The following is a 56217-nucleotide window of genomic DNA, read 5'->3' as shown; positions in this document are numbered from 1 at the left end:
GCTCGCCGAGGTGTCGGAGACGATGCTTTCTTCCAGCACCTGCGGCTGCCGCCCCTCGTGAATCACCTCGGTGAGCAGCCAGAGGTCGTTCCAGCCCGCCTGGGGATGGGCGGCCAGCGGCAGGAAGTGGCCGCTGAGCAGCAACGATTGGTCGCTGCGGCCCTCGGCCAGGCGGTAGTCGCTGCGCTGCCGTTCGAGGGCACGCCTGGCCAGGTGCTTGCCGCGCTCGCGGTCGACGAAGCGACCGGGATAGTCGTAGTCCTCGAGGTCCGGCCGGGCTTCGCCGCGGGCGGCGCTTTCCAGCGTCAGGCGCGGTTTCTCGAAGTCGTAGTCGCGGCGGGTGACGCGGCTGGTGCGGGTTTCCAGGCGTACGCCGAAGCGCTTGACCGCCGGCCGGTCGGCGACCAGGCCGGAGTCCTGCTGGTAGGCCACCGGCGCGAGCCGCGGGAACACCGTCTGGTCGTCGCCGAATACCAGCAGGTGCGCCGTGGCGCTGTGCTGGAAATGAAAGTGGATGCCCTCCTCGCAGCACAGGCGCTGGACGAACTGCAGGTCGCTCTCGTCGTACTGCACGCAGTATTCGCGCTCGGGGTAGCGGGTGCCGAGCTGGAAGCGGTAGGCGTCGGCGAGGATGCCGTGCTCCTCGAGGATCAGGGCGACGATCTGCGGCACCGTGAGGTGCTGGAAGATGCGCTGGTTGGTGCGCTGGGCGAGGTAGGCCAGTTGCGGGACGAGGGTGATGCGGTAGCGGGTCAGGCGCTTGCCCGAGTCGCCCTGTCCGGCGCTGCGCACCAGGCCGTGGATACCGTTGCCGGCGGGCCCGAGGGTAAGGAAGGCGGGTTTGTGCAGCAGGCTTTCGAGGTCCGGCACGGGGCGTTCGCCGACCAGCTCCAGGTCGAAGGCGAACGGCTGGCTGATGGCTTCGCGGCCGCTGAAGGAGAGCACCTGCAGGTCGAGGGCGAGGCCGTCGATGGCGAGGCTGAAATGGGTCTGGTTGGCTGCTGCGAACATCCGTTGTCCCTCACTGGCGCAGGCGACCGATTCGATTGTCCTGCCTGGCGCGGGCGAGACAAGGGCGCGCAGGCTCGATCGGAAGCTGCCTACAACAAACAAAGCGGCATCGACCCGGCGCGGGCTTTCCTGGCCACGGCGCTGTGGGTCATCGAGGGCACGACGGCCAGCGAGGCTGGCCGCGTGCGGCGGTCGCGGCTCAGCCGGCGACCGGGGAGCGCCAGTCGTCGGAGCCGGAGGTGCCGGAGACTTCGTGGGTCCAGGTGATCTTGCGGTAGGTGAAGTGCACGTCTTCCAGGTGGGTGAAGTGGGCGTTGCCCGGGTCCTGGCAGTTGTGCATGTAGTCCTTGATGTCGACGATGATCGCGTCTTCCAGGACGGTGGTGTAGTAGTGCTCCTGGGTGCCGGCGGCGGAGGTGCGGTACCACTGGATCTCGACCTTGGTCAGGCGCTCGCCGGAGGTCAGGGCGGCCAGCAGCAGCGGCGAGGCCTTGTCGAAGACCTTGGTGATGACCACCGGCTTGTGCACGCGCTGGCCGGTCGGCTGGCCGGACTGCGGGTCGCGCGGGATGATCACTTCGTGGTTGAAGCCCTGGACCATCACCTGGTCCTCATGGCCTTCTTGGTAGGTGTTGCCGACCGAATCCTCGGTGAAGGCGCCGGCGGTGATCAGGCCCTGCTTGGTGCCGGTGATGGACATATAGGCGGGTGTTGCCATGGATGCATTCCTTGTCAGTGGTAGCCGGGACGACATGTCCTGGTGCGGCAGCTACCCAACAAGCTTCGTGCCAATAAAATATTTACCTTTTAAATCAATTTGTTGAAGACTTTCCCGGCCCGCACGAACGTTTTTCCCCGGGTTTATCCCGAAAAAGTGAGCAAGTTGTTGCACAGTGCTATGCAAGAACTTGCTCACTTCATCGAAGACCCCGCCAGACCTTGGCCCCGGCGTTGTATCCACAGCTTTTCCCGAAGTTATCCAGCAAAAAGTTGCACACCTGCCGAGTGCCTCAGAGCCAGTTCTTGAACTTGAACCAGAGGTACGGAAGGATCGCCGATACCACCATCATCCCCAGCGCCATCGGATAGCCGATGGACCAGTCCAGCTCGGGCATGTCCTTGAAGTTCATGCCGTAGACGGTGCCCACCAGGGTCGGCGGCAGGAACAGTACGGCAGCGATGGAGAACACCTTGATGATGCTGTTCTGCTCGATGTTGATCAGGCCAAGGGTCGCGTCGAGGAGGAAGTTGATCTCGGTGGACATCTTCGCCAGGTACTCGTCCAGCGAGCGCACGTCGCGCTCCACGGTCTTCGCCAGCACCTTGGCCGGCTCGGAAAGCCAGCCGTTGCAACCCTGGCGGAAATAGCTGTTCATCCGATTGATGCTGAGCAGGCTGTCGTTGAGCTTGGACAGCAGCGAGCTGCTGCGCCCGAGGTGCTTGATGATCTGCTGCAGGTCGGTCTTCGGCTTGCGGGTCTGGGCGGTGGACTCGGCGAAGATCTCCCGCGACATGCTGCTCAGTTGCCCCTGTACGGCCTCCAACACGTCGGCGATGCGGTCCACCAGGCTGTCCATCATCAGGGCGAACAACTGGGTGCTGCTGCGGTTGGCGTCGAGCTGGCGGATGCAACGGTTCTCGAACTCGCGGAACGAACGCAGGTCGGCGTAGCGCACGGTAATCAGCCATTTCTCGCTGAGTACGAAGGTCACTTCCTCTGTGCTCGGCCGGTGCTCGGTGATCCCGCCGACCACCGAAGTGGTCATGTAGAGGACGTTGCCGTCCTCGTAGAAGCGCGACGAATCCTCGATCTCGGCCATCTCCTCGCGGGTCGGGATGTTCACCTGCAGGTGGGATTCGAGCAGGCGCTCCTCTTCGGGGGTCGGGTGATGCAGGTCGATCCACAGGGTGCCCGGCGGCAACCCCCGCTGGGCATCGTCGTGCTGGCGTCGCTCCAGGCGGTCGCCGGAAAGGATGTAATAGGTGATCATGTCGGGTATCGCTACCTTCGCGGCCATCCGTTGGCCAAGCAGGGTGGACAACTTCCCGCCGCCGCACAAGCGGTACTTTGCGCCAGAACGAGGAACGCCCGATGAGCGAACAGGACGACAACCAGGAAGACGGCTTCGCCGAGGAAAAACTGATCCAGGCCATCGAGAACCAGATCGAAAGCGAGAATCCGCCGGCGGCGCGCGCCGTGTTCAACAAGCTGACCCTGGTCGGCTACGAGCGCGACGAGGCACTGGGCATGATGGCCTACGTGCTGGCCCACGAGATCAACGCCATGCTCGCCGCCGACCGCGCTTTCGACAGCGCCGGCTACGAGCATGCGCTGCGTGCCCTGCCGACGTTGCCGGACGACGAATGAGCGGAGCCGGGCCGACTGGTGCCGGCGAATGCCCCTCGTATCCATACGGTTTTGTTTCGCCAAACGCCTGCCGCTCTGGTAGAAAGGTGGCGCCCACTCTCCGTGCCACCTGCTTTCGCGGAGCGATACCGGATGCGATCCTGGTTCCACTTCCTGCCCATCTGCCTGCTGCTGGCCCTTTCCGGCCCGGCAGCGGCCGTCCCGACAGAACCCCTGGTGCTCGGCGCCGAAGACGACTGGTATCCCTATACCGCCTACAAGGACGGCCGCATCCAGGGCATGAGCGCGGACATCGTGCGGGCCGCCTTCAGGGCTGCGGACACGCCGGTCCAGCTCAATCCCTACCCCTACTCCCGCTGCATGAAGCTGGCCCTGAAAGGCTTGATCGCCGGCTGCTTCAACACCTCGCCGAACCCGCACATCCTCGCCGACTACCGTCTGCCCCGGCATCCGTTGTTCCGCGCGGAGATCCAGCTCTGGGCGCGACGCGACGAAGCGCGGCCGGTGAATGCGGAGCAGGCGCTGAGCGGACGGAAAGTCGCGGTGACCCTCGGCTATGAATACGGCGACGGCTTCGATCGCCGCCACGACCTGGTGCGCATCCCGGTGCGCAAGGACTACTACGGTTTCCTCATGCTCCAGCGCGGCCGCGTCGACTACGCCCTGGCCTACCGCAATACGGCTCGCCAGTTGTTCAGCGAACATCCCGAACTGGAAGGCCAGTTCCAGCCGGTGGCCACGGTCCACCGCCCGGAGCTGTACCTGTCGTTCTCGCGCCGCCACCCGCAGGCCGAGCATCTGCTCGAACGCTTCGACCTCGGCATGCAGCGCATCCTCGCCAGCGGCGAGTACCAGAAGATCCTCGACGGCTGGAGCCAGGCCGCCGACGCTACGCCCTAGTCCAACTACACTCACCGGTGCTCAACACCGCAAGGAGCCGACATGGCCTTCACTCCCGAGCTGATCGACGAACTGGAACTGCTGGCGCTCTTCAACCTGAACAACACCCAGGAAGGACTCAAGGTCCATCACACCGCCGACGGCAAGGCCGTCGCCGCCGCCCGACGCCTGCACGACAAGGGGCTGATCGACCAGCCCGACGGCGGCTACCTGACCAGTCTCGGGCTGGACGCCGCGGAGCAGGCACAGGGCCTGCTGACCATCCTCAAGGGTTGACGGAAGCGGCCATCGCGACCTGCTCCCGACAGGCCGCGACGGTTGCCCGGTTCGCGGTGCGGCGCTCAAGCCGCCGCGCTTCCGGGCGATACAATGGCATGACCGGAGCCAGGCACGGCGCCTGGCCTTGCCTGTGCCCGGACGCCCATGAACCGACACCCCGCACTCAGCCTCGATCTCGACGATGGCATCGACCGCAAGGTCCTCGGCCAGTTGCGCCAACGCTTCCTGGCGGTCAACTCCGGTCGCCTGCAACGCGCCCGACAGGCGTTGTCCAGCCGCCAGGAGCGGGTCCTGCGCCTGCTACCGCTGCTGTTCCACATCAACCATCCGCTGCTGCCGGGCTACCTGTCGGCCAGCACGCCGGCGGGCCTGAGCGGTTTCGAGGCGGACGACGAAGTACTCGCCGAAGCCCAGCGCCTGGCCCGCTCGTTTGTCTACAAGCCACGCAGGCAGGAACCCGCACAACAGCCGATCCACGGCCTGTTCCTGATGGGCAGCCTGGGGAGCCTGGCCCAGGAGGAACAGAGCGATCTCGACCTCTGGGTCTGCCATGCCCCAGAACTGGAGCCCGGCGCGCGCCAGGAGCTGCGCCGCAAGTGCGCGTTGATCGAGGACTGGGCGCGCAGCCAGGGCAGCGAGGTGCACTGTTTCCTGATCGACGTCGCCCGCTTCGGCCAGGACGAACGCGAAGACCGGAAGGAGCCCGGCGGCGACGGCAATACCCAGCACTTCCTGCTGCTCGACGAGTTCTACCGCAGCGCGATCTGGCTCGGCGGACGCACCCCTCTGTGGTGGCTGGTGCCGCCGGCCCATGAACGGCGCTACGACGAATACTGCCGGACCCTGCTCGGCAAACGCTTCATCCGCGCCGAAGAGGTGCTCGACCTCGGCCATCTGGCCCTCATCCCCGCCCGGGAGTTCATCGGCGCCGGCCTCTGGCAGTTGTCCAAGGCCATCGATTCGCCCTACAAGTCGCTGCTCAAGCTGCTGCTCACCGAGGCCTACGCCAGCGAGCACCCGCGGGTCCGCTGCGTCGCCCTGCGCTTCAAGGAGCAGGTATTCGCCGGCCAGCTCGATCTCGACGAACTGGACCCCTACGTCCTGGTCTATCGCCATCTCGAACGCTACCTGCGGGAACAGCAGGCGCCGGAACGCCTGGAACTCGTGCGGCGCTGCCTGTACCTCAAGGTCGGGCGCAAGCTCGGCGGTCGCCAGCGCCAGGCGCAGAAGGGCTGGCAGCACCTGTCGATGGAGCGGCTCGTCGCGGAATGGCAATGGGAGCCTCGCCGCTTGGCCCTGCTCGACAGCCGCAGCCAGTGGAAGATGCGCCAGGTGATGGAAGAGCGTCGCACGGTGGTCAACGAACTGACCTACAGCTACCGCCTGCTGTTCCAGATCGCCCGCCAGCAAGGCGCTGACAGCGGCATCGACAGCCGCGACCTGGGCCTGCTCGGCCGCCGCCTGTATGCCGCCTTCGAGCGCAAGGCAGGCAAGGTGGAGAACATCAACCCGGGGATCGCCCCGGATCTCGGCGAAGACGTCCTGACCCTGGTCCAGCTGCCCGCCGACGACGACCGCGAGCAGGCGCAGTGGGCGATCTTCCCCGGTGCCCTGGGCGCTCACCAGTGGCCTGACTACGCGCCGCTGAAACGCAGCCTCAGGCTGGTCGAGCTGCTCGCCTGGTGCCATCGCAACGGCGTCATCGACAGCGCCACCCGGCTGTCCCTGCATCCCGGCCAGAGCGACCTCGGCGATGCCGAACTGGACAATCTCCTGGGCAGCCTGCGGCAGTTCCTGCCGGTCCCCCTGGCGACCGTGGACGACGCCGACCTGCTGCAACCGCGTCGGCTCAAGAGCGTCCTGCTGCTGGTCAACGTCGGTGTCGACCCGCTGCGCCACCACAGCCAGATGAACCTGCACATGGCTACCGGGCGTACCGACGTGCTCGGTTATGCCGGGGTGCGCGACAACCTGGTGCTGACCCTCGACCAGCTCAGCCTCAACAGCTGGAACGAACTGACGGTGCGCCATTACGCAGGCCCCCAGGCGCTGCCCGAGTGCCTTGCCGAGTTCCTCGACGCCGTCCGCGAAAAGCCCGGAAGCCTGCCGCAGCCGCCCGAACTGATGGTGCGCTGCTTCTGTCGCAACCGGGCCGCCGCCATCGCCGTGCGGGTCGAAGAGCTGTTCCGCGAAACCTACGGGCAACTGCTTGGCGGCCAGCCGAGCCGCTACCTGCTGCAGATCCGCCAGCAGTACCACCTGCTGGAAATGTCGCCGGAAGCGGTCAGCCACGAGAGCCTGCCCGACCTGCCGAGCCTGCTCCAGCACCTGGGCCGCGAGCGCGATGGCTACAGCGCCCTGAAGCTGGATCGCCACGCCCTGGAAGGCGAGGACCTCGGGCTGATCCTGTCCATGGGGCGGCCGGACTGCATCCAGGTGTTCTACCGGCGCGACTTCGACAGCGCCGAGATCAGCCTGCTCGACGAACGCAACGCGCTCTGGCGCCAGCGCCAGGCGTTGCGTGACGAACGCAGCCTGCTCGCACCGCTGCAGCGCTTCCTGCAATCGCTGCTGTACCGGCGCAACGCCCTGTCGCTGGCGGAACAGGTGCCGGCCTCGCTGGATATCCGCTACTACGAGTTGCTCTCCAACGACGGCAGATTGCACGTCGAGCCTCGCGAAGCGCCGGAGGCCCTGGCCGGACCCGCGTTGTACGAGCTACAGGCGCTACTCGAACGCGGCGAACGCAAGCGCTTGCAGGTCACCCTGTACTGCGACCACCAGGAGTTTTCCGAACTGGAGTACGGCGCCGGCCTGTTCAAGGCGGTCGCCCGGCATATCCTGGCGCATCGCGCGGAAAGCGAACCCTACCCCTGCTACCTGACCGACCTCGACCTGTCGCGGCTGTTCGCCGACGAACAGCCGCAAACGCTGCACTATCTGCGTTATAAAAGCGTCCTGGAAACGGCGCTGAACCAGGCGCTGCTGGAACAATGACCCAGCGCCGCACCGCGCGGGGTTCGACAAGGACGTACGGATGGCACTCCTCGGTATTACCCTGCTCGCTGGCGCCGCATTCGTGGGCGGCTATCTCTACCGCCGCGGCCTGGATCGCCGGCGCTACCGCTTCATCCAGCAATTCCGCCTGCCGCCGCGGGTCGCCCAGGCGGTCCGCGAGCGCTATCCGCAGCTCAGCGAGGAACAGGTCCAACGGGTGCTCGGCGGCCTGCGCGAATACCTGCTGCTATGCCGCGCCGCCGGCAAGCGGATGGTCGCGATGCCGTCCCAGGTGGTGGATGTCGCCTGGCACGAGTTGATCCTGCATACCCGGCTCTACCAGCACGTCTGCCGCAAGGGACTCGGGCGCTTCCTCCACCATACGCCGGCGCAGGCGATGCGCAGCCCCCGACAGGCCCAGGAAGGCATTCGGCGCGCCTGGAAGCTGGCTTGTCGCCGCGAAGGCATCGACCCCCAGAACCCCACGCGCCTACCGCTGCTGTTCGCTCTCGACACGGAACTGGCGATCGCCGACGGCTTCCGCTACACCCTGAACTGCGCGCAGCGGCAAGACGGCGGCGCAGCGGTGTATTGCGCCAGCCATATCGGTTGCAGCAGCGGCTGCGCCAGCGATAGCGGCAGTACCTTCGGTTCGGACGGACAGGATTCGCGCCACGGCTGCGGCGGCGATAGCGGTGGGGACGGCGGCAGCGGTTGCGGGGGCGGTGGGGGCGACTGAGGGTCGCGAAGCCCGTCGCCGGGAGGCGACGGGCGAAAACCGATCAGCGCGCGTAGTCGCCGGCGGCTTCCGGCTGGTATTCGATTTCCAGCAGGGTCAGCTTCAGCGTCTTGCCGCTCGGCGCCGGCCAGTCGATGGTCTGGCCGATGGTCAGACCCAGCAGCGCGGTGCCCACCGGCGCGAGGATCGAGACCTTGCCTTCGCCGGCCACGTCTTCGGGATAGACCAGGGTCAGGGTGTACTCCTTGCCGCTGCTTTCCTCGCGGCAACGCACGGTGGAGTTCATGGTCACGACGCCCGGCGGAATCTCGTCATGCCCCACCACCTGGGCGCGCGACAGTTCGGCCTCCAGCGCCTCGGCGGCGGGTCCGAATTCGTCCAGGCCATCCAGCAGGCGCTCCAGGCGCTGCAGGTCCAGACGAGTGATGGTGATCGGCGGCGTGCTCATGATCGCAGGCGTGCTCCTTGGTCCGGTTCGGTTGATCGATGAAAAGCAGGAATCGCAAAAAAGCAAAAACCCCGCCCGAAGGCGGGGTTTTCCCGGACACTAACACAGTCGCAGGAATTAGCAACATCCCCCCTATCAGGAGAGACGGCCCGCCAGCGACTGGCGTCGAGCGGCCTGTGACCTGATCTGCAAGCGGCGGGAATCGTCGGCCTTGCCCCACTCGCGGATTTCCGCCAGGGAACGTCCGCAGCCGACGCAAACGTCCGCATCGTCGAGGCAGCACAGGCGCCGGCAAGGCGAGGCCACCACCGGCGGCGAAGCCTCAGAGACCGGGGAACTCGACATCCTCGCCCCCCTGCTCCAGGGTCGCCCGGTTGAGCAGCGCGCCCAGCGGTTCCTGGCTGCCATCGTGGCGCCAGAGACCGCTGGCCTCGTCGTAATCGAAGTGGAAGCCGCCCGACTTCGCCGCCACCCACAGCTGGCGCAACGGCGCCTGGCGGCTGAGGATCAGCTGCGAGCCGTTCTCGAAGCGTACGGTGAGCACGCCGCCGGCGTTCTCCAGGTCGAGATCCAGGTCGCTGTCATCGAAGGCGTCTTCCACCTGCTGCTGGAGCGCATCGACCAGGTCGTGGAAACGCGCTTCATTCATCGTACTCATGCATTGCCTCGGCATTCGCTAACGGGAAAAAAGGCGGGCGACTACCTTCGTCTTGCCCTATTCCGACAATTCTACGCTGGTATTGCCGTAGTCCGCGCTGTTTTGCCGCGACGCTCGCGGAAAACGCCGGCGCCCCCTCTGCCTCAGGCCATTCCCCTGCAAGCCCCGGCACACCTGATCCGGCTCGCATAGGCAAGGCGCCGGGGGGTCGGTATACTCCGGAACAATTCACGTTTTCTACAAGGATTCCGTCATGAAGCGGCTGTTCCTGTCCTTCGTCGCGCTCGCCCTCCTCGCCGGCTCCATCGCCGCCTGCGGCCAGAAAGGCCCGCTGTACCTGCCGGACGACGAAAAAGCCAAGAAAGAACACAGCAAAGACCGCTACGGTTTCTGAGAGAGCGCCCATGGACACATTCAGTTACCGCGACGGTGAGCTGTTCGCGGAAGGGGTGGCGCTTTCCCGCATCGCCGAGCGTTTCGGCACGCCCACCTACGTCTACTCCCGCGCGCACATCGAGGCCCAGTACCGCGCCTATGCCGACGCCCTCGCCGGCATGCCGCACCTGGTCTGCTTCGCGGTCAAGGCCAACTCCAACCTCGGGGTGCTGAATGTGCTGGCGCGCCTCGGCGCCGGTTTCGACATCGTTTCCCGCGGTGAGCTGGAGCGTGTCCTGGCCGCCGGCGGCGATCCGGCCAAGGTGGTGTTCTCCGGCGTCGGCAAGACCCGCGACGACATGCGCCGCGCCCTGGAAGTCGGTGTGCACTGCTTCAACGTCGAGTCCGGCGAAGAGCTGGAGCGCCTGCAACGGGTGGCCGCGGAACTCGGCGTGAAAGCGCCGGTGTCGCTGCGGGTCAACCCGGACGTGGATGCCCAGACCCACCCCTATATCTCCACCGGCCTGAAAGAGAACAAGTTCGGCATCGCCATCGACGAGGCCGAGGCGGTCTACGCCCGCGCCGCCGAGCTTGACCACCTGGAGGTGATCGGCGTCGACTGCCACATCGGCTCGCAATTGACCCAGCTGGAGCCCTTCCTCGACGCCCTCGAGCGCCTGCTCGGGCTGGTCGACCGCCTGGCCGGCAAAGGCATCGGCATTCGCCACCTGGACCTCGGCGGCGGCCTCGGGGTGCGCTACCGCGACGAACAGCCGCCGCTGGCCGGCGACTACATCCGCGCCATCCGCGAGCGCCTGCATGGCCGCGACCTGACCCTGGTGTTCGAGCCGGGCCGGTCCATCGTCGCCAACGCCGGCGTGCTGCTGACCCGCGTCGAGTACCTCAAGCACACCGAGCACAAGGATTTCGCCATCGTCGACGCGGCGATGAACGACCTGATCCGCCCGGCTCTCTACCAGGCCTGGATGGACGTGCAGGCGGTACGCCCGCGCGATGCCGTGCCGCGCCGCTACGACCTGGTCGGGCCGATCTGCGAGACCGGCGACTTCCTCGCCAAGGATCGCGACCTGGCGCTCGCCGAAGGCGACCTCCTGGCGGTGCGCTCGGCCGGCGCCTACGGCTTCGTCATGAGCTCGAACTACAACACCCGCGGTCGCGCCGCCGAGGTGCTGGTGGATGGCGAGCAGACCCACGAGGTCCGTCGCCGCGAGACCGTCCAAGAGCTCTACGCCGGCGAAAGCCTGCTGCCGCAGTGAGGCCCAGACCATGCTTTTGCGCTTCACCAAGATGCATGGCCTGGGCAACGACTTCATGGTCCTCGACCTGGTCAGCCAGCACGCCCATGTGCAGCCCAAGCACGTCAAGCTCTGGGGCGACCGCAACACCGGGGTCGGCTTCGACCAGTTGCTGATCGTCGAAGCCCCTAGCAGCCCCGACGTCGACTTCCGCTACCGGATCTTCAACGCCGACGGCTCCGAGGTCGAGCAGTGCGGCAACGGCGCCCGCTGCTTCGCCCGCTTCGTTCAGGACAAGCGCCTGACGGTGAAGAAGAGCATCCGCGTAGAAACCAAGGGCGGCATCATCGAGCTGAATATCCGCCCGGACGGCCAGGTCACGGTGGACATGGGTCCGCCGCGCCTGGCCCCGGCCGAGATACCGTTCCAGGCCGAGCGCGAAGCCTTGTCCTATGAGATAGAGGTGAATGGCCAGCGCGTCGAACTGGCCGCGGTATCCATGGGCAATCCCCATGGCGTGCTGCGCGTCGAGAACGTCGACAGCGCACCGGTACACAGCCTCGGTCCGCAACTGGAAGTCCATCCGCGCTTCCCGAAGAAGGCCAACATCGGCTTCCTCCAGGTGCTCGATCCGCACCATGCGCGCCTGCGCGTCTGGGAGCGCGGCGTCGGCGAGACCCAGGCCTGCGGCACCGGCGCCTGCGCCGCGGCGGTTGCCGGGATTCGCCAGGGCTGGCTGCAATCGCCGGTGCAGATCGACCTCCCCGGCGGCCGCCTGCACATCGAGTGGGCAGGTCCCGGCCAGCCCGTTATGATGACCGGGCCTGCCGTCCGCGTGTATGAAGGCCAGGTCCGCCTGTAAGGGCCGTCGCCCGCGAGAACCGAGACGCTTATGACCGAGAAAAGCCAGGAACCGACAGCAGCGCTGGACGCCGAGCAGGTGGCCGCCTATCTGAGCCAGCACCCGGAGTTCTTCGTCGAGCACGACGAGCTGATCCCCGAGTTGCGCATCCCGCACCAGCCCGGCGACGCCGTGTCGCTGGTAGAGCGCCAGGTACGCCTGCTGCGCGAGCGCAACATCGAGATGCGCCACCGGCTCTCGCAACTGATGGACGTGGCCCGCGAGAACGACCGCCTGTTCGACAAGACCCGCCGCCTGGTCCTCGACCTGCTCGACGCCACCAGCCTGGAAGACGTGGTCAGTACCGTCGAGGACAGCCTGCGCCACGAGTTCCAGGTGCCCTACGTGAGCCTGATCCTGTTCAGCGACAGTAGCGTCTCGGTGGGCCGCTCGGTGAGCAGCGCGGAGGCGCACCAGGCCATCGGCGGCCTGCTCTCCGGCGGCAAGACCGTCTGCGGCGTGCTGCGTCCACACGAACTGGCGTTCCTCTTCGGCGAGAGCGACCGCGACGAGATCGGCTCCGCAGCGGTGGTCTCCCTGAGTTTCCAGGGCCTGCACGGCGTGCTCGCCATCGGCAGTCCCGATCCGCAGCATTACAAGAGTTCCCTCGGCACCCTGTTCCTCGGCTACGTCGCCGAGGTCCTGGCCCGCGTGCTGCCGCGCTTCTCCTCGCCGCTGCGCTCGGTCCGCTGAGCGCGGCGGGCGGTCCGAGATGCGCGCCGACCTGGATGCCTTCCTCGAACATCTGCGCAGCGAGCGCCAGGTCTCCGCGCACACCCTCGACGGCTACCGCCGCGACCTGCTGAAGATCCTCGCCCTCGCCGAAAAGGCCGGGCTCTCCGACTGGAACGCCCTCGACACCCGCAGCCTGCGCACCTTCGTCGCCCGCCTGCACCAGCAGGGCCAATCCAGCCGCAGCCTGGCACGGCTGCTCTCGGCGACGCGCGGCCTCTACCAGTACCTGCTACGCGAAGGGCGCTGCCGGCACGACCCTGCCAACGGCCTGAGCGCGCCGAAGAGTCCGCGCAAGCTGCCCAGGACCCTCGACGCCGACCGCGCCCTGCAATTGCTCGACGGTGCCGTGGAGGATGACTTCATCGCCCGCCGCGACCAGGCCCTGCTGGAGCTGTTCTATTCCTCCGGGCTGCGCCTCTCGGAACTGGTCGGCCTCGATCTCGAATGGCTGGACCTCAAGGAAGGCCTGGTGCGAGTGCGCGGCAAGGGCAACAAGGTCCGCGAGCTGCCGGTCGGCAAGGCCGCGCGCCAGGCGCTCGAAGCCTGGCTGCCGCTGCGCGCCCAGGCCGCTCCGGAAGACGGAGCGGTGTTCATCGGCCGCGGCGGCAAGCGCCTGACGCCACGGGCGATCCAACTGCGAGTGCGCCAGGCCGGCGTCCGCGAGCTGGGCCAGCACCTGCACCCGCACATGCTGCGGCACTCCTTCGCCAGCCATCTGCTGGAGTCGTCCGGCGACCTGCGCGCCGTGCAGGAACTGCTCGGCCACGCCGACATCGCCACGACCCAGATCTATACCCACCTGGACTTCCAGCACCTGGCCTCGGTCTACGACCGCGCCCATCCCCGCGCCAAGCGCAAGGGCAACGCCGATGGAGGCAACGACCCATGAGCAGCCTGCGACTGATCACCTTCGACCTCGACGACACCCTGTGGGACGTCGCCCCGGTGATGAACAACGCCGAGGCCCTGCTCCGCGAATGGCTGGCGAGCAACGCGGCGCGCCTGGGCCCGGTGCCCATCGAGCACCTGTGGGCGATCCGCACCCGCCTGCTGGATCGCGAACCGATGCTGCGCCACCGTCTCAGCGAGCTGCGCCGGCGCATCCTGTTCCATGCCCTGCTCGACGCCAGTTATCCACAGGCGGAGGCGGAAAGCCTGGCCGAGGCCGGTTTCCAGGTATTCCTCGAAGCGCGCCACCGGGTCACCCTGTTTCCCGAAGTCCACCCGACCCTGGAGATCCTCGCCGACCGCTTCACCCTCGGCGTGCTCACCAACGGTAACGCCGACGTGCGCCGCCTGGGCCTGGCCGACTACTTTCGGTTCGCCCTCTGCGCCGAGGAACTGGGCGTCGGCAAGCCCGACCCGACGCCATTCCGCGAAGCCCTGAAGCGCGCCGGCGTCGAGGCCTCGGCAGCGGTACACATCGGCGACCACCCCAACGACGACATCGCCGGAGCGCGCCGCGCCGGCATGCGTGCCATCTGGTTCAACCCAAACGGCAAGCCCTGGGCCGGGGAGGAAGAGCCGAGCGCGGAGATCCGCAGCCTCGCCGAGCTTCCGGCCCTGCTCGCCCGCCTGCAATGACGAACCGGGCCCCCGGTCGCGGGTAGCGCCCTAGGCACGCGAAGCGCTGGCCTTGAAGCGCCCGACCCCGCGCAAGATGGAAAACGCCACCGCAACGGCAGCCAACGTCAGCGACACGCCGAAAAGCAGCAACGCCGTCGACGCACCGAAGCGATCCGCGATCAGTCCGGTGAAGATCACCGGCAGGCTGAAGCCGAGGTAGGCCAACAGGAAGTAGCCCGCGCTGGCCCGCGGCTTTTCCGCACCGGCCAGGACATTCACCGCCGACAGCCCGCCCAGGTAGGTAAAGCCGTAGCAGGAACTGCTCGCGCCCAGCGCGCCGAACAGCACCGCAGCCAGCGAGCCGTGGATCGCGCCCCAGGCCAGCAGGGCATAGCTCGGCGGCAGGATCACCAGCCCCAGGCAGGTCGCCGAGGCCGGCGCCATCCGCCGCGCCAGCGGCTGGAACAGCAGGCCGCAGCTGATCACGGTGAAGGTCGAGAAGCCCGACCAGCGCGCCAGCCCGTGGGCTGCCAGCAGCGAAGGCAGGACCGCGATGACCAGGCCCACAGTGGCCCATGCCAGCAGGATCGAGAAGCCGTACGGCAGGCTGCCGGCGGGAAAGAACGGCAGCCGCAGCATCGGCGTATCGCGCCCGCGCGGCGCCTCGTCCGGCAGGCCCGCCACCGCCGCCAGGGCCACGCAGGCCAGTCCCAGCTGGACCCAGAAGCTGCCGGGCACCAGGCTCTCCCGGAACAGCAGGAACAGACTGGTCAGTGCCGCGCCGAGGCCGAAGCCGAGCGAGGTGCTGGCGGTCACCCAGTTGGCCGAGGTGCGGGAATCCCCGCCCGCCATCAGTTCGCTCATGTAGGCCGTCCCGGTGGCCGATGCCAGGGCCGTGCCGACGCCGAGCAACAGGCGCGCCACGCCGAGCGCCTCCAGGCGCGGCCAGAGCGCCATCACCAGGGTGGCCACCATCGACAGCAGCAACGCGACGACGATCGGCGGCTTGCGCCCGATCCGATCGGACAACCCGCCGAGTACCAGCAGCACCGGCAGTACGCCGAGCACATAGCCGGAGAAAGCGCTGGCGGTGGCCGCCGCGCCGTAGCCGGAAAGCTCCGCGTAGGCGGTGTACAGCGGCGCCTGGAGGTTCACCGCCAAGGTGATCAGGCACAGGCCGAAAGCCAGGCATGCGGCGTGGCGACGGGTATTGCTCATGCGTTTCTCCGTTCAAGGGCCTGCCGCGGCAGAGCGGTGGGCATTGGCTAGCCCGCGAGAAGAGGCGTCGACTATCCGGCGCGGCGGCGCTACGGAACAAGTAACAGCTGTTCGGATTTGTGCTTAACTGTTCGCCTGAAAAGACCGAACAGTGAGTCAGGCATGCACCTCCGGATCGACCGCAATGCCAGCGAGCCGCTGGTGCAGCAGGTCGTCGCAGGGGTCAGCGGCTGGATCCGCGGCAATCGCGTCCGCGCCGGCACGCGGATTCCGTCGATACGCCAGTTGGCCAGGGAAAACCAGCTCAGCCAGTCCAGCGTGATCGAGGCCTACGACCGCCTGGTCGCCCTGGGGATGCTGGAATCGCGGCACGGCTCGGGGTTCTTCGTCGCCGAGGCGCCCGCCGCCACTACCGACCTCGACAGCGAATGGCACGAAGGCGCGGAAAGCGCATGGGGCCAGTTCAGCGGCAGCTCGACGAAACTCAAGCTCGGCTGCGGCTGGATTCCGGACAGCTGGCGGGAAGTCGAGGAACTCAGCTACGCGATCCGCCAGGTCGCCCGCAGCGAACTCGCCGGGCTGTTCGACTACAGCACTCCACTGGGCCTGCCGGCGCTGCGCCAGCACATCCAGAAACGCCTGCGGCTGATCGATATCCATGTCGACCCGGAGCAGATCCTCACCACCACCGGCGCCAGCCATGCCCTCGACCTGTTGGTGCGCACGCTGCTCAAGCCGGGCGACGTGGTGGTGGTGGAAAACCCCGGCTACTACAACCTGTTCAACCTGCTGAAATTCCACGGGGTGAAGATGCTCGGCGTGCCGCGCACCCGCCACGGCCCGGACACCGCCGCGCTGGAGGCGATCCTCCGCGCACACAAGCCGAAGTTCCTTTTCACCAACAGCATGTACCACAACCCCACCGGCACCAGCCTCAGCCCCTCGGTGGCCCACCGCGTGCTGCAACTGGCCGAGCAGCATGATTTCCACATCGTCGAGGATGACATCTACGCCGACTTCCAGAACGGCCCCAGCACCCGCCTGGCGACCCTCGATTCGCTGCGCCGGGTGATCTACCTGGCGAGCTTTTCGAAGACCCTCAGTTGCTCGCTACGGGTCGGCTACCTGATCGCCGGCCCCGAGCTGATCCGGCGCCTGGCGGATGTGAAGATGTACACCAGCATCGGCAGCCAGCGCTTCGCCGAATGCGTGGTCTCGACCATGCTCGCCAACGGCAGTTACCGCAAGCTGGTGCAACGCCTGCGCCAGCGCCTGACCCGGCAGATGGCGGCGACCCTGCGGGTGCTTGGGGACAACGGCTGGGAGGTGTTCGCCGAACCGGTCGGCGGGATGTTCGTCTGGGCCCGTATCGGCGACTACCCGTTCGCCGAAGTGCAGGCCGTGGCGACACGCCTGGACGTGCTGCTGTCGCCGGGCAGCGGCTTCAGCCCGGAAGGCGAGGAGAGCGACTGGCTGCGTATCAACATCGCCTATGCCAGCGACCCGCGGGCCCTGGCGTTCTTCGAGGCGTTCGGGTGAGGCGCGCTCTTGCCCTCCCCTGCCTCACTGGTAGTCGAGCAGGATCACCATCGCGGCCAGGACCGAGCCGGGCGTGATTTTCTCGGCGGTCTGCACATAGGACGTTTTCATCGGGATCCAGTACGCCCCGCCGGTGTTCTTGTCGTACGCGGTCACCGGCAACGAGAGTCCCATCCGTAGCGGCACGCCGGCCTCGTCGGTGACCCGGATCGATACGCCGGTCGCGGTGCTGCCCGCCAGGCGCGGCAGCACACCCGAGCCTTCGGCCACCGCCCCCCCCACCGCTTGAAGGCTGTAGCCGACGCGGTTGTACCCGCGAGGACAGCCGGCCACTACGAGATTGAACGGGGTAACGGCCGCGTAGGTGCCGACGCCGTTCAGCCGGGCGGCAGCGATCGACTGCAGCTTCACGGTCTGGTCGGCGACCTGGCAGGTCGCATTGATCGTGGTGACGCTCCCGGTCAACCTGACGGAAGAGGTGCCAGACGCGACAAGCCCGTCCTTGTAGGTAATGAGGAAGTACGAGTTGAACGCTCCGCTCGCGAATTGGCCGTCGGAGAGCGGCGTCGAGTTGCGGAACAACTGGACCTCCGCGATTTGCGAGAAAGTGCCCTTGAAACGGCTGCTCGCCGGTATGCCATCCAGCAGCAGGCGCACCGAAAGGCCCGGCACGTTGGTATTCAGGTCCGGACCATCGACCGGGTCCCAGACACTTCCCTTGTTGTACAGAGCGACGCCGATGAGATCGCAGCTGGGCTTGCCGCACAGTTGCATGGGAGTGAACGTGTAGCGCGACGTGACGTTTCCCTCGGGAAGGATCGAGGGGACGGCGATATCGCGGCCGCCGAAAGCGTACAGATTGGCAGCCATGCTGGTGCCGGCGGGAACGAACAGGACTGCCGCGATCAGCAGGGTTCGACGGAACGTCTTGAACTCCATGGGATGACAACCGATGTGTCCGGCATGTCCGGGAAAATCCGGCGGAACCGGCGCGAACTTGATGGGTGGCGAATCTTTTCAGAACGCCTGGAAAAGAGCCATAAGACAGGACCTACACGGCTCCGCGAATCCACCTAAGAATCGCTAGGAAAATTCTTAAGCAAGCTCTACAGCTCGCTCTCCGGCAAGTGCAGGATCGACCCCGGACGCCGCTTGGAGCGCCTGGATGGCAAGCAGCTTCGGTTGACGATGTGGAACGGTAGCGCTGCCACCGGAAAGGAAAAGGCCTTGGCCCGTCGCCAGCCGTGCCTGAACAGGCGAAAGATCGGCTCGCCAACCGGGACGCGGCGGGGCGAGATGCCCGCCAAGATAGCAGGCGCCATAGCACAAGGCCCGCCACTCCCTCACGGGTGGCGGGCCTTGGGATGACGCGAAATCAGATGGGGCGGCTGCCGTACTTGCTGTCCGGCTTCTTCGGCGGATCGGCCACCACGTTGGGTTCGATCTCCTGCACCTTTCCACCGCGGGAAAGGAATTCCTCCATCGCCTTGGCGAGGGCGTCACGCTCTTTCTGCTTGGCTTCGACCGAGGGCAGTTCCTCTTCCACCACGGCGGCTTTCGCCTTCTTGCCGGGGGCGGGGGCCTCGTCGCCGTCACTGCTGTCCGCTTCGCCGTCGTCGGCCGCGGCCAGCTCTTCGCCGTCGTCCTCGTCAGCGCCGTCCAGCTCGTCCTGTTCCAGTTCTTCTTCGCTCATGGTCAACCTCTCGGTGCTGCAAAAGCAGGTTAGTTATAGCCCAGCCGCGCGTTTTGATGAGCGCCGCCGGAAAAAATTCATACTGACTCGCCCTGCCAGGTGGCGAGCACGCGCCGTGCCCCGCCCCTGTCCCGGTGTTCACCGAGATAGATCCCCTGCCAGGTGCCCAGTGCCAACCCTCCCGACTGTATCGGCAGGGTCAGTTGGCAGCCCAGCAGGCTGGCCTTGAAATGCGCCGGAAGGTCGTCCGGACCTTCGTCGTTGTGTTCATAGCCGACTTCGCCGCGTGGCGCCAGCCGCTCGAAAAAACGCTCGAAATCCCGGCGTACGGCAGGATCGGCATTTTCATTCAGGGTCAGTGAAGCCGACGTATGTTGCAAAAGCAGGTGCAGCAGGCCGACCCGGCACCGCCGAAGCTCCGGCAAGGCGTCGAGTATCTCCTCGGTGACGAGGTGAAAGCCCCGCGGACGCGGGCGCAAGGTGATCAGGGTCTGCTGCCACATGCTGCTGTTCCAAATCGGCTCCGATCCGTCGCGCCGCGCATTCTAGCGCGGCATTTGAAAAAGCAAAGAGCGTAAGAGACAGACCTGTGAAAGCTGAGGGTTGCGCAGTCCGCCGGCAGTCGCTGAAAGACCGGTTGCGGAGAGGTCGTGGCGGTCGCGGGAAGTGCCCAGGACTTTCGACGCACAAGGGCATGGCGTTCGGCGAAGGCGAGCGCGGGAGGCAAGCCGACGCCCGGCGGAAAGCCGGGCGCCGGCAGGTATTACAGGTTGTAGCCGCGCTCGTTGTGCAGCGCCAGGTCGAGGCCGACCGCTTCCTCTTCCTCGGTGACCCGCAGGCCCATGACCAGGTCCAGCACCTTGAGGATCACGAAGGTCACCACGGCGGTGTAGACCACGGTGAAGGCCACGCCCTTGAACTGCACGAAGAACTGCGCGCCGATGTCCTCCACGCTGCCGAAGCCGCCCAGCGACGGCGCCGCGAAGATCCCGGTGAGCAGCGCGCCGACGATACCGCCGACCGCATGTACGCCGAAGGCGTCGAGGGAATCGTCGTATTTCAGCGCGCGCTTGAGACTGGTGGCGGCGAAGAAGCAGATCACCCCGGAGGCCAGGCCAATCACCAGCGCGCCCATCGGACCGGCGGTGCCGGCGGCCGGGGTGATCGCCACCAGACCGGCGACCACGCCGGACGCGATGCCCAGGGCGCTCGGCTTGCCGTGGGTGATCCACTCGGCGAACATCCAGGCCAGGGCCGCGGCGGCGGTAGCGATCTGGGTCACCAGCATGGCCATCCCGGCGGTGCCGTTGGCGGCGGCGGCGGAACCGGCGTTGAAACCGAACCAGCCGATCCACAGCATGGCCGCCCCGACCAGGGTGTAGCCGAGGTTGTGCGGCGCCATCGGCGTGGTCGGGTAGCCCTTGCGCTTGCCCAGCACCAGGCAGGCGACCAGGCCGGCGATACCGGCGTTGATGTGCACCACGGTGCCGCCGGCGAAGTCCAGCACGCCCCAGTCCCACATCAGGGCGCCGTCGCCACTCCAGACCATGTGCGCGATCGGCGCGTAGACCACGGTGAACCAGACCGCCATGAAGATCAGCATCGCCGAGAACTTCATGCGCTCGGCGAAGGCGCCGACGATCAGCGCCGGAGTGATGATCGCGAAGGTCATCTGGAAGGTGATGAACACGCTTTCCGGGAACAGCGCGGTGGCGGAAGTCAGGCCGTCGGCGGTGAGACCGCTGAGGAAGGCCTTGTCCAGCCCGCCGACGAAGGAATTGAAGTTGAGGACGCCCTTCTCCATCCCGGCGGTATCGAACGCCAGGCTGTAGCCATAGACCACCCAAAGAATGGTGATCAGGCCGGTGATGGCGAAGCACTGCATCATGATCGACAGCACGTTCTTCGCTCGCACCATGCCGCCGTAGAACAGCGCCAGGCCGGGGATGGTCATGAGCAGGACGAGCGCAGTGGAGATCAGCATCCAGGCGGTGTCGCCGCTGTTCAGGACGGGCTCCTCGGCGGCCAGGGCGACGCCCGGCAAAGCGAGGGACAATAGGGCTCCTAGCCCTGCGATCTTACGCAGAGTCATGTTGGTATTCTCCTGGGGCTTTTGGGGGTTCGGTTGGGCTTAGATCGCGTCGGTATCGGTTTCGCCGGTACGGATGCGGATGGCCTGTTCCAGGTTCACCACGAAGATCTTGCCGTCACCGATCTTGCCGGTATTGGCCGCCTTGGTGATCGCCTCGATGACGCGGTCCAGCTGGTCGTCGGCGATCGCCACGTCGATCTTCACCTTGGGCAGGAAGTCGACGACGTACTCGGCGCCGCGATACAGCTCGGTGTGGCCCTTTTGCCGGCCGAAACCCTTGACCTCGGTCACCGTGATGCCCTGCACACCGATCTCGGACAACGACTCGCGGACGTCGTCCAACTTGAACGGCTTGATGATGGCAGTGACTAGCTTCATGAAACTCTCTCCCGTGTTTGGTGGACTCGCCCCAGGAAAACGAACCCGAGGACAGTCTAAGCGCAGTGTCTGGCTTTGTAACGCGCCGGTCCCTCTGGGAAGCATGATCGGGACCCTCCGCCCCGACCTGGCCCTGCTGCGGCCGTTCGATGCCGCAACCTGCCGGCCTCCCGCAACCGCCTCATCTGCCGCACCGGTACTGCTTCAGTGCACGCCTCACCCCGGCCAAAGCAGAAAGCTTGCCAGCTCCGGCAAATCCGCCGGATTTCAAGCCCTTAGCCGCCAACCCGGGGATAGTGCGGAACGCCGGCCTCCGGGCGGCGCACCAAATAGGCGCAGACGCGCTCCGACAGTTGCGCAAAAAGTGTGCAATGGCCCTCCCGCGAGCGCCGCCGACATCGTGCTAGACTGCCGCCCACTCGTTACCGGAACCCTCGCCATGCTGCCGCCCAAAGCCGTCTTCGAAGCCCTCAGCCAACAAGCCAGCCGCCTGTTCGCCGGCGAATCGCCGTTGCCCAAGGCCGAGCTGGAGTCGCAGTTCCGCGCCCTGATGCAGAGCGCTTTCAGCAAGCTCGACCTGGTCAGCCGCGAGGAATTCGACAGCCAGATGCTGGTCCTCGCCCGCACCCGCGCACGGCTGGAAGCCCTGGAGGCCAAGGTGGCGGAACTCGAAAGCAAGCTGACGCCGCCCGCCGACTGATCCTTCCCCCTGCGAGCGACGTGAGATCAAGGAGCGATCCATGTCCCTGGCGATTGTCCACAGCCGAGCCCAGGTCGGCGTCGAAGCCCCCTGCGTCAGCGTCGAGGCGCACCTGGCCAACGGCCTGCCTTCGCTGACCCTGGTCGGCCTGCCGGAAACCGCGGTGCGCGAGAGCAAGGACCGCGTGCGCAGCGCCCTGCTCAATGCCGGTTTCGACTTCCCCGCGCGGCGCATCACCCTCAACCTCGCCCCCGCCGACCTGCCCAAGGACGGCGGTCGCTTCGACCTGGCCATCGCACTCGGCATCCTCGCCGCCAGCGGCCAGTTGCCCGGCACCGCCCTCGACGGCCTGGAGTGCCTTGGCGAACTGGCCCTGTCCGGGGCGATCCGGCCAGTGCGAGGCGTATTGCCGGCCGCGCTGGCGGCGCGCGACGCAAGGCGCGTTCTGGTGGTACCGAAGGAAAATGCCGAAGAGGCCAGCCTGGCCAGCGGGCTGACGGTGTTCGCCGTGGACCACCTGCTGGAGATCGCCGGACACCTCTCCGGCCAGGCCCCGCTGCTGCCCTACCAGGCCCGCGGCCTGCTCCGCGCGCCCTTCCCTTATCCAGACCTGGCCGAGGTCCAGGGCCAGGCCGCCGCCAAGCGCGCCCTGCTGGTGGCCGCCGCCGGCGCGCACAACCTGTTGCTCAGCGGCCCGCCGGGCACCGGCAAGACCCTCCTGGCCAGCCGCCTGCCCGGCCTGCTGCCGGCGCTCGACGAGGACGAGGCCCTGGAGGTCGCAGCGATCCATTCGGTGGCCAGCCACGTCCCCCTCAGGCACTGGCCGCAGCGACCGTTCCGCCAGCCGCACCACTCCGCCTCCGCGCCGGCCCTGGTCGGCGGCGGCAGCCGCCCGCAGCCGGGCGAGATCACCCTGGCGCACCAGGGCGTGCTGTTCCTCGACGAACTGCCGGAGTTCGAGCGCAAGGTCCTGGAGGTCCTGCGCGAGCCTCTGGAAAGCGGCGAGATCGTCATTGCCCGGGCCAACGGCCGGGTACGTTTCCCGGCGCGCTTCCAACTGGTGGCGGCGATGAATCCCTGTCCCTGTGGCTACCTAGGCGATCCCAGCGGCCGCTGCCGCTGCACCCCGGAACAGGTCCAGCGCTACCGGGGCAAGCTGTCCGGACCGCTGCTCGATCGCATCGACCTGCACGTCAGCGTGCTCCGCGAAAGCACCAGCCTGCAGCCAGGACACGGCGAAACCGCTACCGCCGAGATCAGCGAACGGGTTGGCGCAGCACGGCAACGGCAACTGGCCCGCCAGGGCTGCGCCAATGCCCATCTCGACCTCCAGGCGATGCACCGCAATTGTGCACTCGCCGAAGCGGACCGCCGCTGGCTGGAGGCTGCCGGAGAGCGCCTGGAACTTTCCTTGCGCGCCTTGCATCGCATACTCAAGGTGGCCCGGACGCTGGCCGACCTGGAGCGCATCGATGCCATCGAACGCCGGCACCTGGCGGAAGCCCTGCAGTATCGGGCACCGACCTCCACGTGAAGCGTAATAATTCAGCAAAGCTATCGATTAAGGCTTTCCGAATCAAATTAGCTATCACGATGTGTTAGGCTGTTTCGTCTTCCGCCTTCGGCGGGCAATCCGATCACAAGGAGAGCTAGCTTACATGGAGACACCCACTACCCCCCGGAGCACCCTGAATCCTCCGGTCTTCTATACCTCCGCCGCCCTGATCCTGGCCCTGGTGCTGTTCACCGTGCTCCTCCAGGAAGAAGCGCAATCGCTGTTCAACCACGTCCAGCAATGGATCATCACCAACGCCAGCTGGTTCTACGTACTGGCCGTGGCGCTGATCCTGATCAGCGTGGTGTTCCTCGCCGTCAGCCGCTACGGCGACATCAAGCTCGGCCCCGACCACAGTCGTCCCGACTACCGCAACACCACCTGGTTCGCCATGCTGTTCTCCGCCGGCATGGGCATCGGTCTGATGTTCTTCGGCGTTGCCGAACCGGTGATGCACTTCACCACCCCACCGGTAGGCGAGCCGAACACCGTGCAGGCGGCGAAGGAAGCGATGAAGCTGACCTTCTTCCACTGGGGCCTGCATGCCTGGGCGATCTACGCCATCGTCGCGCTGATCCTGGCCTTCTTCAGCTATCGCCACGGCCTGCCGCTGACCCTGCGCTCGGCGCTGTATCCGCTGATCGGCGAACGTATCTACGGCCCCATCGGCCACGCGGTGGATATCTTCGCGATCATCGGCACCGTGTTCGGCGTGGCGACTTCGCTCGGCTACGGCGTGCTGCAGATCAACAGCGGCCTGCACCACCTGTTCGGCTGGCCGGTGAACCAGACCGTGCAGATCGCCCTGATCGCCGCCACCTGCGGCCTCGCCACGCTCTCGGTGGCCAGCGGACTGGACCGCGGCATCCGCATCCTGTCCGAGCTGAACCTGAGCCTGGCGGTGATCCTGCTGCTCTTCGTGCTGGTCCTCGGGCCGACCGTGTTCCTCCTGCAGACCTACGTGCAGAACACCGGGGCCTACCTGTCCGACATCGTCAACAAGACCTTCAACCTGTACGCCTACGAGCCCACCGACTGGATCGGCGGCTGGACCCTGCTGTACTGGGGCTGGTGGCTGTCCTGGTCGCCCTTCGTCGGCCTGTTCATCGCCCGTATCTCGCGCGGCCGCACGATCCGCGAGTTCGTCTGCGGCGTGCTGTTCGTCCCGGCCGGCTTCACCCTGCTGTGGATGACGGTGTTCGGCGATACCGCCATCCACATGGTCCTGCAGGAGGGCTTCACCCAGTTGGCCGAAGTGGTCAACCAAGACAGTTCGGTGGCGCTGTTCGCCTTCCTCGAGCACTTCCCGCTGGGCAGCGTGATTTCGCTGGTGGCGGTGCTGATGGTGGTGGTGTTCTTCGTCACCTCGGCCGACTCCGGCGCGCTGGTGGTGGACATGCTGGCCTCCAGCGGCAAGGACCACTCGCCGCTCTGGCAGCGGATATTTTGGTCGGTGCTGATGGGCGTGGTGGCCATCGCCCTGCTCCTCGCCGATGGCCTCAAGGCGCTGCAAACCGCGACCATCGCCAGCGCGCTGCCGTTCTCCATCGTGCTCCTGGCGTCGATCTGGGGCCTGTTCAAGGCGCTGCACCTGGATGCCACCAAGCGCGGCATCCGCTACCAGGCGCTGACCTTCTCCCGCCCCACCACGCGCAGCGGCGCAAGCGAGGGCGACGGTTGGCAGCGCCGCCTGCGCAACATCGCCATGTTCCCGAGGCGCAGCCACGTCAACCGCTTCATCACCGATGTGGCGCGACCGGCCTGCGAGGACGTCGCCGCCGAACTGCGCAAGCAGGGCTACGAAGTCCAGGTGCAGGACGGCGAGGACGGCCGGGTTCGGCTGGAAGTCAGCCACGGCGGCGAGGTCGATTTCATCTACGAGGTGCGTCCGCGCGCCTTCACCACGCCGAGCTTCGTGATGCGCGACACCGAGGACAGCAGCGAGTCGCGCAAGTATTTCCGCGCCGAGGTCCATCTCCAGGAAGGCGGCCAGGACTACGACATCATGGGCTGGAGCCGCGACGGCGTGATCGGCGACATCCTCGATCAGTACGAGCGGCACATGCACTTCCTGCACGTGGTGCGCTGAGGGATGCGGGGGCCGGCCAATGCCGGCCCTCGCCGTTTCGCCTACTGGATCTGCTCCGGGGTGACGATCACCCAGTTCCTGTCCGCCGTCACCGGCAGGCCGACCTTGGCCTGGGCGGCGGAATGCTGCTTGATCATGCCGTTGATCTGCTCCATGTACTTGGCCTTGCGGTTGACCCACAGGTGCACGCCGTTTTCCGCGGTGCCGTTGAACAGCATGTAACCGTCGCTGTCCGGGGTATCGCCGGCGACCAGGATCGGCCGCTTCCAACGGTCGATGTAGGTGAGGATCGCAGCCTGCTTGCCGGCCATCCAGGTCGCCGGGGTCCACAGGTAGGGGGTCACCTCCAGGTCGAGGTTGGCCTTGGGATCGTACTTGCCCTCGGCGATCTGCTTGCGCGCGGTGGTCAACTCGCCGGTCTTGCGGTTCTTCAGCAGGGTGGTGACGCCGATGACGTTCTCCGGCTTGGCGTTGTAGCCATACCTGGGGTCCGCCGCGACCATCCGCACCAGTTCCTCGTGGGCCGCGCTGATCACGTAGACCTCGATGCCGTTTTCCATCAGCTTGTTGTACAGCTCGCGCTGGCCGCTGAACACGCGCGGCGGCTCGACGTCGAGCGTGGCGAGCTTGTCGCCGTCGTAATAGGTGGCGGGGATCGGCTTGCCGTAGGCCATCAGTTCGTCGACATAGCCCTTCAATTCCCTGAGGGTGAAGCCTGAGAACACCTGGGCGACCCAGGGATAGCAGACCATGTCGTCGATCTCGCAAAGCCGGTAGTAGTAGCTGAACAGGCTCTCCTTGTGCCCGGCCTGGTCCTTGAACGGGATCAGTTTCAGCGAAGGGTCGAGCCTGTCGCGGGTCAGCACGCCCTTCATTTCCAGATAGGGCAGCAGCGATTCTTCCAGGTCGTAGCGATAGCTGGTGTTGTCCATGTCGAACACGGCGTAGGCGCCCTTGTTCGCGTTGGCCTCGATCAGTGCATTCAGTTGCCTGGCGGCGGGGGCCGGCCAGTGCTCGAGTTCGGTGGCGCTGGCCTGGCCGACTGCGGCGGCGAGCGCCAGCGCGGCGAGTATTCCTTTGGCGAAGGTCATGGCGGGTTCCTTTGGGCGGTTGGAAGGAAGCTCCGTCCCCTGCCGCTCCCGACAGGCAACGACCAACGACCCTAGCGCAAACCCTGCGCCCGGCCCAGCGACGGCAGCGACCTGTAACGTCGCGTCAGCGCCAGGAGTTGTCCGGCGGCGTCACGCCAGCCGCTCGACGACGGGCAGACGCATCGCCGCCACCTCCGCGAGGAGGAAGTCGCGCAATCGCTGGAAGCGTTCCTGTCCCCTGCGGGCGCGAGGCCAGACCAGGTGATAGCTTTCGCCGCTGGCCACCGCCACCGGCCAGGGCAGGCCGATGCGGCCCTGGGCGACATCCTCGGCGACCATCACCAGGTCGCCGATGGACACGCCATAGCCTCGTGCGGCGGCGACGATACCCAGTTCCAGCGTGTCGAACACCTGGCCGCCCTTGAGCGACACCTCGTCCCCCAGCCCAGTCCGCTGCAGCCAGCGTCGCCAGTCGCGACGATCCGGCGTGGGGTGCAGCAACTCGCTGTCACGCAGGCGTTGGAGGGTCCAGGGCTCCACGGCCTCGTCGGGATCGCAGACCGGCACCAGCCATTCGGCGAACAGCGCTGCCGTTTCCCATTCCGGGCTGAACTGGCCGCTGCCCAGCAACACCGCGCAGTCGAAAGGCTCGCGCTGGAAATCCACCGAGTCCACATCCATCCAGGCACTGGTGAGCTGCACCTCGATATCCGGGTTCAGGTGGCGGAAGCGGCTCAGGCGCGGTAGCAGCCAGCGCAGGGTAAGGGTGGAAGGCGCCTTCAGGCGCAGGGTGGCGTCGTCCACGCGCAGGGCGGTGCAGGCCCGTTCCAGCGCATCGAAGCCGTCGCGCAGCCCGGGCAGTAGCAGGCGTGCCGGCTCGGTCAGCTGCAACTGGCGGCCATGGCGCTCGAACAGACGGCAATCGAAGTGCTCCTCCAGGGTACGGATGTGCCGGCTCACCGCGCTCTGGGTTATCGCCAGTTCCTCGCCGGCGCGGGTGAAAGAGGCGTGCCGGGCGGCAGCCTCGAAGGCGCGCAGGGCATACAGCGGGGGCAGGCGACGGGTCATTGGGGAATTACCTCTTTCATGACTTTTACTCATGCCTGGCATCTTGTTTTTCCTTTTGTGGAGCCATGCCAGTCGCACCGAGAATAGCCGCATTCTCAACGCCGACAGGCCATTGCGGCAACCATCTCCTCCTGAGCCATACTCATCCATGTCCTCGCCATCCCTCGTCGAACTCAAAGCCATCCTGCGCCTGGCGGGCCCGTTGATCGCCGCCCAGCTGGCCTATGTCGCCATGGTCTTCACCGACACCGTGATGATGGGCAAGCTCGGCCCCGACGCGCTGGCCGCCGGCGGCCTGGGCGCGGTCAGCTACGCCTTCGTCTCGACGTTCTGTGTCGGCGTGGTGGCAGCGGTCGGCAACCTGGTGGCGATCCGTCACGGCTGCGACGACGCCGCTGGCGCCGCCGCGGCCGCTCGCTCCGGACTCTGGGTCGGCGCCGCGCTGGCCCTGGCCGCCGGCCTGCTGCTATGGAACCTGCGGCCGCTGCTCCAGCTCTTCGGCCAGGCGCCGCAGACGGTGGACGGCGCCATGCAGTTCCTCCACAGCCTGACATTCGCCCTGCCCGGCTACATGGCCTTCATGGTCCTGCGCGGCTTCACCAGCGCCATCGACCGCGCCGGCCCGGTGATGGCGATCAGCGTGCTCGGCGCGCTGGCCAACCTGGCTCTCAACTATTCCTTCATAGAAGGCCTGTTCGGCCTGCCGCGCCTGGGCCTGGCCGGTATCGGCCTGGTCACCGCCCTCGTCATGAACTGCATGCCGCTGCTGCTGGCCCTGTATATCCGCCGGCAGCCGGCCTATGCCGCGTACTCGCTGCTGCGCGGACTGGGACGGCCGCAGCGGGCGATGGTCGAGGAGATCCTGCGCCTGGGGCTGCCCATCGGCGGCACCTACGCGGTGGAGTCGGGGATGTTCACGGTCGCCACCCTGTGCATGGGCATCATCGGCGATCACGCCCTGGCCGCGCACCAGATCGCCATCCAGGCGGTATACGTGGCGTTCATGGTGCCGGTGGGGTTGTCGTACGCCACCACCTACCGCATCGGCCAGCATTTCGGCGCCGGCCGCCTGCTCGAAGCACGCCGCGCCGGGCGCGTCGGCATCGGCTTCGGCGCGCTGTGCATGCTGCTCTTCGCCGGGCTCTTCTGGTGGATGCCGGAGGCCATCATCGGCCTGTTCCTCGACCGCGACGCCCCGGCCAACCGGGAGGTGGCCGCGATGGCCGTCTCGCTGCTGGCGATCGCCGCCTGGTTCGAGCTGTTCGACGGCACCCAGAACGTCGCCATGGGCGCGATCCGCGGTCTCAAGGACGCCCGCACCACCTTCCTGGTCGGCCTGGCCTGCTACTGGCTGGTCGGCGTGCCGCTGGCCTGCCTGCTGGCGTTCGCGGCCGGCTGGGGCGCCGCGGGCGTCTGGTGGGGGCTGGCCGGCGGCCTGGCCTGCGCAGCCATCGGCCTGACCCTGGCCTTCGAGTGGAAGACCGCGCGGTTGCTGCCGAAAGCCACGGCCAGCGAGACGTCGGCGCTCAATTGCCGAGCGGCTGGCCGCGGTGCGCCGAGCGCTCGCCGATGCCCAGGAAACGCGCCAGTTCCGCCAGCGGCAGCGGCGGACTGATCCAGTAGCCCTGCACCTGGTCGCAACCGAAATCGCGCAACTGCTCCTGCTGGCGCAGGGTCTCCACGCCTTCGGCAACCACTTCCAGGTTGAGGTTGTGCGCCAGGTTGATCATCGCCCGCACCAGTTGGAAGTTTTCCGCCCGCTGGTCCATGCCGCCGACGAAGCTGCGGTCGATCTTCAACAGGGTGATCGGCAGGCTATTGAGGTGGACGAAGGACGAGAAACCGGTGCCGAAGTCGTCCAGCGAAAAGCGCACGCCCAGTTGGCCGAGCGCCTGCATGGTCTGCAGCACCTGGTCGCTGCGCCGCATCACGGCGGTCTCGGTCAGTTCGAACTCGAGCCAGCGCGCGTCGACGCCGTGCTCTTCGATCAACCGTTGCAGGGTCGGCAGCAACTGGCTGTCCTGGAACTGGCGGAACGACAGGTTCACCGCCATGTGCAACGGCTCCAGGCCGCGCCCGTTGAGCCACTGCATGTCGCGCAGGGCGCGGGCGATGACCCAGTAGCCGAGCGGCACGATCAGCCCGCTTTCCTCGGCCAGCGGGACGAACTCGCTGGGCGTGAGCAGGCCCCGCTCGCCGTGGCGCCAGCGCACCAGCGCCTCCAGGCCGACGATACGCCCGCTGTCCAGGCACAGTCGCGGCTGGTAGTGCAGCTCCAGCTCGTCGCGACGCAGCGCCCGGCGCAGTTCGGCTTCGAGGTCGGCGAGGCTGCGCACGCCACGGTTGATGCGTTCGTCGAAGACATGGAAGGTGCAACCCTGGCGGCTCTTGGCCTGCTGCATGGCGATGTGCGCATGCCACATCAGCGGGTCGGCGCCTTCGTCGGCACGGGCGTGGGCGAGGCCCAGGCTGCAACCCAGCAACAGGCTCTCGCCATCGATCCAGTAGGGCTCGCCGAGGCATTCGACGATGCGTTCGGCGACCCGCTCGGCGCGTTGCGGATCGCGACGGGTGTCCAGCAGCAGGGCGAACTCGTCGCTGCCCAGGCGCGCCAGGCTGTCACCGTTCTCCATGAAGCCGCGCAGGCGGTTGACCACCTGCAGGATCAGGCGGTCGCCGCCCTGGTGGCCGAGGGAATCGTTGACGTGACGGAAGTTGTCCAGGTCGAGGTGGCCGAGCACCAGGCCACGCCCGTCGAATTCGCTGAGGCGCGCCGCGAGCAGGGTCTGGAAGCCCTGGCGGTTGGCGATGCCGGTCAGCGGATCCTGCTCGGCGAGCAGTTGCAGGGTCGCCTGCAAGCCCAGGCGCTCGCGCGCGTAGCGCAGGCAGCGGCGCAGGCTGTCCTCGGAGAGCTGTTCGGCGGCCAGCCAGTCGACCACCCCAACCGGCGCCTGCGCCGGCTCCTGCTGCAACAGCAGGATCACCGGCCAGGGGCAGGGAGTCCCCAGCGGCAGGCAGGCCGGCGTGGCCAGGAGCAGCCCGCGGGGCTCGGCGGCGAACAGGGTGGCCGCGCCCTCCCAGGTGGTGACGATGCTCAGCGAAAAGGCAGGCCCCAGCGCTCTCAGGCGTTCACCTAGCAGTGGCGCCCAGTCCGGCGTATCCGCCAGAAGGAGCAGGCGCAAGGGTTCTGCGGGCGCTGACAAGCAACCTCCAAAGTTTTAAGAATCTTCGTAAAGAACGAACGGCATCATCCTAATGCGGTAGGGAATCTACAGCAAAATGGCGTGAACGATCTCGGGATCGGTCACAGCTTGCACGCTAATTCTCGCGGATGCCAGCCAGCCTGTTAGAATACGCCCCCGCTTCAACCCTCTCTTCCGGCCTGTTCCTATGTCCCGACTCAATCCCCGGCAGCAAGAAGCCGTGAACTACGTCGGCGGTCCCCTGCTGGTCCTGGCTGGCGCCGGCTCCGGCAAGACCAGCGTGATCACCCGCAAGATCGCCTATCTCGTCCAGCAGTGCGGTATCCGCGCCCAGTACATCGTCGCCGTGACCTTCACCAACAAGGCCGCGCGGGAGATGAAGGAGCGCGTCGGCACCCTGCTGCGCGGCGGCGAGGGCAAGGGCCTGACCGTCTCGACCTTCCACAACCTCGGCCTGAACATCATCCGCAAGGAACACGAGCGGCTCGGCTACAAGCCCGGCTTCTCGATCTTCGACGAGTCGGACATCAAGGCGCTGCTGACCGACATCATGCAGAAGGAGTATTCCGGGGACGACGGCGTCGACGAGATCAAGAACTACATCGGCGCCTGGAAGAACGACCTGATCCTTCCGGAGGAGGCGCTGGAAAAGGCCCGCAACCCCAAGGAGCAGACCGCCGCGATCGTCTACCTGCATTACCAGCGCACCCTGCGTGCCTACAACGCGGTGGACTTCGACGACCTGATCCTGCAACCGGTGAAGCTGTTCCAGGAACATCCGGACGTCCTCCAGAAGTGGCAGAACAAGGTGCGCTACATGCTGGTGGACGAGTACCAGGACACCAACGCCAGCCAGTACCTGCTGGTCAAGCTGCTGGTGAAGGACCGCGCCCAGTTCACCGTGGTCGGCGACGACGACCAGTCGATCTACGCCTGGCGCGGCGCGCGCCCGGAAAACCTGATGCAGCTGAAGGAAGACTTCCCTTCGCTGAAGGTGGTGATGCTGGAGCAGAACTACCGCTCCACCAGCCGCATCCTCAAGTGCGCGAACGTCCTCATCGCCAACAACCCGCACGTATTCGAGAAGCAGTTGTGGAGCGAGATGGGCCACGGCGATCCGATCCGGGTGATCCGCTGCCGCAACGAGGACGCCGAGGCCGAGCGCATCGCCATGGAAATCCTCACCCTGCACCTGCGCACCGAGCGGCCGTACAGCGAGTTCGCCATCCTCTACCGTGGCAACCACCAGGCCAAGCTGATGGAGCTGAAGCTCCAGCACCACCAGATTCCCTATCGGCTCTCTGGCGGCACCAGCTTCTTCGGGCGCCAGGAAGTGAAGGACCTGATGTCCTACTTCCGCCTGCTGGTGAACCCCGACGACGACAACGCCTTCCTCAGGGTGATCAACGTGCCGCGCCGGGAAATCGGTTCGGCGACCCTGGAGAAGCTCGGCAACTACGCCACCCAGCGCAAGATCTCGATGTACGCCGCCTGCGACGAGATGGGCCTGGCCGAGCACCTCGACAGCCGTTTCCACGAACGCCTGCAACGCTTCAAGCGCTGGATGGACGGTATCCGCCGACAGTGCGCGGAGAACGAGCCGATCGCCGTGCTGCGCAGCATGGTGATGGACATCGACTACGAGAACTGGCTGCGGCAGAACGCCTCCAGCGACAAGGTCGCCGAATTCCGCATGAGCAACGTCTGGTTCCTCATCGAGGCACTGAAGAACACCCTCGAGCGCGACGAGGAAGGCGACATGACCATCGAGCAGGCCATCGCCAAGCTGGTCCTGCGCGACATGCTGGAGCGCCAGCAGGAAGAAGAGGAAGGCGCCGAAGGCGTGCAGATGATGACCCTGCACGCGTCGAAGGGGCTGGAGTTCCCCTACGTGTTCATCATGGGCATGGAGGAAGAGATCCTGCCCCACCGTTCCAGCATCGAGGCCGACACGGTGGAAGAGGAGCGCCGCCTGGCCTACGTCGGCATCACCCGCGCGCGGCAGAACCTGGCGATGACCTTCGCCGCCAAGCGCAAGCAATACGGCGAGATCATCGACTGCTCGCCGAGCCGCTTCCTCGACGAACTGCCCCCCGAAGACCTCGAATGGGAAGGCATGGAAGACGCCCCGCAAGAGGTCAAGGCGGCCAAGGGCAACGCCGCCCTCGCCGACATCCGCGCCATGCTCAAGCGCTGAGCCCGCCGCGCCTCGACTGTCTCGATTTTCACAAAAGTGTCTTGCCCGATGCCTAGCCTCGGGCGAGGAACTTTTGCCGCTCCACGCGCGACCAAAATTAGCTAGCTAACGAATTCCATTCGAGGACAGCTTCATGTCGAGCAAGAAAGTCGCCGAGATCGTCGTGGAAACCCTGGAAGCCGCCGGCGTCCGCCATTGCTATGGCATCGTCGGCGACACCCTCAACCATGTCACCGACGCCATCCATCGCAGCCAGATCCAGTGGGTCCACGTGCGCCACGAAGAGGCGGCGGCCTTCGCCGCGGGCGCCGAGTCCTACATCAGCGGACGCCTGACCGCCTGCGCCGGCTCCTGCGGACCGGGCAGCCTGCACTTCATCAACGGCGTCTACGAGGCCCAGCGCAACCGCGCGCCGATGGTGCTGATCGCCAGCCAGATCGTCACCCCGCAACTGGGCATGGAGTTTCCCCAGGAGGTCGACTTCAAGGCGGTCTACGCCAGTTGCTCGGTGTTCTGCGAGCAGGTGCACAGCCCGGAACAGGCGCGCCGGGTGGTGGCCCTGGCCTGCCAGGCGGCGCTCAACCGGCGCGGCGTGGCGGTGGTGATCCTGCCGGCCGACATCAGCCAGGCCACGGTGAAGGACGACCTGCCGTTCTCGGTGCATTTCCCGCAACCGGTGCTGCGCCCCAGCGACGCCGAACTGCAGGACATCGCCCGCCTGCTGGCCCACGGCAAGAAGATCGGCATCTACGCCGGCTCCGGCTGCCAGGGCGCCCACGACCTGCTGGTGGCCCTCGCCGACCGCCTCAAGGCGCCCATCGCGCACACGTCGCGGGCCAAGGACTTCGTCGAGTACGACAACCCCTTCAACATGGGCATGACCGGTATGCTCGGGATCGAGTCCGGCTTCCACATGATGACCGAGTGCGACACCCTCCTGCTGCTCGGCGCCGACTTCGCCTGGGCGCAGTTCTATCCGCAGAAGGCCACCCTGATCCAGGTCGACCGCGACGGCAGCCACCTGGGTCGCCGCCACCCCGTCGATCTCGGCGTGGTCGGCGACGTGATCCCCACCCTCGAGGCGCTCCTGCCGCTGCTCGAAGTCCGCGAGGAACGCAGCTTCCTCGACGAATGCCTGGAGCACCGCGAGCGCTCGCTGCGGACGCTGGAAAAAGAGGAGCAAGCCGGCAAGGGCGAGCTGATCCACCCCCAGCACCTGGTCAGCCTGCTCGACCAGCACGCCAGCGAGGACGCCCTGTTCACCGCCGACGGCGGCTCGGCGATGGTCTGGCTGTTGCGTCACATCCACAGCAACGGCAAGCGCCGCACCCTCACCAGCCTGGTCCACGGCACCATGGCCAACGCCATGCCCCAGGCGCTGGGACTGAAGAAGGCCTACCCCGAGCGCCAGGTGATCTCGATCTCCGGCGACGGCGGTCTGGCCATGCTGCTCGGCGACCTGCTGACGGCCATCCAGGAAAAACTGCCGATCAAGGTAGTGGTGCTGAACAATGCCTCGCTGAACTTCGTCGAGCTGGAACAGAAGGTCGAGGGCCTGCTGGACAACTACACCGACCTGCTCAACCCGGACTTCGCCCGGCTCGCCGAGGTGATCGGCTTCCACGGACGCAAGGTGACGCGCTCCGAGGATCTCGAGGCGGCGGTGCAGGAGTTCCTCGCCCAGCCCGGTCCGGCGCTGCTGGACGTGCATACCAACCCTGCGGAGCTGGTGATGCCGCCGAAGATCGAGTTCGGCCAGGTCGCCGACACCGCGCTCTACGCCGCCAAGGCCGTGCTCAGCGGGCGCTTCAAGGACGTCGAGACGCTACTGGTGAACAACCTGCTGAAATGAGCCGGCAGCGGCGCGGCCCGCCTGCCACGGGGCCGCGCCGGGCAGGCGCGGATTCCTGACCGCTCGATCATGTTCGCTCGTCCGAGAGAACGTCGCGCGCGGCGCCGGCTGGCGGTACAATGCCGCGCTTCATCAGCGACAGCCGCTTCGCAGGAAGCCACCCGTGGACATTCTCAAAGACAAAATCCGCTCGGAAGGCATCGTCCTTTCCGAGCACGTACTCAAGGTCGACGCCTTTCTCAACCACCAGATCGACCCGCAGCTGATGCAGCAGGTCGGTCACGCGTTCGCCATGCGCTTCCGCGACCAGGGCATCACCAAGATCGTCACCATCGAGGCTTCCGGCATCGCCCCGGCGGTCATGGCCGGCCTGGAGCTGGGCGTCCCGGTGATCTTCGCCCGCAAGTACCAGTCGCTGACCCTGAAGGACAACCTGTACATCTCCAAGGTGTTCTCCTTCACCAAGCAGACCGAGAGCACCATCGCCATCTCGGCCAAGCACCTGAACGCCCACGACCACGTGCTGGTGATCGACGACTTCCTCGCCAACGGCCATGCCGCCAAGGCGCTGATCGACCTGATCGGCCAGGCCGGCGCGAGCATCGCCGGGCTCGGCATCGTCATCGAGAAATCCTTCCAGGATGGCCGCGCCCTGCTGGAAAGCGAAGGCTACCGGGTCGAGTCCCTGGCCCGGGTGAAATCGCTGGCCGGCGGCCAGGTCGAGTTCCTCGACTGAGCGCCACTCAGCCCCGCTCTTCCTGGCTGGCCCGCAGGCCGGCCAGCAGCAAGCGCTGGTAGAGTTCCTCGCGAAGCCCCTGCGGATCGTCCAGGTCCATGCGCCGCAGATGCGCCGGGTAGGCTTCTGGCTCCGGCGCGTCCAGGGTCGCCTTGCCCAGTTCGAGAATCTCGCTCAGCTTCAGCTTGCGCTTGAGCCAACCCAGCGCCCGCAGCAGGTCCTGCTCGACCTCGTCGAAATCGCTGCCCAGGGGAAACTCCGGCAGCGCCGCTGCGTGGGCCTGGTGCAAGGCCTGCAGGCGCTCCGGGGTATTGTTGCGATAGCGTTCGGGCAGGACGAAATCCTTCGGCAGCTTGCCGGCCGACTGGGCCTGCTCGGCCAGCGCCTGCTGGAAGCGCGAGTCGGCGATGGCCAGCAGCGCGGCGATCACTTCCGCGTCATTCTTGCCGCGCAGGTCGGCGATCCCATACTCGGTCACCACCATGTCACGCAAGTGCCGAGGAATGGTGGTGTGGGCGTACTGCCAGACGATGTTCGAACTGACTTCCCCGCCGGATTCGCGCCAGCTACGCAGCATCAGGATCGAACGTGCGCCCTCCAGCTCGTGAGCCTGGGCTACGAAGTTGTACTGCCCGCCGACGCCACTGAGCACCCGGCCGTCCTCCAACTGGTCGGCGACCCCGGCGCCGAGCAGGGTCACGGTGAAGGCGCTGTTGATGAAGCGCGCGTCGCGCCGCTGCAGGCGCTTCAGCTCTTCCTGGCGGTACAGGTTGTTGACGAAGCCGATGCCGGTCATGCCGATCCCGGCGCGCTCTTCCAGCGACATCTCGCGCAGGCGCCGGTAGAACGCCAACGGACCGAGGAAGAAGCCGCCGTGCAGCCACACCCCGCCCTCCTCCGGCGCCTCGCCGCGCTCGGCAGCACGCTGTCGCGCTTCGTCGGGGTAGACCCGGCGGCTCAGCACGCCGGCCTCGGCCAGCGCCAGCAGACCCGGCACGAACATCTCGCTGCAACCGTAGAGCCCCCGGCGGAACGGCTCCAGGCCGCCGTCGCGCTCGACCGTCTCGGCCCAGCGCGCACGCACCCCCAGCTCGTCGATCAACGCCCGGTAGGTGGCGTTGTCGCGCTGGCGCAGCAGCAAGGCGGCGGTCAGCGCGTCGCCCATCGAGCCGATGCCGATCTGCAGGGTCCCGCCGTCGCGGACCAGCGCGCTGGCGTGGAGGCCGATGCAGTGATCCTGCAGGTTGACCGGCATGTTCGGCGTGGAGAACAGCCGGCTGCTTTCCGCCGGCGCGTCGATCAGCAGGTCGAATACCGACTCCTCGACCTCGGCGTCACCCGGCAGGTAGGGCAGGTCATCGTGGACCACGCCGATGGCGACGATGGTCTCGCCGGCGGCGCGACGCTTCTCCAGCATCGGCAGGAGGTCCAGGGTGATATCCGGGTTGCAGGCCAGGCTCAGCTTGCCCGGCCGCTCGGGATGCCGCGCCACCAGCTGGGCCACCGCGTTGACGCCCTTGGCATTGATGTCGCGGGCGACGTGGCTGTAGTTGCAACTGATGTAGTGCTGCTGCGCCGGCGCGCTGTCCAGCAGGCTGCCGGGCTGCAGGTAGAACTCCTCGACGCGGATGTTCGCCGGCAGTTCGTCGCGGCGCAGGGCGTGCAGGTAATCCAGCTCCGGGTAGTCGGCGAAGACCCGTTCGGCGAAAGGCTCGAGGAAACGCCGTTGCAGGTCGCCGCCAGCGGCGGGACGCCCCAGGGAAAGCGCGGTATACAGCGTCAGCTGGCGCTCCGGCAGGGTCCGCAGCCGCTGGTACAACGCATTGACCAGTCGGTTGGGCTTACCCAGCCCGAGGGGCAGGCCCATGCGGATCGGGCCCTCGATGGTCTGCAGCAAGTGATCGACTGCGGCGTCGATGGAACAGGTTCGGCTCAAGACGATGCCCTCCGGCGAATGGGTAGCCGGAAGTTTGGACCCTGTTTGCCGGCGGGACGATCCGCCAGCGGGAAAAACCCGCACCGCGGATACGAAAAAGCCGCCAGGAGGCGGCTTTTCGCGACACTGTCCCGGCGTTGTTACAGACCGGACATATGCTTGATCGCGGCTTTCAGCTCGTCGTCCGAGCAATCGGCGCAGGTGCCTTTCGGCGGCATGGCGTTGATACCGGAAATCGCCTTGGCCAGCAGGCCATCGAGGCCGCCCTGCTCCTTGGCGCGCTTGCCCCACTCGGCCTTGTCGCCAACCTTCGGCGCGCCCAGCAGGCCAGTGCCGTGGCAGGTGTTGCAGGTCTTGCCGACGATGTCTTCGCCGGAACGCGCACCGCCGCCACCGGCGGCTGCCGCGACGGCGCCGACGCCTTCGCATTCCTTGCCTTGTACGCAGACCTTGCCTACCGGCTCGAGGCGCTTGGCGATCGCATCGTCAGTGGTCGTAGCCTGAGCGCTTACAGCCCACAGGGCCAACACGGCAGCTTGGGCCGCCAGCATTTTTTTAATCAGGTTCACCCTTACACCCTCATCGTGGCTTATCACACCCGGGCACGATACCGATCACTGCGGGCCGCGCGGGCGGGCGCAAGTATAACGGCAAAGAAAGCCCGGCAGAAACAATTGCACACCCTCGCAAAGCCTTGCGGCATTAGGTCGCAGCCCCGCATGCCCCTTGTCGGCCGGCGCCCTTCGGGCCCGGCGGGGTCTTGTGCTTCAGGTCAGAAATTTGCGGGCGTGGTGGCGCTGATCAAGCGTGCCGGCACATCGTAGGGATTGCGAAAACGGTGCGGCTTGTTGCTCTCGAAATAGTAGCTGTCGCCGCGCTCGAGCACATAGGTCTCGCTGCCGACGGTCAGTTCCAGGCGCCCGTCGACCAGCACGCCGGCCTCCTCGCCTTCGTGGTTGAGCATTTCCTCGCCGGTGTCGGAGCCCGGCGGGTAGGTTTCGTCGAGGAAGGCGATCGCCCGGCTCGGGTGCGCCTTGCCCACCAGGCGCATGGACACCGCGCCGCTGGAAATGTCGATCAGTTCGTCTGCCTTGTAGACAACCTGGGTATGGCTGTCCTGCTCCAGGTCCAGGGAGAAGAACTCCACCAGGGACATGGGGATACCGCCCAGCACCTTCTTCAGCGAACTGATGGAAGGGCTCACGCTGTTTTTCTCGATCATCGAGATAGTGCTGTTGGTGACACCCGCCCGTTTGGCGAGTTCGCGCTGGGAAAGACCTTTGAGCTTTCGGATGGTTTGCAGACGAGCACCGACGTCCAAGGGTGGAGTCCTCCTTATTCTTCTGGCAGGCAAGGCAAAACGAGGCCGCACACGGCTGGCGACCTCAAGTCGGCCGTATCATGGCAACACTGTTCAGTATTTACAACAGATCGGTCGACATGCCTGCGCAAAGAATTCGGAAAGTTTTTCTCAAGCCCCGGAATAGACGCGCGGCACCCTTTTCAGGTTGCACAGCAGTTGGTAGGGAATGCTGCCGAACTGCGCCGCCAGGGCGCCGACCGGCACGTTCGGGCCCCATAGTTCGACCCGGCTGCCCAGCCCGGCCTGGGGATGGTCGGTAAGGTCGACGGTGAGCATGTCCATCGATACCCGGCCAACCAGGCGCCCCGGCTTGCCGTCGATGAACACCAGGGTGCCGTCGGCGGCGTGCCGCGGATAGCCATCGGCGTAGCCCATGGCGACCACGCCGATGCGCTGGCTACGCTCGGTGCTGTAGCGCGCGCCGTAGCCGACCGGTTCGCCGGCCGGCAGGTCGCGGACGCTGATCACCTTCGATTCCAGGGTCATCACCGGGCGCAAGCGGTCGGCCAGCGGGTGTTCGCGCTCGAACGGCGTGGCTCCGTAGAGCAGGATGCCCGGACGTACCCAATCGCTGGGCACCTTCGGCCAGCCGAGCACGGCTGGCGAATTGCGCAGGCTGATCTCGCCTTCCAGGCCCTGGCTCGCGGCCGCGAAGGCGGCGAGCTGTTCCTCGGTGCGCGGGCAATCCAGTTCGTCGGCGCGGGAGAAGTGACTCATCATCACGATCTTCGCCACCTTGCCGCTGGCCCGCAGGCGCTCGTGGGCGGCGCGGAAGTCCTCGGGGAAGAAGCCGACGCGGTGCATGCCCGAATCCATCTTCAGCCAGACGTTCAGCGGGCGGTCCAGGCTGGCGCGTTCGATCGCCTCCAATTGCCAGGCGCAATGCACCACGCACCAGAAGTCGTGGGCGACGATCAGCTCCAGCTCGGACGCCTCGAAGAAGCCCTCCAGCAGCAGGATCGGCTGGCGGATACCGGCCTCGCGCAGCTCCAGGCCCTCCTCGATGCAGGCCACGGCGAAGCCATCGGCCTCGGCCGCCAGCGCTTCGGCACAGCGCACCGCGCCGTGGCCGTATGCGTCCGCCTTGATCACCGCGAGCGCACGGGCGCCGGTGGCCTCGCGGGCCAGCCGATAGTTGTGACGAAGGGCTTGCAGGTCGATCAGGGCACGGGCGGGGCGCATGGCGACGGGTCTCTCTTCAGCGAGGTGCGGCATCGCGCACCTTTCATCAGGCGAAAAAAAGCCCGGCTCTCCGGCCGGGCCAGACAAAACTCAGGGCAGCGCAGCGACCACCGACATCTCTACCAGGATCTCCGGCTCGCAGAGCTTGGCTTCGACGGTGGCGCGCGCCGGCGCGACGCCGCGCGGCAGCCACTGGTCCCAGACGCGGTTCATGCCTTCGAAGTCGGCGTCGATGTCCTTCAGGTAGATGGTCACCGAGAGGATCCGGGTCTTGTCGGTGCCGGCCTCTTCCAGCAGACGCTCGATGGCCGCCAGGGTCTCGCGGGTCTGCTGCTCGACGCCCGCGGACATGTCCTCGCCCACCTGGCCCGCCAGGTAGACGGTGCCGTTGTGGACGACGATCTGGCTCATACGTTCGTTAGTGTGCTGGCGCTGGATGGGCATTCTTGGCGTTCTCCGGGGAATTGCTGTAGCGGGAAATATCCAGGCCTTCGGTGCTGATCTGCGGGCGCTTCTTCGCCATCAGGTCGGCCAGGTAGCGACCCGACCCGCAGGCCATGGTCCAACCCAGGGTGCCGTGGCCGGTATTGAGGAACAGGTTGCGGTAGCGGGTGGCGCCGACGATCGGGGTGCCATCCGGGGTCGCCGGGCGCAGGCCGGTCCAGAAGGTCGCCTGGCTGATGTCGCCGCCCTCGGGATAGAGGTCGGTGGTGATCATTTCCAGGGTTTCGCGGCGGCGCGGGTTCAGCGACAGGTCGAAGCCGGCGATTTCCGCCATGCCGCCGACGCGGATGCGCTGGTCGAAGCGGGTGATCGCCACCTTGTAGGTCTCGTCGAGGATGGTCGAGGTCGGCGCCATCTCCGGGTTGGTGATCGGCACGGTCAGCGAGTAGCCCTTCAGCGGATAGACCGGAGCCTTGATACCCAGCGGCTTGAGCAGTTGCGGCGAGTAGCTGCCCAGGGCCAGCACGTAGTGGTCGGCGGTGAGCAATTCGCCGTTGACCAGCACGCCGTTGATGCGGTCGCCGGCGAAGTCCAGGCGTTCGATGTTCTGGCCGAAGCGGAACTCCACGCCCAGGCCCTTGGCCATTTCCGCCAGGCGGGTGGTGAACAGCTGGCAGTCGCCAGTCTGGTCGTTGGGCAGGCGCAGGGCGCCGACCAGCTTGTCGGCGACCTTGGCCAGGGCCGGCTCGACGCGGGCGATGCCGTCGCGGTCGAGAACCTCGTAGGGCACGCCGGAGCGCTCGAGCACGGCGATGTCCTTGCCGGCGGCGTCCAGCTGCGCCTGGGTGCGGAACAGTTGGGTGGTGCCGAGGGTGCGGCCCTCGTAGGCGATGCCGGTCTCGGCGCGCAGTTCGTCGAGGCAATCGCGGCTGTACTCGGACAGGCGGACCATGCGCTCCTTGTTCACCGCGTAGCGCTCGGCGGTGCAGTTGCGCAGCATCTGCAGCATCCAGGCGTACTGGCTGGGATCGGAGGTGAGCTTGATGGCCAGCGGCGCGTGCTTTTCCAGCAGCCACTTCATGGCCTTCAGAGGAATGCCCGGGGCTGCCCAGGGCGAAGCGTAGCCGGGAGACACCTGGCCGGCGTTGGCGAAGCTGGTTTCCAGCGCGGGACCGTCCTGACGGTCGACCACCACCACCTCGAACCCGGCACGGGCCAGGTAATACGCACTGGCGGTACCGATGACACCGCTGCCAAGGACCAGAACTCGCATTGTCGCCTCCCACGTCGCGGAGGAACCGCGGACGTTTGTTATTTTGAGCGTGTAGATGCGCGCAGTATAGGAAGAGGCAGGCAGAAATAATCACCAATTTTAGGCGGTTACTCAGGTAAAAAACCGGACAAGTAGGGGTTTTACCGAGGCGCATCCACCATAAAACTGGAAAAATACCGCATATTTAAATGATCGAACTCAGGCCGGGAGCCGCTTTTTCGGGAAAGCCTGTCGCAGAACCCATGGAAAACGGCAGGAGTCCCTGAAGGAACCGCTCACGACAGGAAAAATTCCGCGGACACTGCCCGGCCCTTGCGACCGGAGCAGCGTCCCAGAGCGCTCGCGGAGCCTTCGCGCTATTTCTTCACCCACTTGCCGCCGACCTGGACGTACTGCCCGGCAGGGGTTTTCTCCATCGCCTTCTTGCCGGCCATGGCCTCCACGTCGGCCAGCGAAGCGCCGCTGCTGTTGGCCACCTTCTGGTATTCGGCGCGGCGCGCGGCATTGATCTGCGCGGCGATGTCCGCCGCCTGGCCGCTGTTGCTGACCACGCCAAGGTAACCGTCCGCCTGCTCGCCGACCAGGCCCTGGGCCTTGGCGCCGCCAAGGGCCGACATGGCCTGGCCGAGGTCCATCGCCATGGCGGAAAGGCTGATGCCGAGGGCCAGCAGGGCGATACCGAGTTTGCTACGGGTTGTCATGGATCCGCTCCTTTAGAACAGGCCGCTGTTCTCGTTGATGATGCCGTCCAGAGCCTTGTCGACCTTGATGTAGATCTCGTGCTCGATTTTCACGTTGAGATTGATGTTGATCGGCTCGCTGGGAGCCGCCAGTTGCACGGTGGGCGTGCAGGCCATCGTCAGGCTGCCCAGCAGCAGGACAGCGAATAGAGCGCAGAGGCGCATCGGGGGTTCTCCTGTATGGCTCATGGCGCCGAAGCCTTGCGTTTCTGCATGCGCTCCTGCACACGTTGGCGAATGGTTTCGCTGACCCGGTCGCTCAGTTGCAGGCTGGTCAGCAGTGCCGGGATATCCTCCTCCAGGTTGACGTTGAGGTTGACCGGGCGCCCCTTCTCCAGGTCCGGGTTGCTGCCCTGCAAGCGCAGGCCGAGCAACAGCTTGCCGTTCTCATGATAATCGACGCTGCTTTGCAGGACGTCGTAGTGGAAATCGTCGAGGGCATCGGCGACCAGCTTCATCCCCGGGTTACTGCGCCCCAGCGCCTCGATTTTCGCCGAGCGGAAGCGCAGGTAGCCGGGCTCGCGGGCCTTGACCTGGCCGCCGGAGACGCTGGGCTTCCAGCGGTTCAGCATCAGCGGCAGTTCGCCGTCCAGGGTGCCTTCGCCGGCCAGGCCCTCCGCCGGATAGACCCGGAAAATCTCGCCGAGTTGTATGCCCTGGATACGCAAGGCGAACTTCTGCTCGGCCTGACCCAGGCGGATGCTCCCCGCGGGGACCGAGGCCTGCCCGCCGAACAGGCCGCTCTGCAACGTCTGCCAGCTCAAACGGCCGCTGCCCGGCGCGGAAAGCGGGGCCTCGTAGCGCCCGCGGAAACTCACCGGCCCCAGCGGCAGGCCGGGATTGGCCTCGGCCAGGCTCAGGCCGGGGCTGTCCAGGCTCAACTGACCGCCGCGCAGGCGCAAGGCCAGGCTGCCGCCCAGCCCCTTCAGCTCGCTGCGGTCGTAGATACCGTCGAGGCCTTTCAGGGTCAGGTCCAGGTCGAGGGACGAGCCACCCGCCGCGTCGAGCTTCCAGCCGGCCGCGGCGGTCGCGCGCCCATTGCCCAGTTCGAGCAGCCCCGGCCAGTCGGCGAGGGTCGCGGCCAGCGGATTGCCGGTACGGAAGAACACCTCGGCCAGCTTGGCGGAGAGTGCCAGGGGCGTCTTCGCATCGCGCTGCAGCTGGAAGTCCGCCGCCAGCCCCGCACCGTTGCTCAGCCGTCCCTTCAGGCTGGTGCGCTCGAGGGTGGTGTCGAGCGGCCCCTCGAAGGTCCAGGCCAACGGCTTGAGGTTGGCCTGGCGGAGTTGTCCGACCTGCGCCTGCAGCGGCCCGGCGAAATGCAGCGCCAGCGGCTGGTAGGCCAGTTCGAGAGCGGTCCCGGCGAGATTGAGGCGGGGCTGGCCAAGGTGCAGCGTCGACGGCTCGGCCAGGGACGCCGCCTGCAACCGCGCGCCCCTGCCGAAGGAGAGGTTGGCGCGCTGCCCGTCCAGCCGGCCCTCCAGGGGAATCTCCGCGACCAGTCGCTCGGCTTTCCAGCCCAGGTATTGCAGGCGCGGCGCGTCCACCTGCAAGCGACCCTCCACCAGCCTGGCGGCCCACGGCGAGATGCCCAGCAGGTCGAGCCGAGTCTCCAGCTTCAGCGTACTCGCGCCCTCGCTGGTGAACGCCAGGCGCAACGCGGTGACGCTATCGGCATCGCGCTCCAGCGGCTCGCTGCGCAAGCCCAGCGCGCTCGGCCGCAACTCGGCCGGCAGCGCCTGCAACCACTCGCCGTGCAACTGGCTCAGGCGCAAGTCGCTGCGCAGCTGGCGTGGCAACCAGGCGCCCTCGTCTCCATCCAGTTGGACTTGCAGTTCGCCCTGTACATTACCCAGACCGGGCAGCGGCCAGGCTTGCGGAGCCTGCACCAGCAGCGCCGCCGAGCCACCGCCGTCGAGCACCCGGCGCGGCTCCAGCCAGTCGCTGCCAGGCGCCAGGCGGATCGTCCAGTCCGCTTGCAGACGCAGGGCTTGCGGTGCGTCGGGCAGGCGCTGCGCTTCCGGCAGCCAGCGATTGAGCCAGACCACCAGGCCACGGGTGTCGGGCAGGCCGGGCGCCTCCAGGTGCCCCTGCCAGAGGCCGTCGCCATCGGACGGCGCGAGCTGGCTGTCCAGCGTCAGCAGCGCCAGCCGGTCGAGTTGCGCGCGCGCACGCAGGCGCCAGCCGGTAGGCTCCTCGAAGAGCTGGGCGTCGAGCTGGGCCTGCTGCGCCTCCTGTTGCAGGCGCAGTTGCGCAGCCAGCGGAAACAGCGCTCCCGACGGGCGGCCGATGTCCAGTCCGCCTTCCTGCTCGCAGCGGCCGGCGGGACAAGGCAGGTCGAGATGGAAGCGTTCGAGGTGGATCTGTTCCGGCAGCCAGGCGAGGGTCTCGCGCAGGGACGTCCAGTCCAGCGCAGCGGAGTCGTCGTCGGAACTCGCGGCAGCCGGTTGCCAGGCGAGCGCCACTTGCTCCACGCGCAGGCCGGGTAGACGCGGACGCCAACCCGACAGCCCGGGCCAGCGCAGCAGCGCGTGTTCCACGTCCAGTCGCAGGCTGGCGCCATCCGCGCCGCGCCGCTCCAGCGCCAGCCGTCGCAGCCCGATGCCTTCGGCGGACAGGCCCAGGCCTTGCCACTCCAGGCGCTCGACACCCTGCTCGCGCAACAGGCTGCGCCAGGCATGCCAGCCGTAGCCGAACGCCAGCAGCAACAGCACTGCAAATACCAGCAGCAACGTCGTCCTTCTGCGCAAACGCATGTCCTACCTCTGTCCGTTGCCGACCCGGCCAAGGGTGGCGGGGCCCTCGTGCAAGATCAAGGCGTTTTCCCCGGCCAGTGTTTTTCCCTGCTTTCGACGTTATATTGGCGGAAAATTTCCGGATTTTCCGAGCCAGACGGGGAGCCTCCATCCATGCGTACCCAGCATCAGAGCAAGCGCGAGCTGGACAAGATCGACCGCAACATCCTCCGCATCCTGCAGGAGGAAGGTCGCATTTCCTTCACCGAGCTGGGCGAACGCGTCGGCCTCTCGACCACACCCTGCACCGAACGCGTGCGCCGCCTGGAGCGCGAAGGCCTGATCATGGGCTACCACGCCCGGCTCAATCCGCAGCATCTGAAGGCCAGCCTGCTGGTGTTCGTAGAGATCAGCCTGGACTACAAGTCCGGCGATACCTTCGAAGAGTTTCGCCGGGCGGTGCTCAAGCTGCCCCATGTGCTGGAATGCCACCTGGTGTCCGGCCACTTCGACTACCTGGTGAAGGCTCGCATCTCGGAAATGGCGTCCTACCGCAAGCTGCTCGGCGACATCCTGCTGAAACTGCCGCACGTTCGCGAGTCGAAGAGCTATATCGTCATGGAAGAGGTCAAGGAGTCGCTCGACCTACCGGTTCCGGATTGACATGACACGCTCCGGGAGTCCGCCAGGACTCCCGGCATAGACGGGAAACACCGTCGTTTCCGCACACGATCCCCGCAACACCTCGCAGTTTTTTTCCTTTTTCGCCCTTGGCGAGCGCCTCGACTGACGTTTATGCTCCGTCAAATTTTCCACACATAATAATCAGGATTTCACACATGAACGCCCGCGTTCGCCAGCCGGTGCATACCGCCCAACACGCCCCCTCCTACTACGCCGCCACGCTCAACCGACGCATCGAGTGCCCGCCCCTGGCCGGCGAAGAACAGGCCGACGTGTGCGTCGTCGGCGGCGGCTTCTCGGGGGTGAACACGGCGTTGGAACTGGCCCAGCGCGGCTTCTCCGTGGTCCTGCTGGAAGCGCACCGGATCGGCTGGGGCGCCAGTGGGCGCAATGGCGGCCAGTTGATCCGCGGCGTCGGCCATGACGTCGAGCAGTTCCTCCCGGTGATCGGCGCCGACGGCGTGAAGGCACTCAAGCTGATGGGCCTGGAGGCGGTGGAGATCGTCCGTCGCCGGGTCGAGCAGTACGCCATCGACTGCGATCTGCGCTGGGGCTACTGCGACCTGGCGAACAAGCCCGGCGACTACCAGGGCTTCCGCGAGGACATGGAGGAACTCCAGGCCCTCGGCTATCGCCACGAGATGCGCCTGGTGCCGGCCGCGGAGATGCGCAGCGTGGTCGGCTCCGATCGCTACGTCGGCGGCCTGGTGGACATGGGCTCCGGCCACCTGCACCCGCTCAACCTGGTCCTCGGCGAAGCCGCCGCTGCCCAGTCGCTGGGCGTCCGCCTGTTCGAGCGCTCGCCGGTGACGCGCATCGACTACGGCACGGAAGTCCAGGTGCATACCGCCGCCGGCAAGGTGCGGGCGAAGACCCTGGTGCTGGGCTGCAACGCCTACATGAACGACCTCAACCCGCTGCTCGGCGGCAAGGTACTGCCGGCCGGCAGCTACGTGATCGCCACCGAACCGCTGGACGAGCAACTGGCCCGCCAACTGCTGCCGCAGAACATGGCGGTGTGCGACCAGCGCGTGGCCCTCGACTACTACCGGCTCTCCGCCGACAACCGCCTGCTGTTCGGTGGCGCCTGCCATTATTCCGGCCGCGACCCCAGCGACATCGCCGCCTACATGCGGCCGAAGATGCTGGAGGTATTCCCGCAACTGGCGAACGTCCGCATCGACTACCAATGGGGCGGCATGATCGGCATCGGTGCCAATCGCCTGCCACAGATCGGCCGCCTGCCGGGGCAGCCCAACGTGTACTTCGCCCAGGCCTATTCCGGACACGGGGTGAACGCCACGCACCTCGCCGGGCAGTTGCTCGCCGAAGCCATCGGCGGCCAGCAGAGCGACGGCTTCGACCTGTTCGCCAAGGTGCCGCACATCACCTTCCCCGGCGGCAAGCTGCTGCGCTCGCCACTGCTGGCGCTGGGCATGGCCTGGTACCGGCTGAAGGAAAAACTCGGTAGCTGAGCCCATCCGAGGCTCGGCGGATTCTGAAAAAATCAGGCGGGGCATCGCTCTTCCGAGGAAAACTCCTAGAATTCGCACGACCGGGATGAGCCGGTCGTTCGAGTTTCCACGGGAGATGTCCTTGCTTCGCCGATTCCTCCTGCTGGCCCTCCTGGCCCTCTCCGGCTGCGCCAGCACTCCTCCGCCGCAACCGTCGTCGGCACTGCCCGCCGAGGGTACCTGGCTGGCCAGGCAGGCCGAAATCCAGGGACGCGACCACCCCGGCCAGTCCGGCTTCCACCTCCTGGGCGCCAGCGAGGATGCCTTCGTCGCCCGCGCGGCGCTGATTCGCGCAGCCCAGCGCAGCCTCGACATCCAGTACTACATCGTCCACGACGGACTGACCACGCGCGCCCTCGCCTACGAGTTGCTCAAGGCAGCCGACCGTGGCGTGCGGGTACGCATCCTCATCGACGACACCGCCAGCGATGGCTGGGACTACGAGATCGGTGTGCTCTCCGCCCATCCGAACATCCAGGTGCGCCTGTTCAACCCGTTGCACCTGGGCCGCGCCACCGGCATCACGCGAGGCGTCGGCCGCCTGTTCAACCTGTCCCAGCAGCACCGGCGCATGCACAACAAGCTGTGGCTGGCCGACGGCACGGCGGCCATCGTCGGCGGACGCAACCTCGGCGACGAGTATTTCAACGCCAAGCCGGAGATGAACTTCACCGACCTCGACCTGCTCGGCGTCGGCCCCATCGCCAACCAGCTCTCGCACAGCTTCGACCAGTACTGGAACAGCGCCATCAGCCGGCCGATCGAGGATTTCCTCTGGCGCGCGCCCTATCCCGGCGAACTGGAGTCGGCCCGACGCAAGTTGCAGCGCTACCTGCGCAAGGAGTCGGTGAAGGAGTCCGGCTACATCCGCCACCTGTTCGACCGCGGCGACCAGCCACGCCTGGGCAACTGGCTGGAGAATCTCACCTGGGCCCGCGCCGAGGCGATCTGGGATGCCCCGCTGAAGGTATTGAGCCGCGGCGAGCCCGACCCGCACCTATTGCTCAGTCCGCACCTGGCGGGCCTGTTCAAGGGCGTGCAGAAGGAACTGATCCTGGTCTCGGCGTATTTCGTTCCGGCCAAGGACGGTCTCAACTACCTCACCGGCAAGGCCAACAGCGGCGTCCGCGTGCGCCTGCTGACCAACTCCCTGGAAGCCACCGACGTGCCCGCCGTGCATGCCGGCTACGCGCCCTATCGGATGGCACTGCTTGAGCATGGCGTTAAGCTCTACGAGCTGCGCGCCAATCCCGACCAGCCGCTGAGCGGCGCGCCCTGGCGCCTGCACGGATCGAGCAGCGCCAGCCTGCACAGCAAGGCGATGGTCTTCGACCGGCGCAAGGTATTCATCGGTTCCTTCAACTTCGATCCGCGCTCGATCCTGTGGAACACCGAAGTCGGGGTCATCGTCGACAGTCCGCTGCTGGCCGAGCAGGTCCGCCAACTGGCGCTGGAGGGCATGGCCCCGAGCGTCAGCTACCAGGTTCGCATCGACCGTAGCGGTAGCCGGCCGAAGCTGGTCTGGATCGACGAACGCGACGGCCGGACCCAGGTCTTGCGCCACGAGCCGGGCAGCCTGTGGCGACGCCTGAACGCCTGGGTCGCGGGAATGATCGGACTGGAAAAGATGCTCTGAGGGTCACTCGGAGGCCTCCAGGCCGGTCGCCTCCTCGTCCGCCGGAATCGCCCCGCGCAGCCGCACCAGCACCACGAAGCCCGCCGCGCCGAGCGCCATCATCAACGGCAGGGCGTGACCGCTGATCCACTGGCTGGCGGCGCCGGTGGCCAGCGGGCCGAGCAGGCAGCCGATCCCCCATAGCTGCGCGACATGGGCATTGGCCCGGACCAGGGCATCGTCTCGGTAGCGCTCGCCGATCAGGATCAGCGCCAGGGTGAACAACCCGCCGGCGCTGGCCCCGAACAGCACCAGCAGCGGCCAGATCAACGGCGTCTGCAGCAGTAGGGGAATCGCCAGGCTGCTCAGCAGCAGCACCAGGCCGCAGCCGCCGAACAAGCCGCTGCGCGAGACCCGGTCGGCGAGCCAGCCGATCGGCAGCTGCAACAATGCATCGCCCACCACCACGGTACTGACCATGGCCAGCGCCACCGCTTGCGGAAAGCCCTGGCGCAACCCGTAGACCGGCAGCAGGGTGAGGATCATCGCCTCGAAGGCAGCGAACAACACCACCGCCCAGGCGATCGCCGGCAGGCCCTGGCAGAAGGCCCACAAACCGCGCCCGGAGGCGCTGTGCGGATCGACCCTGGGCGCACCGCCGCGGCCCAGCAGCAGCAACGAGCCAGCAATCAGCAGGCAGACGCCGAACCAGAAGCCACGGTCGTCGGCGGTACCGATGAAGGTCAGCAGTACCGGCCCGGACAGTTGGCTGAGGGCGTAGCCGGTGCCGTACAGCGCGACCAGCCGGCCACGCCACTTCTCCACCGCCAACTGGTTGATCCAGCTTTCCCCGAGGATGAACACCACGGTGAGCTGTACGCCGATCAGCAGGCGCAGCAACAGCCATACCGGGTAGCTCTGCAGCAGTGCCAGCAGGCCGATGGAGGCTGCCCCGGTGAGCAGGCACAACTGCATCAGCCGCGGCGTACCGACGCGCGCGGCGAGGCGCCCGGCGATCATCGCGCCGAGCAGCACGCCCACTGCCGGCGTGCTGGCCATCACGCCGATGGCGAAACTGCCGTAGCCCCAGCTCTCCAGGCGCAACGAGACCAGCGGCATGGTCAGGCCAAGGGCGAGGCCGATGCTGATGACTGCGGAACAGACGGCGAAATAGCTTCCCCAACGCATTGCGATTCTCCCGTTGGCACCCCGGAAGCCTTGCCGGGGCGAGCGGATATATCCGGCGCACGAAGCACAGCGGCCGGGCTTCCAGAAGGAAACCCGGCCGCGGGTGTGGCTCGAGAGAGCCGGCCCGGAAGGGCCGACCTAGGCGATCAGAGCTTGATCCAGGTCGCCTTCAGCTCGGTGTACTTGTCGAAGGCGTGCAGCGACTTGTCGCGACCGTTGCCCGACTGCTTGAAGCCGCCGAACGGAGCGGTCATGTCGCCGCCGTCGTACTGGTTGACCCAGACGCTGCCGGCGCGCAGGGCCTTGGCAGTCAGGTGCGCCTTGGACAGGTTGCTGGTCCAGACCGCCGCCGCCAGCCCATAGGGCGTGTCGTTGGCGATGCGCACGGCCTCCTCGGCATCCTCGAACTCGATCACCGAGAGCACCGGGCCGAAGATTTCCTCACGGGCGATCTTCATTGCATTGGTCACGCCGTCGAAGATGGTCGGCTCGACGTAGGTGCCGCCGGTTTCTTCCAGGGTCCGCTTGCCGCCGGCAACCAGCTTGGCACCGTCGTTGTGACCGGCCTCGATGTAGGACAGCACGGTGTTCATCTGCTGGGTGTCCACCAGCGCGCCGACGTTGGTTTCCGGATCCAGCGGGTTACCCGGCTTCCAGCCCTTGAGGGCCTCGATCACCAGGGGCAGGAACTTGTCCTTGATGGAGCGCTCCACCAGCAGGCGCGAACCGGCGGTGCAGACTTCGCCCTGGTTGAAGGCGATGGCGCCGGCAGCGGCTTCGGCGGCGGCCTTCAGGTCCGGGGCGTCGGCGAAGACGATGTTCGGGCTCTTGCCGCCGGCCTCCAGCCAGACGCGTTTCATGTTCGACTCGCCGGCATAGACCATCAGTTGCTTGGCGATCTTGGTCGAACCGGTGAACACCAGGGTGTCGACATCCATGTGCAGTGCCAACGCCTTGCCTACCGTGTGGCCGTAGCCCGGCAGCACGTTGAACACGCCTTTCGGAATGCCGGCCTCGACGGCCAGCTGGGCGATGCGGATGGCGGTCAGCGGCGACTTCTCGGAGGGCTTGAGGATCACCGAGTTGCCGGTGGCCAGGGCCGGACCGAGTTTCCAGCAGGACATCAGCAGCGGGAAGTTCCACGGCACGATGGCGGCGACCACGCCGACCGGCTCGCGGGTCACCAGGCCCAGCTCGGCATGGGGAGTGGCGGCGACTTCGTCATAGATCTTGTCGATCGCCTCGGCGCTCCAGCGCAGGCTGTTGGCGGCGCTGGCGACGTCGATGTGCAGCGAGTCGCTGATCGGCTTGCCCATGTCCAGGGTTTCCAGCAGGGCCAGCTCCTCGGCGTTCTCCAGCAGCAGATCGGCGAAGCGGATCATCGTCTGCTTGCGCTTGGCCGGCGCCAGGCGCGACCAGGCGCCGGAATCGAAGGCATTGCGAGCGACCTTGACCGCCTGCTCGGCATCGGCCAGGTCGCAACTGGCGACCTTGGCCAGGAAGCGGCCATCCACCGGGCTCAGGCAATCGAAGGTCTCGCCGGAGGCGGCGTTGCTGTATTCGCCGTTGACGAAGGCGCGGCCTTCGATCTTCAGGTCTTTGGCGCGGGCTTCCCAGTCGGCGCGGGTCAGGGTGGTCATGACAACGTGTCCTCTTATTGGTGTTCTGGGCGCCTGGGAGACAGGCGCGCTGTCAGATTCTGCAAGGCGGGCGCGCGGCCCGTGGTGTCCGCCACCCTAAACCAGAGCAGCGCCTGTTTTCAATATATTTGACAGGAACCCCTCTAACTCCCTTGTCACGTTCATTATTTTAAACATAGACTCGCCCGGACTAGCGTCTTCATCCCTCGCGTGCAACCTGGGTGGCCCTATGACAATGAATAACGAGCCGCAGTCGAGCAGACTCGACAACTTCTGGATGCCCTTCACCGCCAACCGCCAGTTCAAGGCGCGGCCGCGCCTGCTGGAAAGCGCCGAAGGCATCCACTATATCGCCCAGGGCGGGCGCCGCATCCTCGACGGCACCGCCGGCCTCTGGTGCTGCAATGCCGGCCACGGCCGGCGCGAGATCAGCGAAGCGGTGGCCCGGCAGATCGCCACCCTCGACTACGCCCCGCCGTTCCAGATGGGTCACCCGCTGCCGTTCGAACTCGCCGCGCGGCTGGCGGAAATCGCCCCGCCGGGCCTGAACAAAGTGTTCTTCACCAACTCCGGCTCGGAATCGGCGGACACCGCGCTGAAGATCGCCCTTGCCTACCAGCGCGCCATCGGCCAGGGCACCCGCACCCGCCTGATCGGCCGCGAACTGGGCTACCACGGGGTCGGCTTCGGCGGCCTGTCGGTAGGCGGCATGGTCAACAACCGCAAGGCCTTCTCCGCCAACCTGCTGCCGGGGGTCGACCACCTGCCGCACACCCTGGACGTCGCCCGCAACGCCTTCACCGTCGGCCTGCCCGAGCATGGCGCGGAAAAGGCCGAGGAGCTGGAACGCCTGGTGACCCTGCACGGCGCCGAGAATATCGCCGCGGTGATCGTCGAGCCGATGTCCGGCTCGGCCGGCGTGGTGCTGCCGCCCAAAGGCTACCTTCAGCGGCTGCGCGAGATCACCCGCAAGCATGGCATCCTGCTGATCTTCGACGAAGTGATCACCGGTTTCGGCCGCGTCGGCGAAGCCTTCGCCGCGCAGCGCTGGGGCGTCGTCCCGGACCTGTTGACCTGCGCCAAGGGGCTGACCAACGGCAGCATCCCGATGGGCGCCGTATTCGTCGACGAGAAGATCCACGCCGCCTTCATGCAAGGCCCGCAGGGCGCCATCGAGTTCTTCCACGGCTATACCTATTCCGGCCACCCGGTAGCCTGCGCCGCCGCCCTGGCGACCCTGGACATCTACCGTCGCGACGACCTGTTCCAGCGGGCCGTCGAACTGGAAGGCTACTGGCAGGACGCGCTGTTCAGCCTGCGCGACCTGCCCAACGTGGTCGACATCCGCGCCGTCGGCCTGGTCGGCGGCGTGCAACTGGCGCCGCACGCGGACGGCCCCGGCAAGCGCGGCTACGACGTCTTCGAGCGCTGCTTCTGGGAGCACGACCTGATGGTCCGGGTGACCGGCGACATCATCGCCATGTCGCCGCCGCTGATCATCGACAAGCCCCACATCGACCAGATCGTCGAGCGCCTGGCCCAGGCCATCCGCGCCAGCGTCTGATCCAGGCGGGCGGCTGGCGCCGCCCTGCCTCCAACTGGCCAGAACCACAAGAACCGAGAGTCAGCATGAACATCGAACAGATCGTCGACTTCGCCCAGGCCAACAGCGCTCCGGAGCACTACAGCCCGGCGCCGGAGAAAATCCTCAAGGGCGACCCGAAACAGAGCGTGCGCAACCACTACGGCAGCCCCTGCGGGCAGTTCAACGCCGGTATCTGGGAAGGCGCCGTGGGCCAGTGGACGGTGAACTACACCGAACACGAGTACTGCGAGATCATCCAGGGCGTCTCGGTGCTGCGCGACCGGCACGGCAACGCCAAGACCGTGCGCGCCGGCGACCGCTTCGTGATCCCCGCCGGCTTCCAGGGCACCTGGGAAGTGCTCGAAGCCTGTCGCAAGGTCTATGTGATCTTCGAAGCCAAGGCCTGAGCCCCGGCTTCATCCCGAATGCTTGTTACCCTTGCCCGCCACCTGGCGGGCTTTTTTGTGCGCCAGCCCGGGAGTTCGTACGCCGGAAATGAAAAAGCCCGCCGGATGGCGGGCTTTTCGCAAGGTGCCGGATCAATTACTTGATCTTGGCTTCCTTGTAGATCACGTGCTGACGAACGACCGGATCGTACTTCTTGATCTCGATCTTCTCAGGCTTGGTACGCTTGTTCTTGTCGGTGGTGTAGAAGTGGCCGGTACCGGCGCTGGACACCAGACGAATCAATTCACGCATGATTCAGCTCCTTAGAATTTTTCGCCGCGGGCACGCAGGTCAGCCAGGACGGCCTCGATGCCACGCTTGTCGATGATACGCATGCCCTTGGCGGAAACGCGCAGACGTACGAAGCGCTTCTCGGACTCGACCCAGAAACGGTGGTGCTGCAGGTTCGGCAGGAAACGGCGGCGGGTTTTGTTGTGTGCGTGGGAAATGTTATTCCCGGTAACCGGACCCTTACCGGTTACTTGACAGACTCTAGACATGCCTCAGCCCTCTATAACCTCATGCCCAACCCGGCATGGGTTGGCTGCTTTAACTCAAGTTCGATACTCAGTTTCACCGGGGTCTTACCCGCTGCATCCCGACGAAGGAGAGCGTGGCCCCAGAAAAGAGCGCAGCTTTATATCAGAAAGGCGCCCCGCGCCGCAAGGGCGAAGGCCCATGGCGCAGCCGCGGCCCGCCTCGCTGCGGGCTTCGCACCGTGGCCGTTCGTCGCCTTGCCTCGTTGTCGCTGCCCGCCGCATGGTCTAGGGTAGCGATTCAAGGTCGCCAACGGCCTTGCATGACTGCGCCCAACCGCTGCGGATGGGCATGTTAACCGTTCGAATGGAGCCCGTCATGCGCCTCGCCGCTTTCTCCCTGTTCCTCGCCCCTCTGCTGCTCGCCCAGCCCGCCGCCGCTGCCACCTTGAGTGTGTGTACCGAGGCCAGCCCCGAGGGCTTCGACGTGGTCCAGTACAACTCGCTGACCACCACCAACGCCTCGGCCGATGTGCTGATGAATCGCCTGGTCGAGTTCGACGCCGGCAAGGGGACGGTGGTGCCCTCGCTGGCCGAGCGCTGGTCGGTGTCCGACGACGGCCTGAGCTATCGCTTCGACCTGCGCCAGGGCGTGCACTTCCACAGCACCGCCTACTTCAAGCCGAGCCGTACGCTCGACGCCGACGACGTGGTGTTCAGCTTCCAGCGCATGCTCGATCCGGCCAATCCCTGGCACAAGGTGGCGCAGAACGGCTTCCCGCACGCCCAGTCGATGCAACTGCCGGAGCTGATCAAGCGGGTGGAGAAAAGCGGCGACCACCAGGTGCTGATCGTTCTCGACCACCCCGACGCGACCTTCCTGCCGATGCTGAGCATGGGCTTCGCCTCCATCTATTCGGCGGAGTACGCCGACCAGTTGATGAAGGCCGGAACCCCGGAAAAGCTCAACACCGCGCCGATCGGCAGCGGGCCGTTCGTGTTCAAGCGCTTCCAGAAGGACGCGGTGGTGCGCTACGCCGCCAACCCCGAGTACTTCGCCGGCAAGCCGGCGGTCGACGCGCTGATCTTCGCCATTACCCCGGACGCCAACGTGCGCCTGCAGAAGTTGCGCCGCGGCGAATGCCAGATCGCCCTGTCGCCGAAGCCGCTGGACGTGGAGAGCGCGCGCAAGGACGCCAGCCTGAAGGTCGAGCAGACGCCGGCCTTCATGACCGCCTTCGTCGCCCTCAATACCCAGCATCCGCCGCTGGACGATCCCAAGGTGCGCCAGGCGATCAACCTGGCCTTCGACCGCACCAGCTACCTGCAGGCGGTATTCGAAGGCAGCGCCAGTGCCGCCACCGGCATCTATCCGCCAAACACCTGGAGCTATGCCAGGGATATTCCCGCCTACCCGCACGACCCCGAACAGGCGCGCAAGCTGCTGGCCGGCAAGCAGCTTCCCGAGCTGAACATCTGGACCCGCCCGTCCGGCAGCCTGCTCAACCCCAACCCGAGCCTCGGCGCCCAACTGCTCCAGGCCGACCTGGCGGAGGCCGGGATCAAGGCCAACATCCGCGTCATCGAATGGGGCGAGTTGATCCGTCGCGCCAAGAACGGCGAACACGACCTGCTGTTCATGGGTTGGGCCGGCGACAACGGCGATCCGGACAACTTCCTCACTCCGCAATTCAGCTGCGCCAGCGTCAAGTCGGGGCTCAACTTCGCGCGCTATTGCGACCCCGGCCTGGACA

General features: G+C 66.6%; 53 protein-coding genes (2 of these 53 running past the window's edge). 25 read left to right on the top strand and 28 right to left on the bottom strand.

Annotation, left to right across the window (positions count from 1 at the left end; translation table 11 throughout):
- The 3 genes from FOC67_RS27565 to FOC67_RS27555 form a co-directional block, all read right to left on the bottom strand.
- Positions 1-1011, bottom strand: partial view of a type VI secretion system tip protein VgrG gene (locus tag FOC67_RS27565; protein ID WP_009314499.1) — the 5' end (the start) only. The gene continues 1065 nt to the left of window position 1, outside the view; only the first 1011 of its 2076 coding nucleotides appear in the window; it begins with the start codon at positions 1009-1011; its stop codon lies off the left edge, out of view.
- 199 nt (positions 1012-1210) lie between these two features.
- Positions 1211-1729, bottom strand: a complete 519-nt coding sequence (locus tag FOC67_RS27560; RefSeq protein ID WP_003083317.1) for an Hcp family type VI secretion system effector — start codon at positions 1727-1729, stop codon at positions 1211-1213.
- 292 nt (positions 1730-2021) lie between these two features.
- Entirely contained in the window at positions 2022-3002 is a 981-nt protein-coding gene (locus FOC67_RS27555; RefSeq protein WP_003096411.1) for a magnesium transporter CorA family protein, read from the bottom strand.
- Positions 3003-3103: 101 nt separating this feature from the next.
- Here FOC67_RS27555 and FOC67_RS27550 point away from each other — a divergent pair, with 101 nt between their 5' ends.
- The 5 genes from FOC67_RS27550 to FOC67_RS27530 all read left to right on the top strand — a co-directional run bounded on the left by FOC67_RS27550 (position 3104) and on the right by FOC67_RS27530 (position 8294).
- Positions 3104-3379, top strand: coding sequence for a hypothetical protein (locus FOC67_RS27550; protein ID WP_003114340.1), 276 nt, complete (start codon positions 3104-3106; stop codon positions 3377-3379).
- A 132-nt stretch (positions 3380-3511) separates the two neighbouring features.
- Entirely contained in the window at positions 3512-4279 is a 768-nt protein-coding gene (locus tag FOC67_RS27545) for an ABC transporter substrate-binding protein (RefSeq protein WP_003096415.1), read from the top strand.
- A gap of 42 nt (positions 4280-4321) precedes the next feature.
- Positions 4322-4555 (top strand): TIGR02647 family protein, encoded by a 234-nt coding sequence (locus FOC67_RS27540; RefSeq protein ID WP_003096418.1) that lies wholly within the window; start codon positions 4322-4324, stop codon positions 4553-4555.
- A 147-nt stretch (positions 4556-4702) separates the two neighbouring features.
- Positions 4703-7555: a class I adenylate cyclase gene (locus FOC67_RS27535; protein ID WP_009314503.1), complete on the top strand. Its 2853-nt coding sequence runs from the start codon at positions 4703-4705 to the stop codon at positions 7553-7555.
- 40 nt (positions 7556-7595) lie between these two features.
- Positions 7596-8294, top strand: coding sequence for a hypothetical protein (locus FOC67_RS27530; protein WP_003096422.1), 699 nt, complete (start codon positions 7596-7598; stop codon positions 8292-8294).
- Between the two features lie 43 nt (positions 8295-8337).
- On the opposite strand, the gene rnk is transcribed toward FOC67_RS27530, so the two are convergent.
- The 3 genes from rnk to cyaY all read right to left on the bottom strand — a co-directional run bounded on the left by rnk (position 8338) and on the right by cyaY (position 9400).
- The gene (gene rnk, locus FOC67_RS27525) at positions 8338-8742 is read right to left on the bottom strand and encodes a nucleoside diphosphate kinase regulator (RefSeq protein ID WP_003096424.1); all 405 of its coding nucleotides are present in this window, start codon (positions 8740-8742) and stop codon (positions 8338-8340) included.
- A 135-nt stretch (positions 8743-8877) separates the two neighbouring features.
- Complete coding sequence (locus FOC67_RS27520) at positions 8878-9087, bottom strand: DUF1289 domain-containing protein (RefSeq protein WP_023443579.1); 210 nt, start codon at positions 9085-9087, stop codon at positions 8878-8880.
- On the bottom strand, positions 9065-9400 hold the full coding sequence (gene cyaY / locus FOC67_RS27515; RefSeq protein WP_003121284.1) for an iron donor protein CyaY: 336 nt from the start codon (positions 9398-9400) through the stop codon (positions 9065-9067). Before cyaY ends, FOC67_RS27520 begins: the two co-directional genes overlap by 23 nt.
- A 253-nt stretch (positions 9401-9653) precedes the next feature.
- On the opposite strand from cyaY, the gene FOC67_RS27510 reads away from it, so the two are divergent.
- Genes FOC67_RS27510 through FOC67_RS27485 form a run of 6 tightly spaced genes read left to right on the top strand, consistent with a single transcriptional unit; the run spans position 9654 to position 14251 of the window.
- Positions 9654-9794, top strand: a complete 141-nt coding sequence (locus FOC67_RS27510) for a lipoprotein (RefSeq protein ID WP_003096430.1) — start codon at positions 9654-9656, stop codon at positions 9792-9794.
- A 10-nt stretch (positions 9795-9804) separates the two neighbouring features.
- On the top strand, positions 9805-11052 hold the full coding sequence (gene lysA / locus FOC67_RS27505; protein ID WP_003096431.1) for a diaminopimelate decarboxylase: 1248 nt from the start codon (positions 9805-9807) through the stop codon (positions 11050-11052).
- A gap of 10 nt (positions 11053-11062) precedes the next feature.
- Positions 11063-11893: a diaminopimelate epimerase gene (gene dapF / locus FOC67_RS27500; protein WP_003098223.1), complete on the top strand. Its 831-nt coding sequence runs from the start codon at positions 11063-11065 to the stop codon at positions 11891-11893.
- A gap of 30 nt (positions 11894-11923) precedes the next feature.
- The gene (locus tag FOC67_RS27495) at positions 11924-12625 is read left to right on the top strand and encodes a DUF484 family protein (protein WP_003096433.1); all 702 of its coding nucleotides are present in this window, start codon (positions 11924-11926) and stop codon (positions 12623-12625) included.
- 19 nt (positions 12626-12644) lie between these two features.
- Positions 12645-13556: a tyrosine recombinase XerC gene (xerC, locus tag FOC67_RS27490; RefSeq protein WP_003096434.1), complete on the top strand. Its 912-nt coding sequence runs from the start codon at positions 12645-12647 to the stop codon at positions 13554-13556.
- A complete protein-coding gene (locus FOC67_RS27485; RefSeq protein ID WP_009314504.1) occupies positions 13553-14251 on the top strand; it encodes an HAD family hydrolase in 699 nt (232 codons plus the stop codon). The genes xerC and FOC67_RS27485 overlap by 4 nt, the downstream gene beginning before the upstream one ends.
- 30 nt (positions 14252-14281) lie before the next feature.
- On the opposite strand, the gene FOC67_RS27480 is transcribed toward FOC67_RS27485, so the two are convergent.
- On the bottom strand, positions 14282-15451 hold the full coding sequence (locus FOC67_RS27480) for an MFS transporter (protein WP_009314505.1): 1170 nt from the start codon (positions 15449-15451) through the stop codon (positions 14282-14284).
- Positions 15452-15613: 162 nt separating this feature from the next.
- Here FOC67_RS27480 and FOC67_RS27475 point away from each other — a divergent pair, with 162 nt between their 5' ends.
- On the top strand, positions 15614-16990 hold the full coding sequence (locus FOC67_RS27475) for a PLP-dependent aminotransferase family protein (RefSeq protein ID WP_009314506.1): 1377 nt from the start codon (positions 15614-15616) through the stop codon (positions 16988-16990).
- A 24-nt stretch (positions 16991-17014) separates the two neighbouring features.
- Here the strand turns inward: FOC67_RS27475 and FOC67_RS27470 are convergent, their stop codons facing one another.
- The 5 genes from FOC67_RS27470 to glnK form a co-directional block, all read right to left on the bottom strand.
- On the bottom strand, positions 17015-17929 hold the full coding sequence (locus tag FOC67_RS27470; RefSeq protein ID WP_009314507.1) for a fimbrial protein: 915 nt from the start codon (positions 17927-17929) through the stop codon (positions 17015-17017).
- A gap of 436 nt (positions 17930-18365) precedes the next feature.
- The gene (gene sutA, locus FOC67_RS27465; protein ID WP_003096440.1) at positions 18366-18683 is read right to left on the bottom strand and encodes a transcriptional regulator SutA; all 318 of its coding nucleotides are present in this window, start codon (positions 18681-18683) and stop codon (positions 18366-18368) included.
- Positions 18684-18760: 77 nt separating this feature from the next.
- On the bottom strand, positions 18761-19186 hold the full coding sequence (locus FOC67_RS27460; protein WP_003096441.1) for a secondary thiamine-phosphate synthase enzyme YjbQ: 426 nt from the start codon (positions 19184-19186) through the stop codon (positions 18761-18763).
- A 260-nt stretch (positions 19187-19446) separates the two neighbouring features.
- Positions 19447-20775: an ammonium transporter gene (locus FOC67_RS27455; protein ID WP_003109815.1), complete on the bottom strand. Its 1329-nt coding sequence runs from the start codon at positions 20773-20775 to the stop codon at positions 19447-19449.
- Positions 20776-20814: 39 nt separating this feature from the next.
- Entirely contained in the window at positions 20815-21153 is a 339-nt protein-coding gene (glnK, locus tag FOC67_RS27450; RefSeq protein ID WP_003096476.1) for a P-II family nitrogen regulator, read from the bottom strand.
- A 439-nt stretch (positions 21154-21592) separates the two neighbouring features.
- On the opposite strand from glnK, the gene FOC67_RS27445 reads away from it, so the two are divergent.
- From FOC67_RS27445 to betT, 3 genes are all read left to right on the top strand, one after another.
- A complete protein-coding gene (locus FOC67_RS27445) occupies positions 21593-21853 on the top strand; it encodes an accessory factor UbiK family protein (protein ID WP_003096478.1) in 261 nt (86 codons plus the stop codon).
- A gap of 40 nt (positions 21854-21893) precedes the next feature.
- Positions 21894-23387 (top strand): YifB family Mg chelatase-like AAA ATPase, encoded by a 1494-nt coding sequence (locus tag FOC67_RS27440; protein WP_009314511.1) that lies wholly within the window; start codon positions 21894-21896, stop codon positions 23385-23387.
- Positions 23388-23511: 124 nt separating this feature from the next.
- Entirely contained in the window at positions 23512-25497 is a 1986-nt protein-coding gene (betT, locus tag FOC67_RS27435; protein ID WP_003096496.1) for a choline BCCT transporter BetT, read from the top strand.
- Positions 25498-25538: 41 nt separating this feature from the next.
- Here betT and pchP read toward each other — a convergent pair whose 3' ends face one another.
- Together pchP and FOC67_RS27425 are read right to left on the bottom strand one after the other, a co-directional pair.
- Positions 25539-26588, bottom strand: coding sequence for a phosphorylcholine phosphatase (gene pchP, locus FOC67_RS27430; RefSeq protein WP_009314512.1), 1050 nt, complete (start codon positions 26586-26588; stop codon positions 25539-25541).
- Positions 26589-26738: 150 nt separating this feature from the next.
- Positions 26739-27656, bottom strand: a complete 918-nt coding sequence (locus tag FOC67_RS27425) for a LysR substrate-binding domain-containing protein (protein ID WP_003141986.1) — start codon at positions 27654-27656, stop codon at positions 26739-26741.
- Positions 27657-27804: 148 nt separating this feature from the next.
- Between FOC67_RS27425 and FOC67_RS27420 the strand changes: the two genes are divergently transcribed.
- Positions 27805-29271 carry a NorM family multidrug efflux MATE transporter gene (locus FOC67_RS27420; protein ID WP_009314513.1) on the top strand — a complete coding sequence of 489 codons (1467 nt, stop codon included), beginning with the start codon at positions 27805-27807 and terminating at the stop codon, positions 29269-29271.
- On the opposite strand, the gene FOC67_RS27415 is transcribed toward FOC67_RS27420, so the two are convergent.
- Entirely contained in the window at positions 29183-30859 is a 1677-nt protein-coding gene (locus FOC67_RS27415) for a bifunctional diguanylate cyclase/phosphodiesterase (protein WP_003121292.1), read from the bottom strand. The genes FOC67_RS27420 and FOC67_RS27415 overlap by 89 nt on opposite strands.
- 187 nt (positions 30860-31046) lie before the next feature.
- Here FOC67_RS27415 and rep point away from each other — a divergent pair, with 187 nt between their 5' ends.
- From rep to FOC67_RS27400, 3 genes are all read left to right on the top strand, one after another.
- Positions 31047-33056, top strand: coding sequence for a DNA helicase Rep (gene rep, locus FOC67_RS27410; protein WP_003110454.1), 2010 nt, complete (start codon positions 31047-31049; stop codon positions 33054-33056).
- A gap of 133 nt (positions 33057-33189) precedes the next feature.
- Positions 33190-34908 (top strand): ubiquinone-dependent pyruvate dehydrogenase, encoded by a 1719-nt coding sequence (locus tag FOC67_RS27405; RefSeq protein WP_003096506.1) that lies wholly within the window; start codon positions 33190-33192, stop codon positions 34906-34908.
- Between the two features lie 163 nt (positions 34909-35071).
- Complete coding sequence (locus FOC67_RS27400) at positions 35072-35644, top strand: xanthine phosphoribosyltransferase (protein ID WP_003096508.1); 573 nt, start codon at positions 35072-35074, stop codon at positions 35642-35644.
- 7 nt (positions 35645-35651) lie between these two features.
- Here FOC67_RS27400 and FOC67_RS27395 read toward each other — a convergent pair whose 3' ends face one another.
- The 9 genes from FOC67_RS27395 to FOC67_RS27355 form a co-directional block, all read right to left on the bottom strand.
- A complete protein-coding gene (locus tag FOC67_RS27395; RefSeq protein WP_003141992.1) occupies positions 35652-37511 on the bottom strand; it encodes an acetyl-CoA hydrolase/transferase C-terminal domain-containing protein in 1860 nt (619 codons plus the stop codon).
- Between the two features lie 209 nt (positions 37512-37720).
- Positions 37721-38149, bottom strand: coding sequence for a cytochrome c5 family protein (locus tag FOC67_RS27390; RefSeq protein WP_003096511.1), 429 nt, complete (start codon positions 38147-38149; stop codon positions 37721-37723).
- Between the two features lie 203 nt (positions 38150-38352).
- A complete protein-coding gene (locus tag FOC67_RS27385) occupies positions 38353-38901 on the bottom strand; it encodes a cupin domain-containing protein (protein WP_003096513.1) in 549 nt (182 codons plus the stop codon).
- A 150-nt stretch (positions 38902-39051) separates the two neighbouring features.
- Complete coding sequence (gene alr / locus FOC67_RS27380) at positions 39052-40125, bottom strand: alanine racemase (protein ID WP_009314514.1); 1074 nt, start codon at positions 40123-40125, stop codon at positions 39052-39054.
- Between the two features lie 90 nt (positions 40126-40215).
- On the bottom strand, positions 40216-40569 hold the full coding sequence (locus FOC67_RS27375) for a RidA family protein (protein WP_003098273.1): 354 nt from the start codon (positions 40567-40569) through the stop codon (positions 40216-40218).
- Complete coding sequence (dadA, locus tag FOC67_RS27370; RefSeq protein WP_003098274.1) at positions 40544-41842, bottom strand: D-amino acid dehydrogenase; 1299 nt, start codon at positions 41840-41842, stop codon at positions 40544-40546. Before dadA ends, FOC67_RS27375 begins: the two co-directional genes overlap by 26 nt.
- 356 nt (positions 41843-42198) lie before the next feature.
- Positions 42199-42543, bottom strand: coding sequence for a YdbL family protein (locus FOC67_RS27365; protein WP_003096521.1), 345 nt, complete (start codon positions 42541-42543; stop codon positions 42199-42201).
- A gap of 12 nt (positions 42544-42555) precedes the next feature.
- The gene (locus FOC67_RS27360) at positions 42556-42747 is read right to left on the bottom strand and encodes a YnbE family lipoprotein (RefSeq protein WP_003096523.1); all 192 of its coding nucleotides are present in this window, start codon (positions 42745-42747) and stop codon (positions 42556-42558) included.
- Positions 42748-42767: 20 nt separating this feature from the next.
- Positions 42768-45335, bottom strand: a complete 2568-nt coding sequence (locus FOC67_RS27355) for a YdbH domain-containing protein (protein ID WP_009314515.1) — start codon at positions 45333-45335, stop codon at positions 42768-42770.
- Positions 45336-45488: 153 nt separating this feature from the next.
- Between FOC67_RS27355 and dadR the strand changes: the two genes are divergently transcribed.
- The 3 genes from dadR (at position 45489) to FOC67_RS27340 (ending at position 49148) form a co-directional block, all read left to right on the top strand.
- Complete coding sequence (gene dadR, locus FOC67_RS27350) at positions 45489-45977, top strand: transcriptional regulator DadR (RefSeq protein ID WP_003096535.1); 489 nt, start codon at positions 45489-45491, stop codon at positions 45975-45977.
- A 176-nt stretch (positions 45978-46153) separates the two neighbouring features.
- Positions 46154-47473 carry an FAD-binding oxidoreductase gene (locus FOC67_RS27345; RefSeq protein ID WP_009314516.1) on the top strand — a complete coding sequence of 440 codons (1320 nt, stop codon included), beginning with the start codon at positions 46154-46156 and terminating at the stop codon, positions 47471-47473.
- A gap of 85 nt (positions 47474-47558) precedes the next feature.
- The gene (locus FOC67_RS27340) at positions 47559-49148 is read left to right on the top strand and encodes a phospholipase D family protein (RefSeq protein ID WP_009314517.1); all 1590 of its coding nucleotides are present in this window, start codon (positions 47559-47561) and stop codon (positions 49146-49148) included.
- Between the two features lie 3 nt (positions 49149-49151).
- On the opposite strand, the gene FOC67_RS27335 is transcribed toward FOC67_RS27340, so the two are convergent.
- Positions 49152-50315, bottom strand: a complete 1164-nt coding sequence (locus FOC67_RS27335) for an MFS transporter (RefSeq protein ID WP_009314518.1) — start codon at positions 50313-50315, stop codon at positions 49152-49154.
- Between the two features lie 146 nt (positions 50316-50461).
- Positions 50462-51955, bottom strand: a complete 1494-nt coding sequence (locus tag FOC67_RS27330) for an aldehyde dehydrogenase (protein WP_003098285.1) — start codon at positions 51953-51955, stop codon at positions 50462-50464.
- A gap of 229 nt (positions 51956-52184) precedes the next feature.
- Between FOC67_RS27330 and FOC67_RS27325 the strand changes: the two genes are divergently transcribed.
- Positions 52185-53519: an aspartate aminotransferase family protein gene (locus FOC67_RS27325; protein ID WP_009314519.1), complete on the top strand. Its 1335-nt coding sequence runs from the start codon at positions 52185-52187 to the stop codon at positions 53517-53519.
- A 65-nt stretch (positions 53520-53584) separates the two neighbouring features.
- Complete coding sequence (locus FOC67_RS27320) at positions 53585-53947, top strand: cupin domain-containing protein (protein WP_003096551.1); 363 nt, start codon at positions 53585-53587, stop codon at positions 53945-53947.
- Positions 53948-54083: 136 nt separating this feature from the next.
- On the opposite strand, the gene rpmG is transcribed toward FOC67_RS27320, so the two are convergent.
- Both rpmG and rpmB read right to left on the bottom strand, forming a co-directional pair.
- A complete protein-coding gene (rpmG, locus tag FOC67_RS27315) occupies positions 54084-54239 on the bottom strand; it encodes a 50S ribosomal protein L33 (RefSeq protein WP_003096555.1) in 156 nt (51 codons plus the stop codon).
- Positions 54240-54250: 11 nt separating this feature from the next.
- The gene (gene rpmB / locus FOC67_RS27310; protein WP_003096556.1) at positions 54251-54487 is read right to left on the bottom strand and encodes a 50S ribosomal protein L28; all 237 of its coding nucleotides are present in this window, start codon (positions 54485-54487) and stop codon (positions 54251-54253) included.
- Positions 54488-54842: 355 nt separating this feature from the next.
- On the opposite strand from rpmB, the gene FOC67_RS27305 reads away from it, so the two are divergent.
- Positions 54843-56217: the 5' portion of an ABC transporter substrate-binding protein gene (locus FOC67_RS27305; RefSeq protein WP_003096557.1), read on the top strand. Its footprint extends 206 nt past the window's final position; only the first 1375 of its 1581 coding nucleotides appear in the window; the start codon lies at positions 54843-54845; its stop codon lies beyond the right edge, outside the window.

This window comes from Pseudomonas sp. FDAARGOS_761 (genome assembly GCF_013343155.1).
Lineage (GTDB): Bacteria > Pseudomonadota > Gammaproteobacteria > Pseudomonadales > Pseudomonadaceae > Pseudomonas > Pseudomonas aeruginosa.
The sequence above is the reverse complement of the archived record's forward strand: the minus strand, read 5'-3'. Positions and strand labels throughout refer to the sequence as shown.

Excerpts from the sequence above, each read along its gene's own strand:
- FOC67_RS27560 (WP_003083317.1), bottom strand. The coding sequence starts at position 1,729 with ATGGCAACACCCGCCTATATGTCCATCACCGGCACCAAGCAGGGCCTG.
- FOC67_RS27555 (WP_003096411.1), bottom strand. The coding sequence starts at position 3,002 with ATGATCACCTATTACATCCTTTCCGGCGACCGCCTGGAGCGACGCCAG.
- FOC67_RS27550 (WP_003114340.1), top strand. The coding sequence starts at position 3,104 with ATGAGCGAACAGGACGACAACCAGGAAGACGGCTTCGCCGAGGAAAAA.
- FOC67_RS27545 (WP_003096415.1), top strand. The coding sequence starts at position 3,512 with ATGCGATCCTGGTTCCACTTCCTGCCCATCTGCCTGCTGCTGGCCCTT.
- FOC67_RS27540 (WP_003096418.1), top strand. The coding sequence starts at position 4,322 with ATGGCCTTCACTCCCGAGCTGATCGACGAACTGGAACTGCTGGCGCTC.
- FOC67_RS27535 (WP_009314503.1), top strand. The coding sequence starts at position 4,703 with ATGAACCGACACCCCGCACTCAGCCTCGATCTCGACGATGGCATCGAC.
- FOC67_RS27530 (WP_003096422.1), top strand. The coding sequence starts at position 7,596 with ATGGCACTCCTCGGTATTACCCTGCTCGCTGGCGCCGCATTCGTGGGC.
- rnk (WP_003096424.1), bottom strand. The coding sequence starts at position 8,742 with ATGAGCACGCCGCCGATCACCATCACTCGTCTGGACCTGCAGCGCCTG.
- FOC67_RS27520 (WP_023443579.1), bottom strand. The coding sequence starts at position 9,087 with ATGTCGAGTTCCCCGGTCTCTGAGGCTTCGCCGCCGGTGGTGGCCTCG.
- cyaY (WP_003121284.1), bottom strand. The coding sequence starts at position 9,400 with ATGAGTACGATGAATGAAGCGCGTTTCCACGACCTGGTCGATGCGCTC.
- FOC67_RS27510 (WP_003096430.1), top strand. The coding sequence starts at position 9,654 with ATGAAGCGGCTGTTCCTGTCCTTCGTCGCGCTCGCCCTCCTCGCCGGC.
- lysA (WP_003096431.1), top strand. The coding sequence starts at position 9,805 with ATGGACACATTCAGTTACCGCGACGGTGAGCTGTTCGCGGAAGGGGTG.
- dapF (WP_003098223.1), top strand. The coding sequence starts at position 11,063 with ATGCTTTTGCGCTTCACCAAGATGCATGGCCTGGGCAACGACTTCATG.
- FOC67_RS27495 (WP_003096433.1), top strand. The coding sequence starts at position 11,924 with ATGACCGAGAAAAGCCAGGAACCGACAGCAGCGCTGGACGCCGAGCAG.
- xerC (WP_003096434.1), top strand. The coding sequence starts at position 12,645 with ATGCGCGCCGACCTGGATGCCTTCCTCGAACATCTGCGCAGCGAGCGC.
- FOC67_RS27485 (WP_009314504.1), top strand. The coding sequence starts at position 13,553 with ATGAGCAGCCTGCGACTGATCACCTTCGACCTCGACGACACCCTGTGG.
- FOC67_RS27480 (WP_009314505.1), bottom strand. The coding sequence starts at position 15,451 with ATGAGCAATACCCGTCGCCACGCCGCATGCCTGGCTTTCGGCCTGTGC.
- FOC67_RS27475 (WP_009314506.1), top strand. The coding sequence starts at position 15,614 with ATGCACCTCCGGATCGACCGCAATGCCAGCGAGCCGCTGGTGCAGCAG.
- FOC67_RS27470 (WP_009314507.1), bottom strand. The coding sequence starts at position 17,929 with ATGGAGTTCAAGACGTTCCGTCGAACCCTGCTGATCGCGGCAGTCCTG.
- sutA (WP_003096440.1), bottom strand. The coding sequence starts at position 18,683 with ATGAGCGAAGAAGAACTGGAACAGGACGAGCTGGACGGCGCTGACGAG.
- FOC67_RS27460 (WP_003096441.1), bottom strand. The coding sequence starts at position 19,186 with ATGTGGCAGCAGACCCTGATCACCTTGCGCCCGCGTCCGCGGGGCTTT.
- FOC67_RS27455 (WP_003109815.1), bottom strand. The coding sequence starts at position 20,775 with ATGACTCTGCGTAAGATCGCAGGGCTAGGAGCCCTATTGTCCCTCGCT.
- glnK (WP_003096476.1), bottom strand. The coding sequence starts at position 21,153 with ATGAAGCTAGTCACTGCCATCATCAAGCCGTTCAAGTTGGACGACGTC.
- FOC67_RS27445 (WP_003096478.1), top strand. The coding sequence starts at position 21,593 with ATGCTGCCGCCCAAAGCCGTCTTCGAAGCCCTCAGCCAACAAGCCAGC.
- FOC67_RS27440 (WP_009314511.1), top strand. The coding sequence starts at position 21,894 with ATGTCCCTGGCGATTGTCCACAGCCGAGCCCAGGTCGGCGTCGAAGCC.
- betT (WP_003096496.1), top strand. The coding sequence starts at position 23,512 with ATGGAGACACCCACTACCCCCCGGAGCACCCTGAATCCTCCGGTCTTC.
- pchP (WP_009314512.1), bottom strand. The coding sequence starts at position 26,588 with ATGACCTTCGCCAAAGGAATACTCGCCGCGCTGGCGCTCGCCGCCGCA.
- FOC67_RS27425 (WP_003141986.1), bottom strand. The coding sequence starts at position 27,656 with ATGACCCGTCGCCTGCCCCCGCTGTATGCCCTGCGCGCCTTCGAGGCT.
- FOC67_RS27420 (WP_009314513.1), top strand. The coding sequence starts at position 27,805 with ATGTCCTCGCCATCCCTCGTCGAACTCAAAGCCATCCTGCGCCTGGCG.
- rep (WP_003110454.1), top strand. The coding sequence starts at position 31,047 with ATGTCCCGACTCAATCCCCGGCAGCAAGAAGCCGTGAACTACGTCGGC.
- FOC67_RS27405 (WP_003096506.1), top strand. The coding sequence starts at position 33,190 with ATGTCGAGCAAGAAAGTCGCCGAGATCGTCGTGGAAACCCTGGAAGCC.
- FOC67_RS27395 (WP_003141992.1), bottom strand. The coding sequence starts at position 37,511 with ATGGGCCTGCCCCTCGGGCTGGGTAAGCCCAACCGACTGGTCAATGCG.
- alr (WP_009314514.1), bottom strand. The coding sequence starts at position 40,125 with ATGCGCCCCGCCCGTGCCCTGATCGACCTGCAAGCCCTTCGTCACAAC.
- FOC67_RS27375 (WP_003098273.1), bottom strand. The coding sequence starts at position 40,569 with ATGCCCATCCAGCGCCAGCACACTAACGAACGTATGAGCCAGATCGTC.
- dadA (WP_003098274.1), bottom strand. The coding sequence starts at position 41,842 with ATGCGAGTTCTGGTCCTTGGCAGCGGTGTCATCGGTACCGCCAGTGCG.
- FOC67_RS27365 (WP_003096521.1), bottom strand. The coding sequence starts at position 42,543 with ATGACAACCCGTAGCAAACTCGGTATCGCCCTGCTGGCCCTCGGCATC.
- FOC67_RS27360 (WP_003096523.1), bottom strand. The coding sequence starts at position 42,747 with ATGCGCCTCTGCGCTCTATTCGCTGTCCTGCTGCTGGGCAGCCTGACG.
- FOC67_RS27355 (WP_009314515.1), bottom strand. The coding sequence starts at position 45,335 with ATGCGTTTGCGCAGAAGGACGACGTTGCTGCTGGTATTTGCAGTGCTG.
- dadR (WP_003096535.1), top strand. The coding sequence starts at position 45,489 with ATGCGTACCCAGCATCAGAGCAAGCGCGAGCTGGACAAGATCGACCGC.
- FOC67_RS27345 (WP_009314516.1), top strand. The coding sequence starts at position 46,154 with ATGAACGCCCGCGTTCGCCAGCCGGTGCATACCGCCCAACACGCCCCC.
- FOC67_RS27340 (WP_009314517.1), top strand. The coding sequence starts at position 47,559 with ATGAGCCGGTCGTTCGAGTTTCCACGGGAGATGTCCTTGCTTCGCCGA.
- FOC67_RS27335 (WP_009314518.1), bottom strand. The coding sequence starts at position 50,315 with ATGCGTTGGGGAAGCTATTTCGCCGTCTGTTCCGCAGTCATCAGCATC.
- FOC67_RS27330 (WP_003098285.1), bottom strand. The coding sequence starts at position 51,955 with ATGACCACCCTGACCCGCGCCGACTGGGAAGCCCGCGCCAAAGACCTG.
- FOC67_RS27325 (WP_009314519.1), top strand. The coding sequence starts at position 52,185 with ATGACAATGAATAACGAGCCGCAGTCGAGCAGACTCGACAACTTCTGG.
- FOC67_RS27320 (WP_003096551.1), top strand. The coding sequence starts at position 53,585 with ATGAACATCGAACAGATCGTCGACTTCGCCCAGGCCAACAGCGCTCCG.
- rpmG (WP_003096555.1), bottom strand. The coding sequence starts at position 54,239 with ATGCGTGAATTGATTCGTCTGGTGTCCAGCGCCGGTACCGGCCACTTC.
- rpmB (WP_003096556.1), bottom strand. The coding sequence starts at position 54,487 with ATGTCTAGAGTCTGTCAAGTAACCGGTAAGGGTCCGGTTACCGGGAAT.